Origin of the sequence: Frigidibacter sp. RF13 (assembly GCF_026626305.1) — a bacterium.
Taxonomy (GTDB): Bacteria; Pseudomonadota; Alphaproteobacteria; order Rhodobacterales; family Rhodobacteraceae; genus TMP-24.
The window spans coordinates 1-56,211 of the sequence record NZ_JAPNUE010000011.1 but is presented as its reverse complement, the minus strand read 5'-3'; the positions used below and the strand labels follow the sequence as shown (position 1 = coordinate 56,211).

General features: G+C 64.7%; 52 protein-coding genes and 2 riboswitches (1 of these 54 only partly in view). Of the genes, 33 read left to right on the top strand and 19 right to left on the bottom strand.

All coding sequences use genetic code 11. The features are described from left to right. A protein-coding gene (locus OU426_RS16135) for an ABC transporter permease (protein WP_267635113.1) crosses the window boundary here: on the top strand, positions 1–743 show its 3' portion. 79 nt of this gene lie to the left of the window's left edge; the window shows 743 of its 822 coding nt (coding positions 80–822); the start codon falls outside the window, past its left edge; the stop codon is at positions 741–743. Positions 744–860: 117 nt separating this feature from the next. On the opposite strand, the gene dapB is transcribed toward OU426_RS16135, so the two are convergent. Next, a complete protein-coding gene (dapB, locus tag OU426_RS16130; RefSeq protein ID WP_267635112.1) occupies positions 861–1,679 on the bottom strand; it encodes a 4-hydroxy-tetrahydrodipicolinate reductase in 819 nt (272 codons plus the stop codon). Positions 1,680–1,778: 99 nt separating this feature from the next. On the opposite strand from dapB, the gene rbfA reads away from it, so the two are divergent. Genes rbfA through truB form a run of 3 tightly spaced genes read left to right on the top strand, consistent with a single transcriptional unit; the run spans position 1,779 to position 3,854 of the window. Beyond that, positions 1,779–2,204, top strand: a complete 426-nt coding sequence (gene rbfA, locus OU426_RS16125; RefSeq protein ID WP_267635111.1) for a 30S ribosome-binding factor RbfA — start codon at positions 1,779–1,781, stop codon at positions 2,202–2,204. Then, entirely contained in the window at positions 2,188–2,931 is a 744-nt protein-coding gene (locus tag OU426_RS16120; protein ID WP_420712608.1) for a phosphodiester glycosidase family protein, read from the top strand. The genes rbfA and OU426_RS16120 overlap by 17 nt, the downstream gene beginning before the upstream one ends. A 23-nt stretch (positions 2,932–2,954) precedes the next feature. Then, a complete protein-coding gene (gene truB, locus OU426_RS16115) occupies positions 2,955–3,854 on the top strand; it encodes a tRNA pseudouridine(55) synthase TruB (RefSeq protein WP_267635110.1) in 900 nt (299 codons plus the stop codon). Here the strand turns inward: truB and OU426_RS16110 are convergent. Both OU426_RS16110 and OU426_RS16105 read right to left on the bottom strand, forming a co-directional pair. Further along, positions 3,844–4,461, bottom strand: a complete 618-nt coding sequence (locus OU426_RS16110; RefSeq protein WP_267635109.1) for a pyridoxamine 5'-phosphate oxidase family protein — start codon at positions 4,459–4,461, stop codon at positions 3,844–3,846. The genes truB and OU426_RS16110 overlap by 11 nt on opposite strands. Before the next feature lie 10 nt (positions 4,462–4,471). Next, on the bottom strand, positions 4,472–4,936 hold the full coding sequence (locus OU426_RS16105; protein WP_267635108.1) for a nuclear transport factor 2 family protein: 465 nt from the start codon (positions 4,934–4,936) through the stop codon (positions 4,472–4,474). 115 nt (positions 4,937–5,051) lie between these two features. Between OU426_RS16105 and OU426_RS16100 the strand changes: the two genes are divergently transcribed. Further along, positions 5,052–5,957: a LysR family transcriptional regulator gene (locus tag OU426_RS16100; protein WP_267635107.1), complete on the top strand. Its 906-nt coding sequence runs from the start codon at positions 5,052–5,054 to the stop codon at positions 5,955–5,957. On the opposite strand, the gene OU426_RS16095 is transcribed toward OU426_RS16100, so the two are convergent. The 3 genes from OU426_RS16095 to OU426_RS16085 all read right to left on the bottom strand — a co-directional run bounded on the left by OU426_RS16095 (position 5,954) and on the right by OU426_RS16085 (position 11,046). Then, the gene (locus OU426_RS16095; RefSeq protein WP_267635106.1) at positions 5,954–7,927 is read right to left on the bottom strand and encodes an oxidoreductase; all 1,974 of its coding nucleotides are present in this window, start codon (positions 7,925–7,927) and stop codon (positions 5,954–5,956) included. The genes OU426_RS16100 and OU426_RS16095 overlap by 4 nt on opposite strands. Before the next feature lies 1 nt (position 7,928). Next, positions 7,929–9,473 (bottom strand): trimethylamine methyltransferase family protein, encoded by a 1,545-nt coding sequence (locus tag OU426_RS16090; RefSeq protein WP_267635105.1) that lies wholly within the window; start codon positions 9,471–9,473, stop codon positions 7,929–7,931. 115 nt (positions 9,474–9,588) lie between these two features. After that, positions 9,589–11,046 carry an aldehyde dehydrogenase family protein gene (locus OU426_RS16085; protein ID WP_267635104.1) on the bottom strand — a complete coding sequence of 486 codons (1,458 nt, stop codon included), beginning with the start codon at positions 11,044–11,046 and terminating at the stop codon, positions 9,589–9,591. Between the two features lie 254 nt (positions 11,047–11,300). On the opposite strand from OU426_RS16085, the gene OU426_RS16080 reads away from it, so the two are divergent. Beyond that, complete coding sequence (locus OU426_RS16080) at positions 11,301–11,954, top strand: peroxiredoxin (RefSeq protein ID WP_267635103.1); 654 nt, start codon at positions 11,301–11,303, stop codon at positions 11,952–11,954. Between the two features lie 138 nt (positions 11,955–12,092). Here the strand turns inward: OU426_RS16080 and OU426_RS16075 are convergent, their stop codons facing one another. Beyond that, a complete protein-coding gene (locus OU426_RS16075) occupies positions 12,093–12,779 on the bottom strand; it encodes a response regulator transcription factor (RefSeq protein WP_267635101.1) in 687 nt (228 codons plus the stop codon). A gap of 175 nt (positions 12,780–12,954) precedes the next feature. On the opposite strand from OU426_RS16075, the gene ribA reads away from it, so the two are divergent. Further along, complete coding sequence (gene ribA / locus OU426_RS16070; RefSeq protein WP_267635099.1) at positions 12,955–14,028, top strand: GTP cyclohydrolase II; 1,074 nt, start codon at positions 12,955–12,957, stop codon at positions 14,026–14,028. Beyond that, positions 14,025–14,555, top strand: a complete 531-nt coding sequence (locus OU426_RS16065) for a L,D-transpeptidase family protein (RefSeq protein ID WP_267635098.1) — start codon at positions 14,025–14,027, stop codon at positions 14,553–14,555. Before ribA ends, OU426_RS16065 begins: the two co-directional genes overlap by 4 nt. Before the next feature lie 16 nt (positions 14,556–14,571). Here OU426_RS16065 and OU426_RS16060 read toward each other — a convergent pair whose 3' ends face one another. From OU426_RS16060 to OU426_RS16050, 3 genes are all read right to left on the bottom strand, one after another. Beyond that, complete coding sequence (locus tag OU426_RS16060) at positions 14,572–15,225, bottom strand: YggS family pyridoxal phosphate-dependent enzyme (RefSeq protein ID WP_267635097.1); 654 nt, start codon at positions 15,223–15,225, stop codon at positions 14,572–14,574. Then, positions 15,212–17,377 carry a tetratricopeptide repeat-containing sulfotransferase family protein gene (locus tag OU426_RS16055; RefSeq protein ID WP_267635095.1) on the bottom strand — a complete coding sequence of 722 codons (2,166 nt, stop codon included), beginning with the start codon at positions 17,375–17,377 and terminating at the stop codon, positions 15,212–15,214. Before OU426_RS16055 ends, OU426_RS16060 begins: the two co-directional genes overlap by 14 nt. A gap of 139 nt (positions 17,378–17,516) precedes the next feature. Then, the gene (locus OU426_RS16050) at positions 17,517–18,476 is read right to left on the bottom strand and encodes a porin (RefSeq protein ID WP_267635094.1); all 960 of its coding nucleotides are present in this window, start codon (positions 18,474–18,476) and stop codon (positions 17,517–17,519) included. A gap of 276 nt (positions 18,477–18,752) precedes the next feature. Here OU426_RS16050 and OU426_RS16045 point away from each other — a divergent pair, with 276 nt between their 5' ends. The 5 genes from OU426_RS16045 to OU426_RS16025 all read left to right on the top strand — a co-directional run bounded on the left by OU426_RS16045 (position 18,753) and on the right by OU426_RS16025 (position 24,621). Beyond that, positions 18,753–19,304, top strand: a complete 552-nt coding sequence (locus OU426_RS16045; protein ID WP_267635093.1) for a DUF3576 domain-containing protein — start codon at positions 18,753–18,755, stop codon at positions 19,302–19,304. Positions 19,305–19,399: 95 nt separating this feature from the next. Further along, a complete protein-coding gene (gene leuS / locus OU426_RS16040; protein WP_267635091.1) occupies positions 19,400–22,030 on the top strand; it encodes a leucine--tRNA ligase in 2,631 nt (876 codons plus the stop codon). Beyond that, positions 22,017–22,514, top strand: a complete 498-nt coding sequence (gene lptE / locus OU426_RS16035; RefSeq protein WP_267635090.1) for an LPS assembly lipoprotein LptE — start codon at positions 22,017–22,019, stop codon at positions 22,512–22,514. Before leuS ends, lptE begins: the two co-directional genes overlap by 14 nt. Further along, positions 22,511–23,533 carry a DNA polymerase III subunit delta gene (gene holA, locus OU426_RS16030; protein WP_267635089.1) on the top strand — a complete coding sequence of 341 codons (1,023 nt, stop codon included), beginning with the start codon at positions 22,511–22,513 and terminating at the stop codon, positions 23,531–23,533. The genes lptE and holA overlap by 4 nt, the downstream gene beginning before the upstream one ends. Beyond that, positions 23,530–24,621 carry an HPP family protein gene (locus tag OU426_RS16025; protein WP_267635088.1) on the top strand — a complete coding sequence of 364 codons (1,092 nt, stop codon included), beginning with the start codon at positions 23,530–23,532 and terminating at the stop codon, positions 24,619–24,621. Before holA ends, OU426_RS16025 begins: the two co-directional genes overlap by 4 nt. An 806-nt stretch (positions 24,622–25,427) precedes the next feature. Here the strand turns inward: OU426_RS16025 and OU426_RS16020 are convergent. Further along, the gene (locus tag OU426_RS16020) at positions 25,428–26,390 is read right to left on the bottom strand and encodes an IS1595 family transposase (protein WP_267635087.1); all 963 of its coding nucleotides are present in this window, start codon (positions 26,388–26,390) and stop codon (positions 25,428–25,430) included. 103 nt (positions 26,391–26,493) lie between these two features. Here OU426_RS16020 and OU426_RS16015 point away from each other — a divergent pair, with 103 nt between their 5' ends. Continuing rightward, complete coding sequence (locus OU426_RS16015) at positions 26,494–26,742, top strand: DUF6471 domain-containing protein (RefSeq protein WP_267635086.1); 249 nt, start codon at positions 26,494–26,496, stop codon at positions 26,740–26,742. Positions 26,743–27,232: 490 nt separating this feature from the next. On the opposite strand, the gene OU426_RS16010 is transcribed toward OU426_RS16015, so the two are convergent. From OU426_RS16010 to cobO, 4 genes are all read right to left on the bottom strand, one after another. Then, a complete protein-coding gene (locus OU426_RS16010) occupies positions 27,233–27,556 on the bottom strand; it encodes a hypothetical protein (protein WP_267635085.1) in 324 nt (107 codons plus the stop codon). 129 nt (positions 27,557–27,685) lie between these two features. Further along, positions 27,686–29,128, bottom strand: a complete 1,443-nt coding sequence (locus OU426_RS16005; RefSeq protein ID WP_267635083.1) for a cobyric acid synthase — start codon at positions 29,126–29,128, stop codon at positions 27,686–27,688. Beyond that, positions 29,128–29,742 (bottom strand): HAD family hydrolase, encoded by a 615-nt coding sequence (locus tag OU426_RS16000; protein WP_267635082.1) that lies wholly within the window; start codon positions 29,740–29,742, stop codon positions 29,128–29,130. Before OU426_RS16000 ends, OU426_RS16005 begins: the two co-directional genes overlap by 1 nt. A gap of 260 nt (positions 29,743–30,002) precedes the next feature. Next, positions 30,003–30,635 carry a cob(I)yrinic acid a,c-diamide adenosyltransferase gene (gene cobO, locus OU426_RS15995; RefSeq protein WP_267635081.1) on the bottom strand — a complete coding sequence of 211 codons (633 nt, stop codon included), beginning with the start codon at positions 30,633–30,635 and terminating at the stop codon, positions 30,003–30,005. Positions 30,636–30,673: 38 nt separating this feature from the next. Further along, a riboswitch (cobalamin riboswitch) is annotated at positions 30,674–30,892 on the top strand. An 86-nt stretch (positions 30,893–30,978) separates the two neighbouring features. On the opposite strand from cobO, the gene OU426_RS15990 reads away from it, so the two are divergent. Genes OU426_RS15990 through cobJ form a run of 7 tightly spaced genes read left to right on the top strand, consistent with a single transcriptional unit; the run spans position 30,979 to position 38,865 of the window. Further along, positions 30,979–31,341 carry a DUF1636 family protein gene (locus OU426_RS15990; protein WP_267635080.1) on the top strand — a complete coding sequence of 121 codons (363 nt, stop codon included), beginning with the start codon at positions 30,979–30,981 and terminating at the stop codon, positions 31,339–31,341. Then, complete coding sequence (gene cobW / locus OU426_RS15985) at positions 31,338–32,387, top strand: cobalamin biosynthesis protein CobW (RefSeq protein WP_267635078.1); 1,050 nt, start codon at positions 31,338–31,340, stop codon at positions 32,385–32,387. Before OU426_RS15990 ends, cobW begins: the two co-directional genes overlap by 4 nt. Positions 32,388–32,390: 3 nt before the next feature. Further along, entirely contained in the window at positions 32,391–35,618 is a 3,228-nt protein-coding gene (gene cobN / locus OU426_RS15980) for a cobaltochelatase subunit CobN (protein WP_267635077.1), read from the top strand. A 5-nt stretch (positions 35,619–35,623) separates the two neighbouring features. Beyond that, positions 35,624–36,781 (top strand): precorrin-3B synthase, encoded by a 1,158-nt coding sequence (gene cobG, locus OU426_RS15975; RefSeq protein ID WP_267635075.1) that lies wholly within the window; start codon positions 35,624–35,626, stop codon positions 36,779–36,781. 4 nt (positions 36,782–36,785) lie between these two features. Further along, a complete protein-coding gene (locus OU426_RS15970) occupies positions 36,786–37,415 on the top strand; it encodes a precorrin-8X methylmutase (protein WP_267635074.1) in 630 nt (209 codons plus the stop codon). After that, positions 37,412–38,134: a precorrin-2 C(20)-methyltransferase gene (locus OU426_RS15965; protein WP_267635073.1), complete on the top strand. Its 723-nt coding sequence runs from the start codon at positions 37,412–37,414 to the stop codon at positions 38,132–38,134. The genes OU426_RS15970 and OU426_RS15965 overlap by 4 nt, the downstream gene beginning before the upstream one ends. After that, positions 38,131–38,865 carry a precorrin-3B C(17)-methyltransferase gene (gene cobJ, locus OU426_RS15960; RefSeq protein ID WP_267635072.1) on the top strand — a complete coding sequence of 245 codons (735 nt, stop codon included), beginning with the start codon at positions 38,131–38,133 and terminating at the stop codon, positions 38,863–38,865. Before OU426_RS15965 ends, cobJ begins: the two co-directional genes overlap by 4 nt. Here the strand turns inward: cobJ and OU426_RS15955 are convergent. Then, on the bottom strand, positions 38,841–39,593 hold the full coding sequence (locus tag OU426_RS15955) for a cobalt-precorrin-6A reductase (protein WP_267635071.1): 753 nt from the start codon (positions 39,591–39,593) through the stop codon (positions 38,841–38,843). The two genes, cobJ and OU426_RS15955, sit on opposite strands and share 25 nt — an antisense overlap. Between OU426_RS15955 and cbiE the strand changes: the two genes are divergently transcribed. From cbiE to cobF, 9 genes are all read left to right on the top strand, one after another. After that, positions 39,592–40,779 (top strand): precorrin-6y C5,15-methyltransferase (decarboxylating) subunit CbiE, encoded by a 1,188-nt coding sequence (gene cbiE, locus OU426_RS15950; RefSeq protein WP_267635070.1) that lies wholly within the window; start codon positions 39,592–39,594, stop codon positions 40,777–40,779. The genes OU426_RS15955 and cbiE overlap by 2 nt on opposite strands. Beyond that, a complete protein-coding gene (locus OU426_RS15945; RefSeq protein ID WP_267635069.1) occupies positions 40,776–41,138 on the top strand; it encodes a cobalamin biosynthesis protein in 363 nt (120 codons plus the stop codon). Before cbiE ends, OU426_RS15945 begins: the two co-directional genes overlap by 4 nt. After that, positions 41,135–41,917: a precorrin-4 C(11)-methyltransferase gene (gene cobM / locus OU426_RS15940; protein WP_267635068.1), complete on the top strand. Its 783-nt coding sequence runs from the start codon at positions 41,135–41,137 to the stop codon at positions 41,915–41,917. Before OU426_RS15945 ends, cobM begins: the two co-directional genes overlap by 4 nt. A 106-nt stretch (positions 41,918–42,023) precedes the next feature. Next, positions 42,024–43,331, top strand: coding sequence for a cobyrinic acid a,c-diamide synthase CobB (locus tag OU426_RS15935; protein ID WP_267635067.1), 1,308 nt, complete (start codon positions 42,024–42,026; stop codon positions 43,329–43,331). After that, positions 43,328–44,047, top strand: coding sequence for a uroporphyrinogen-III C-methyltransferase (gene cobA / locus OU426_RS15930; RefSeq protein WP_267635066.1), 720 nt, complete (start codon positions 43,328–43,330; stop codon positions 44,045–44,047). The genes OU426_RS15935 and cobA overlap by 4 nt, the downstream gene beginning before the upstream one ends. Then, the gene (locus OU426_RS15925; protein ID WP_267635064.1) at positions 44,044–44,361 is read left to right on the top strand and encodes a DUF1636 family protein; all 318 of its coding nucleotides are present in this window, start codon (positions 44,044–44,046) and stop codon (positions 44,359–44,361) included. The genes cobA and OU426_RS15925 overlap by 4 nt, the downstream gene beginning before the upstream one ends. An 81-nt stretch (positions 44,362–44,442) precedes the next feature. Then, a riboswitch (cobalamin riboswitch) is annotated at positions 44,443–44,660 on the top strand. Between the two features lie 36 nt (positions 44,661–44,696). Next, positions 44,697–44,867 carry a CbtB domain-containing protein gene (locus tag OU426_RS15920; RefSeq protein ID WP_267635063.1) on the top strand — a complete coding sequence of 57 codons (171 nt, stop codon included), beginning with the start codon at positions 44,697–44,699 and terminating at the stop codon, positions 44,865–44,867. Between the two features lie 21 nt (positions 44,868–44,888). Beyond that, entirely contained in the window at positions 44,889–45,623 is a 735-nt protein-coding gene (locus OU426_RS15915) for a CbtA family protein (protein WP_267635062.1), read from the top strand. Between the two features lie 79 nt (positions 45,624–45,702). Beyond that, a complete protein-coding gene (gene cobF, locus OU426_RS15910) occupies positions 45,703–46,458 on the top strand; it encodes a precorrin-6A synthase (deacetylating) (protein ID WP_267635061.1) in 756 nt (251 codons plus the stop codon). On the opposite strand, the gene OU426_RS15905 is transcribed toward cobF, so the two are convergent. Then, positions 46,449–47,474, bottom strand: coding sequence for a LacI family DNA-binding transcriptional regulator (locus OU426_RS15905; RefSeq protein ID WP_267635060.1), 1,026 nt, complete (start codon positions 47,472–47,474; stop codon positions 46,449–46,451). The two genes, cobF and OU426_RS15905, sit on opposite strands and share 10 nt — an antisense overlap. Positions 47,475–47,641: 167 nt before the next feature. Between OU426_RS15905 and OU426_RS15900 the strand changes: the two genes are divergently transcribed. Further along, a complete protein-coding gene (locus OU426_RS15900; RefSeq protein ID WP_267635059.1) occupies positions 47,642–51,238 on the top strand; it encodes a hydantoinase B/oxoprolinase family protein in 3,597 nt (1,198 codons plus the stop codon). 93 nt (positions 51,239–51,331) lie between these two features. Here the strand turns inward: OU426_RS15900 and OU426_RS15895 are convergent, their stop codons facing one another. Then, positions 51,332–52,015 (bottom strand): IS6 family transposase, encoded by a 684-nt coding sequence (locus tag OU426_RS15895; RefSeq protein WP_267635147.1) that lies wholly within the window; start codon positions 52,013–52,015, stop codon positions 51,332–51,334. 570 nt (positions 52,016–52,585) lie between these two features. On the opposite strand from OU426_RS15895, the gene OU426_RS15890 reads away from it, so the two are divergent. Continuing rightward, complete coding sequence (locus OU426_RS15890) at positions 52,586–53,461, top strand: Crp/Fnr family transcriptional regulator (RefSeq protein WP_324289830.1); 876 nt, start codon at positions 52,586–52,588, stop codon at positions 53,459–53,461. 20 nt (positions 53,462–53,481) lie between these two features. Here the strand turns inward: OU426_RS15890 and OU426_RS15885 are convergent, their stop codons facing one another. Next, positions 53,482–53,958 (bottom strand): TspO/MBR family protein, encoded by a 477-nt coding sequence (locus OU426_RS15885; protein ID WP_267635058.1) that lies wholly within the window; start codon positions 53,956–53,958, stop codon positions 53,482–53,484. Positions 53,959–54,122: 164 nt separating this feature from the next. On the opposite strand from OU426_RS15885, the gene OU426_RS15880 reads away from it, so the two are divergent. Continuing rightward, positions 54,123–56,183, top strand: a complete 2,061-nt coding sequence (locus OU426_RS15880) for a CheR family methyltransferase (RefSeq protein ID WP_267635057.1) — start codon at positions 54,123–54,125, stop codon at positions 56,181–56,183. Positions 56,184–56,211: the final 28 nt, after the last annotated feature.

The window sequence follows — 56,211 nt, the reverse complement described above, 5'->3', positions numbered from 1 at the left end:
TGCGTTCGCTGCGCGGCAACGGATCGAACGCGCTGCTCTCGCTTGCGTCGAATTTCTCGCAAACCATGGTGATGATCCTCGCTCTCTACACCACGATGACGCTGATGGGGTATGGTTCGAATTCCATGCGTGGGGATTTTCTGGTTTTCCTGATCACCGGTGTGATGTCCTACGTGACCTACAAGAAGACCATGACTTCGGTCTTTGGATCGGAAGGGGCGACATCACCGATGATGCTGCATGCGCCGATGAATCCGGCGATCGCGCTTGCGGCGGCCTGCGTCAGCTCGCTCTATCTGCAAGTTGTCACCGCTACAGTGATCCTTTTCGGCTATCATTGCGCTTTCAAGCCGGTCGAAATCGACGATCCTGCCTTCGTGTTCACCATGCTGCTGCTCGCCTGGCTGTTCGGTATCGGAACCGGGCTGGTACTTCGGGCGATCAAGCCTTGGGCGCCGAAGCTCGCGCCGACTCTTCTGATGATCGTCCAACGGGTGAACATCTTCGCGTCAGGCAAGATGGTGGTCGGTAACAGCCTGGGCTTCGGCTATCTCTATCTTTTCAACTGGAACCCACTCTTTCACATCATCGACCAGATGCGCGGGGCGGTCTTCATCAACTATATCCCGCGCAATTCTTCGGTCGAATATGCACTGATCGTATCGCTCGCGCTGATCGTCCTCGGCATGATGGGCGATTTCTTCACCCGCCAGCGCGTGTCGCTCCACTGGTACGCCCGCTGAGCGGCCCCGCCTGTCGGGCCGCTCGTGCTGCCCAGCGTGCACTTTTCGCTGGCAGCGCTCGACGAGAGCACGATGGGATCGAAGGGGCGCCTGGTATCGTTTGCACGGATAGCCGGTTCAGAGCCCCAACACATCCATCATGTCATACTGTCCGGGCTTGCGGTCCTGACCCCAAAGCGCGGCTTTCAACGCGCCGCGCGCAAAGATCGCGCGGTCGGTGGCGATGTGGCGCAGCACGATCCGCTCGCCGTCAGCTGCGAAGATCACATCATGTTCTCCAACGATGTCGCCGCCCCGGATCGCCGAGAGGCCGATATCGCCACGCTTGCGCGCGCCAGTGATCCCGTCGCGCCCGCTAACGCGATGGTCGGCAAGCGTTATGCCCCGGCCCGCCGCAGCAGCTTCAGCCAGCATCAGCGCTGTGCCTGAAGGCGCGTCGACCTTCATCCGGTGATGGGCCTCGACCACTTCGATATCCCAGTCGGCATCCAGAGCCGCCGCCACCTTTTGCGTCAGCCGGGTCAGAAGGTTCACGCCAAGGCTCATGTTGCCCGCCCGCACGATCACCGCATGACGGGCGGCGGCGGCGATTTTCTTCAGATGCTCGTCCTCAAGACCGGTCGTGCCGATCACATGCACGGCGCGGGCCTGTGCCGCCAGCGCCGCGAATTCGACGGTTGCCGCCGGCGCAGTAAAGTCGATCACCGCATGCGCCTTGGCAAAAGCCTGAAGCGGGTCGTCGGTGACGGTGACGCCGAGCGTTGCCCCACCCATCGCCTGGCCAAGGTCCATGCCCACCCATCCGTGGCCTTCCCGCTCGACGGCGCCCGCGAGCCGTGCTTTGTCGGAGCGCAGGATCTCGCGCACCAGCATCTGGCCCATGCGCCCCGAGACGCCGGTGATCACGATGCCGGGAAGCGGGGGCGAAACGGACATGGGCGGCACTCCTTGCAGGCTTGGGCATTGCTTAGCCGCTCGGGGCGGCCTTGGCAAAGCCCCGTTGCGGGTGCCGGGCGATTGGCCTACATGGGGCCCATGGCACAAAAGCGCTTCTCTTCGGGGTCCGGCCCCTCGCAACGCCAGCTGCGCGTGGGCGAGCTGATCCGCCACACGCTGGCGCAGGTCTTGGCGCGTGGCGATGTGCATGATCCCGACCTCAATCGCTTTTCAATAACCGTGGGCGAGGTGCGCACCTCGCCCGACCTCAAGATCGCGACCGCCTTCGTGCTGCCGCTCGGCGGTCACGACGCGGATGCGGCGCTTGTCGCGCTGAACCGCAACCGGACGGAATTGCGCCGTCTTGTATCACGCGAGATGACGCTGAAATTCGCACCTGAACTGCGCTTCATGATCGACCAGACCTTCGACCGTCTCGACGAAACGCGCAGGCTCTTTTCCGACGAACGCGTGCAGCGCGACATCGCCCGGACGGATGGACCGGAAGATGAAGAGCTGGACTAGGGCCGCAGCGCTTTTCGGCCTCAGCTTCTTCGCTCTTCCCGCGTACGGCGGCGACTGCCGGGACATGGAGTTCGAGGAAGCCAGCTACACCGTTTGCGAGGCGGCGGCGGGCGAGGACCTGCGGCTGTTCCTCAATGGCCCCGACGGCCGACCGCTGGGCACTTTCGGCGCGGTACAGGCGCAGTTGGCCTCCGAGGGCAAGCGGCTCGCCTTTGCCATGAACGCGGGCATGTATCACGACGACCGCCGTCCAGTTGGATATTATGTCGAACAAGGTCAGGAACAGGCGCCCCTGCAGCGCAAGCCCGGACCCGGAAATTTCGGCCTGCATCCGAACGGTGTTTTTTGCGTGACCGCTGACGGTTTCGCTGTGATCGAGACGCTGGCGTTCGATGCCGCGCGGCCCGCGTGCCTTTACGCCAGCCAATCCGGACCGATGCTGGTCCTTTCCGGCGCGATCCACCCGAAATTCGTGGCTGCCTCGCCTTCGGTCAACATCCGCAACGGCGTCGGCGTTAGCCGCGACGGGCGGCAGGCCTATTTCGTGATCTCGGACCAGCGGGTGAACTTCCATCGCTTTGCCCGTTTCTTCCGCGACGGGCTGAACCTGCCCGACGCGCTTTTCTTCGACGGCACCATCTCGCGGCTTTATGCACCAGACCTCGGGCGCGACGATTTCGGTCTGCCGATGGGGCCGATGATCGGCCTTGTCGTGCCGTCGAACTGACCTGCCCAACAGACGGATGTGACATGGGACGCAAGACGGGACGCGACATTTCGGGCTGGCTCATCGTCGACAAACCGGCGGGCGTGACCTCGACCGCCGTCGTCGGCAAGGTCCGCTGGGCGCTTGAAGCGAAGAAGGCGGGCCATGCGGGCACGCTCGACCCAGCGGCGACCGGCGTTCTGGCCGTGGCTCTGGGCGAGGCGACGAAGACGGTGCCTTATGTGACAGATGCGCTGAAATGCTACCGGTTCGCGGTGCGGCTTGGCGCGGCGACCACCACGGATGACGCCGAGGGCGACGTCATTGCGACCTCGGACAAGCGGCCATCGGACGCCGAGATCGAAGCAGCTCTCGGCGCCTTCCGGGGCGAGATCATGCAGGTTCCGCCGCAGTTTTCCGCCGTGAAGGTCGAGGGCGAACGCGCCTACGATCTGGCGCGCGAGGGCGAACGGCTTGATCTGGCGGCCCGCCCGCTCTGGGTTGAAAAGCTGGAGATCGCCGGGCGGCCGGATGCCGATACGGTCCTTCTGGAAATGGTCTGCGGCAAGGGCGGCTATGTCCGCTCGGTCGCACGCGACCTTGGTCAGGCTTTGGGCTGCCTTGGCCATGTCCTGTGGCTCCGCCGCGAATGGTCGGGGCCCTTCGAGGCCAAGGACGGGATCAGCCTTGAAGAGATCGACCGGCTGGCCCGGACCGAGGTGCTGGACGCGCGGCTATTGCCGCTTGAGGTCGGGCTTGACGGGCTGACCGAGGTACGGGCCACAGCCGAAGGCGCGGTCCGGCTGAAGAACGGCAACCCCGGTCAGGTCATTACCGGCGCCGAGTTCGGCGAGGAGGTCTGGGTCAGCCATCAGGGCCGCCCCATCGCCGTCGGCCAATATCGCGGCGGCGAGGTTCACCCGAGCCGGGTGTTCAACCTGTAGCAAGAACCTTCAACCGCGCCACCTCGGCTTCGAGTTCGGCGATTCGTTCGTCGCGGGTTGCGAGCGCTGCGGCAACATCGACGGCCTCGAACCGCTGCGGGATATGCTGAGGGCAGTTGATATCCCAGGCCTCAACCGTGAACAGGATCACCTGTTCGGGCCGCGCCTTGTAGCCTTCGGGCATCAGCCGGTCCATGAGGTCGTCATCGCCCTCCACCACCCGCGCCCTTCCCCAAATCTTGATCCGCCGGCGGTGGGCATAGTCGATCAGGAAGATGAAGGCGCGCGGATTGTCGGCGAGGTTTCCGGACGTGATGAACTGGCGGTTTCCGGCAAAGTCCGCGAAGGCGAGCGTGTGATCGTCCAGCACCTTCAGGAAGCCAGCCGGGCCGCCACGGTGCTGGATATAGGGCTGGCCGTCGGCATTGGCCGTGGCGAGGAAGAAACTCGTCTGTGCCGCCGCGAAAGCCACCAGATCTTCGGTGATCGTTGTACGAAACCCGCCTGCCTCTTCTTGGCGGGCATAGGCTCGACGCGATCCTTTCCGGGACTGGATCGCCTTGACGGTCGGGGTGAAAGCGATGTCGCTGGAGGGTGCGGTTGTCATGGCGCGATCCTCACAGGCCAAGGTCACTCAGGCCGAGATGGTCATCGGGGCGGCGGCCTTGCGGCCAGTGGAACTTGCGGTCCTCGGCCCGGATCGGAAGGTCATTGATGCTGGCATGGCGCGTGCGCATCAGGCCCTCTTCGTCGAACTCCCAATTCTCGTTGCCGTAACTCCGAAACCAGTTTCCCGCATCGTCGCGCCATTCATAGGCAAAGCGCGCGGCGATCCGGTTGCCGGCAAACGCCCAGACCTCCTTGATCAGCCGATACTCCAGCTCGCGCGCCCATTTGCGGGTCAAGAAGGCCTCAATCTCGGCCCGGCCGGTGACGAATTCTGCCCGGTTCCGCCAGCGGCTATCCTCGGTATAGGCCAGCGCCACCCGGGCGGGATCGCGAGAATTCCAGGCATCCTCGGCCATGCGGGCCTTCTGGGCGGCGGTTTCGGCAGTGAAGGGCGGCAGCGGCGGGCGGGACATGATTTTTCGGTTCCGAACGGGTTGTGACAGCGACGCGCGGAAGGTAGTATTTCCGAAAATCGAGAGGTATCCGGAAAAGTCTGGATCCATCCTTCCAGAATTCGGGAATCTGAACTTGGACCGTTTCGATGCGATGGCCGTCCTTGTCGCCGCGGTTGATGCCGGCAGCCTGTCAGGCGCAAGCCGGGCACTGCGGCTGCCCCTCGCAACCGTCAGCCGCAGGGTGGCGGAACTGGAAGCCCAGATTGGTGCCCAGCTTCTGATCCGCACCAACCGTCAGGTCCAGTTGACGGAAGCGGGCGCATCCTATGTCGCCGCCAGCCGCCGCATCCTTGAAGATCTTGCCGAGGCCGAACGCGCGGTCGCGGGTGAATATGTGGCGCCGAAGGGCCTCTTGACGATCACCGCGCCCGTTGTCTTCGGCCGCCTGCATGTGCTGCCGGTCGTCAGCGATTTCCTTCTGGCCTATCCCGACATCAGCGTGCGCCTGACGCTCGCCGACCGCGTGCTGCATCTGACCGATGACCATATCGACCTCGCGCTTCGCATCGGCAATCTGCCTGACAGCAGCATGAAGGCGCTAAGGCTAGGCGAGATTCGCCGGATCGTCTGCGCGAGCCCCGCCTATCTGACAGCGCGCGGCAGGCCGGAGCGGCCGGAGGAGGTCGCCCGCCATGACTGCGTCGCCTTTAGCGGCATCGACGCGGTGCAATGGCAGTTCGCTACGGATGGCCGCGAGCAAAGGGTCACAGTCCGGCCGCGGTTGCTGGTCAACACGGCGGAGGCGGCGATCGACGCCGCTGTGGCGGGGCTGGGACTGACGCGGGTCCTGTCTTACCAGATCGCGGCAGCGGAACGGGCGGGGCAGTTGGTAGAGGTTCTGAAGGACCACGCCCCGCCCCCGGCGCCGGTGCAACTGGTCTATTCCGGCCAGGGCGTGTTGCCGCTGAAGCTGCGCACATTCATCGACTTTGCCGCGCCCCGCCTGCGGGCTGCACCGACCCCGGGAATGGAACATTAGATCGACAGCGCGACCTTGCGGCCTTCGTGGAACGCGTAAGCCGCGAGGCGCGGGGCGGCGCAGTCACCGATACGGTGGGTGTTTTTGCCGGCGAAAGTCTCGGGGAATGGATCGAAAGAGCGGTTGGTTGTCGTCATCACCAGATCGGACGCTTCGATCACCTGTTCCTCGCCTGTCAGCAGGTTGCGCACCGTCGCGCCATTGCCGTGCCAGGCGGCAATGCAATGTTCGGTCATGAAGCGGGCGCCAAGGCGGGCGAGTTTGCGGCGGGCGGCGCCGTCGGCCGAGGTGCGGGCAACCTCGCGGCCCACAAAGGGTTCGGGTGTGACGATCACCACCTCTTTGCCCTGTTCGGCCATCGCCCAGGCCGTGCCGACGCCGCGCCAGTTCGAGCCTTCGTCGTAAAGGATCACGGTCTGGCCCAGCCGCGCCTCGCGCCGCATCACCTCTTCGGGCGACCAGACATGGCCAAGGTCGATCCCCGGCAGGCGGGGAAGATGTGGCAGCCAGCGCTGGAAGCCGTTCGGATCGGGCAGCGAACCGGTGGCCAGGATCACCCTGTCGGCAGGGTGGGCGGCAATTTCGTCCGCGTCCAGGAAGCTGTTTAGCCGGAGCGTGACGCCCAGGCGCGCGAACTGGCGTTCGTACCAGTCCATCAGGTCGAGGATCTGCGCGCGGCGGGGCTGCAGGCCCGCCAGCCGGAACTGGCCGCCGATTTGTGGCGCGGCCTCATGGATCTCCACCCGGTGGCCACGCTCGGCGGCCGCACGCGCAGCCTCTAGCCCCGCCGGGCCCGCGCCAACGACCAGCACGTCGCGCGGCGTCGCGGCGGGCGTGAACCGGTCACCGCCCCATTCCCATTCGCGGCCCACGGACGGATTGATCAGGCAGGAAATCCAGTAGTCGCGCGACCGGCGGCCCCAGCACATCTGGTTGCACGAGATGCAGCCCCGGATGTCGTCGGCCCGTCCCTCCATGGTCTTCCGTGCCAGATGCGGGTCGGCGATCTGGCCGCGCACGATCGACACCATGTCGGCCTCGCCGCTGGCGATGATCGTCTCGGCATTCTCCGGCGTGCGGATGCCCGCCTCGGACGTGACCTTGGCGTGGCGAAGCGCGGCCTTCAGTTGGCGCGTGAAGGGGGTCGTCAGCTTTTCACCTTCGGTGAAGGCCGGGATGATCCCTTCGAAATCGAGGTAGGATCCGTAGCCCACCGTCACATAGTCGACATGGCCAGTGGCGTCATGCAGCGCGACCACCTCGCATAGGTCGTCGCCCGACAGCATGACCGGATAGGCGGTCGAATGGCTGACGGCGAGGCCTATGATGAAATCCTCGCCGCAGTCGCGGCGGATGCGTTCGATGAGGAGCCGCGAGAAGCGGGTGCGGTTTTCCAAGGACCCACCCCAGCGGTCGTCGCGGTCGTTCGACCAGGGGGTCCAGAACTGGTCGATCAGCGAATGGTAGGCGGCCCAGACCTCGACCCCCTGAAAGCCGCCCTCTTTCGCGCGCCGGGCGGCGGCGGCATGGGCGTCAAGCAGCTCTTCGATCTCGGCCTCGGTCATCCGGTGGCTACCGTCGCTGTCGTGATAGGACGGCCCGCCCGAGGGCGACCAGTGCGGCTGGAACGACAGGTCGGAATCGCCATGTGCACCGACATGGTAGATCTGCTGCAGAATGACCGCGCCCGCCTCTTTCACCGGCTCGGTGATCTTGCGGAAATGCGGGATGATCGCGTCCGTCTCGTGCAGGTAGTTGCCGCGCGTGAGGACGCCAGTCCTATGCGCGGGCACCGGTTCGGCCACGATCATCGCGGCCCCGCCCAGCGCGCGTTCCAAGAGGTAGCCGCCAAAGCGCGGCCCCGGCAGGCCCATGTCGGACATGTTCGCGGTATGGGCGCCGAAGACGATGCGGTTGCGCAGCGTCTGGCAGCGAAGGCTGATGGGCGAAAGCAGGCGCGCGTGCGTCATGCTAGTACCAGGCATCCGCCATCCCGGCCTTCTTGCGTTCGATGAAATCCTGCAGCGCCGCGTCGGTGCCTGCGTCCAAGGGCGGCGCCTCGTAATCGCGCAGCCGTTCCTTCCACAGCTTGTTCGCCCGCGTCGCGGCATCGACCGAGCCTGCCAGCTCCCACTGTTCGAAGGGTGAATTGTCGGCCGTCTCGCTATCCCAGTAGGCGGTTTCGTAGTTGGCCAGCGTATGGGCTGAACCGAAGAAATGGTTGCCCGGTCCGACTTCGTCAAACGCACTTTCCGCGAGTTGGTTTTCGTCGATCTTCACGCCGTCCAGATAGGTATGGAGCGCGCCGCAAAGGTCGGCATCCAGCATGAACTTCTCGTAGGACATGCTGAGCAGCCCGTCGAGGAAGCCGGCCGAATGCAGGATGAAGTTCGCCCCGCAATGGACGGCGGCGAGCATCGACATCGTGCCCTCGGTCATCGCCTGCGCATCCGGCAGCTTCGACGTCGAGAAATTGCCCGAACAGCGCAAGGGCAGGTTCAGCCGCCGGGCGATCTGGCCGATGACCATCGAGCCGATCGCCGGTTCCGGCGTGCCGAAGGTGGGCGAGCCGGTCTTCAACTGCGTCGAGGACAGGAAGTTCCCGAAAACGACCGGCGCGCCTTTCCGTTCCAGCTGCGTCAGCGCGCAACCCACCATCGTCTCGGCCACTGCCTGGGCAATCGCGCCCGCGTTCGTGACCGGCCCCATCGCGCCGCCGAGGATGAAGGGCACCACGACCGCCGCCTGATTGGCGCGAGCATAGGCGCGCAAGCTCTTCGTCATCGTCCCGTCCCAGACGAGCGGCGAGTTGACGTTCACATTGCCTAGGATCACGCAATTGCGGTCGACGAAGTCGGCGCCGAAGAGGATCCGGCACATCTCGATCGAATCCTCGCTGCGCTCCTCTGCCGTGACCGAGCCCATGAAGCAGCGGTCGGAATAGCGGATGTGGGAATAGACCATATCCAGATGGCGCTTGTTCACCGGCACGTCAGTCGGTTCGCAAATCGTGCCGCCGGAATGATGGAACCAGGGCGAGGATTGCGCGAGCTTGATGAAGTTCTGGAAATCCTGCAGCGTCCCGAACCGCCGCCCGCGGTCAAGGTCCATCACGAAGGGCGAGCCATAGGCGGGTGCAAAGACCACGCCCTTGCCGCCGACCTGCACGGAATTCGCGGGGTTGCGGGCATGTTGGGTAAATACAGCGGGCGCGGATTTCAGGATTTCGCGCAGCATGCCCGGTTCGAACCGGACGCGCAGGTCCTCGATCTTTGCACCGGCCTTCTTCCACAGATCCAGCGCCTCGGGGTCGTCGCGGAAATCGATGCCGACCTCGGCCAGAATGCGGTCCGCCGCGCGTTCGATCGCCTGCAGGCTTTCCTCGCCCAGAATGTCGTAGGTCGGAATGTTGCGGGTGATATAGGGCCGGTGCAGGTGGGTGTGGTCCGTCGAAGACCGTTCCCGCCGCCGCGCCTCGCGCCCGCCATGACGTGTTCTTGCAACTGCTTCGGTCATCGCTTCCTCCCCGATACCCCGAAGATGCTATGCCCCTGTGGCCGCCCGCGAAAGCAACAGGGCCGACAGATTGCCGGCCCCGCTTGTCGTTTTCAGTCTCTGGTCCGCGGGCCGATCATTCGGCCGCCATGTCGACCGCAGAATCCCAGCCCGAGATTGCCTTGACCTCCAGGAACTCCTCAAGCCCCCAATGGCCGCCCTCGCGTGCCCGGCCCGAGGCTTTGACGCCACCGAACGGCGCCCCCGCCCCGCGCGGCTTGCCGTTCATCTCGACCATGCCGGATTTCAGCGTCCGGGCCAGCCGGTTCGCCCGGGCGCCGTCGGTCGTCTGGACGTAATTCGTCAGGCCGTAAGGCGTGTCGTTGGCGATCTTCACCGCCTCTTCCTCGGTCTCGAACGGGATGATCGACAGGACGGGCCCGAAGATTTCCTCGCGCTCGATGGTCATGCCGGGCGTCACGTCGGCAAAGATCGTGGGCTTCACATAGAAGCCCCGGTTGAACCCCTCGGGCAGACCCGGACCGCCCGCGACCAGCCGCGCACCCTCGTCGATGCCCTTCTGGATATAGCCCTGGATCTGTTCCCACTGGCGCTTGTTGACCACCGGGCCGACATGGTTGCCATGCTGGCTGGCCGGGCCGACCTTGATGGCGTCGGCCAGTGCGGCGGCCTTCGAAACGGTCGCCTCATAGACCGGGCGTTCGACCAGCAGGCGCGAGGGCGCATTGCAGGACTGTCCGGTGTTGTCCATCATCCGCTTGACCGACCGTTCGATCGCCTTGTCGTCGGCGTCGGCGAACAGCAGGTTCGCGCCCTTGCCGCCCAGTTCCAGCGTCACGCGCTTCAGGCTTTCGGCCGCTGCCTTGGAAATCGCCTTGCCCGCGCGGGTCGAGCCGGTGAAGGAAATCATCTCGACATCGGGATGTTCCGAAAGGCGGCTGCCGACGCCCATCCCGTCACCGTTCACCAGGTTGAAGACCCCGGGCGGCACGCCCGCGTCATGGCAGAATTCGGCGAACATCATCGCGTTCAGCGGGCTTTCCTCGGACGGTTTCAGAACGCAGGTGCAGCCCGCCAGCATCGCCGGAATGGCCTTCAGCGCGATCTGGTTGACCGGCCAATTCCAAGGCGTGATCAGGCCCACGACCCCAATCGGCTCCAGCGCAATCATCGCGCCCGGCGCATGGTCGCCGAGCGGCTTGATCCATTCCAGCTTGTCGAACGCCCGCAGGAAGTTCTTCGTATGCCAGGGCAGGCAAGAGGCCTGCTCGTTCAGCGCAAAGTCGATCGGCGCGCCCATCTCCATCGAAATCGCATGGGCGAATTCTTCCTTGCGCGCCTCGTATTGGTCGAGGATCCGGGCAACGATCTCGCGCCGCTTGGCGGGCGGCGTCGCCGACCAGGCCGGGAAAGCCGCCTTCGCCGCCGCGACCGCGTGGTCGGCATCCGCCGCGGAGCCGAGAGAGATTACCGCGCAGGGCTCTTCGGTCGATGGGTCGATGACCTGCCAGTCGCGCGCCTCACTGGGTTTCACCCATGCACCGTTGATATAGAACTCGCGTTTCTCGATCATCCTGGTTCCCTTTTTCCGGTCCGGCTATCCTCTTGCCGGATAATTTGATCAAATATTAGCATCCCGGCGCGGCGAGATCAAACAGGTCCAGCTGCCTCGATCGCTCGCTGGGAAGCGGGACATTTGGCGATCTGTGCGGTGAGGTGCGAAACTCCGTCCTCTTTTCGGCGAAACTAGCTGCGGACAGGTGAAATTCTGTTCCAAAAGGCCTATCTGATGGCCCATGTACGACAGCGCCAGACAAGGAGACCACCATGGGCCTGCGCATCAATGACGTCGCCCCCGATTTCACCGCCGAATCGACCGAAGGCACGATCCGCTTCCACGACTGGATCGGCGACGGCTACGCGATCCTCTTCTCGCACCCTCGCGATTTCACGCCGGTCTGCACCACCGAGTTTGGCGCGGTGGCGCAACTCGCCGCCGAGTTCGAAAAGCGTGGCACCAAAGTGATGGGCGTCTCGGTCGATTCAGTCGAAGACCACGCCAAATGGAAGCGCGACATCGAGGCTTTCGCCGGCGCGCCCGCGAATTTCCCGATCATCGACGATACGTCGCTTGCGGTCGCCAAGGCCTATGACATGCTGCCGGCCGACTATTACCTGCCGACCGAGGGCCGCACGCCCGCCCATTCGGCCACCGTCCGCACCGTCTATATCATCGGGCCGGACAAGAAGGTGCGGCTGACCATGACCTACCCAATGTCGATCGGCCGCAACTTCGCCGAGATCCTGCGCGCGCTTGACGCCGTGCGCGCCACCGACGGTGTGCCCTTCGCCACGCCCGCGAACTGGGTTCCCGGCCAGGATGTGATCGTCGCCCTTTCCGTGCCGACGCCCGAGGCCGAGGAGCGGTTCGGCAAGCTCGACATCAAGCTGCCTTACCTGCGCTTCGCCAAGCGCCCGTAAGGCCCAAGGTCCGGCTGTGACAGAGGTCATGGCCGGGCCGTCCGCCCGTGCCTTCCGCCAAAAAAAGACCCGGGCCGAAGCCCGGGCCAGTCCAACAGGGAGGATGCCGCATCATGACCCCGACGCGGCCAGGGGAACTCATGGGTTCAGTCTATAGCCCCCGGATTCGGTAACAAGAAGGCGGGCGTTTGACGGATCTGGTTCTATTTTTTGTCTCAATCGGTAAATGTGTGTTTCCAAAGTGTGAGTAGTCACGCCGGCATTATAGCCCCAGACCTCATGCAGCAGAACGTCGCGCGCCACCACGGTTTCACCCGCGCGGTAGAGGAATTTGAGGATGTTGGTTTCCTTCTCCGTCAGGCGGATTTTCTTGTCTTTCACGTCGATTAGCATCTTCATCGCCGGCTTGAACGTATAGGGCCCAAGGCCGAAGACCGCATCTTCCGACTGCTCATGCGTCCGCAGCTGCGCGCGGATACGGGCCAGCAGGACGGGGAACTTGAAGGGCTTCGTCACATAATCGTTCGCGCCAGCGTCGAGGCCCAGAATTGTGTCAGCATCCGTATCGTGACCGGTCAGCATGAGAATCGGGCATTTCACGCCCTGCTTCCTCAGCTTGCGGCACAGTTCCCGCCCGTCGGTATCGGGCAGGCCCACGTCAAGCACGATCAGGTCATAGGCGGCGCCCTTGGCCTTCTCGACCGCTTCCGCACCGCTACCGGCCTCGAACACGTCGAAATCGTCGGTCGAGATGAGCTGTTCGGCCAGCGCCTCGCGCAGATCCTCGTCATCGTCGACGAGCAGGATTTTCTTCAGGGTCGCCATATCGGCCTCCGCCTCGGTCGTTGGGTAAGACTTGGCGGCTTGGGCGCGCCGCGGCAAGGGATGCGACATAAGTCTCACGGGGTCGTGTCGAAAAGCCGCGCCATGTTTCAATTTCCTGCAGCGCGGACTATCTAAGGCAGGTCGATTGTTGCAAACCTCGTGCCCCGGAATTCCTATGACGCTCGGCCCCTCTCCCGTCGAACGGCTGAACCGCGCCCGCGCCGATCTGCGCATGGGGGTGCCGGTGGTGATCGTGGCGGCCGGAGAAGTGCTGGTGGTCGCGGCCGCCGAAACGCTGGAGGCCGAGCGGCTGGCGGCGTTTCGCGCGCTCGGGTCACCCGTCGTAGGCCTGACGGCGCGGCGAGCCGAGGTGTTGAAGATCGCGGCCTATGACGGCGATCTGGTCAGGATTGCCCTGCCGTCGGAAGCCGATGTCAGCTGGATTCGCGACCTTGCCGATCCGTCGCACGATCTCTCGCGGCCGATGAAAGGCCCGTTCCGGGCAGAGCGTGCCGGTGATGCCGCGCCCATGCGCGCCGCGCTGGCGCTGATCAAATCGGCGCATCTTCTGCCCGCCGCCGTCGCCGTGACGCTGAGCCGGGCCGAGACTGGGCTGACACATCTCGTCTTGGCCGAACTGCCGGCGCTTCTTGCCGCTACCACACCCTTCCATCCGGTTGCTGCGGCCCGCGTGCCGCTTGCCGCAGCCGAGGCGGGTCGCGTCCACGTCTTCCGACCCGAGGCGGGCGGCGAAGATCACTATGCGATCGAGATCGGCAGTCCTGACCGCCACAAGCCGGTCCTGGCGCGGCTGCATTCGGCCTGTTTTACCGGCGATGTGCTCGGCAGCCTGAAATGCGACTGCGGGGCGCAGCTTGCCGCCGCACTGGCGCAGATGGCAGAGGAGGGGGCAGGCGTGCTTCTGTACCTGAACCAGGAGGGCCGCGGTATCGGCCTTGCCAACAAGATGCGCGCCTATTCTCTGCAAGATCAGGGCTTCGACACGGTCGAGGCCAACCACAGGCTGGGTTTCGAGGATGACGAGCGCGATTTCCGCATCGGCGCCGAGATCCTCAAACGCATGGGCTTCACCTCGGTCCGGCTTCTCACCAACAATCCGGCGAAGATCACGATGATGGAGAGGGCGGGAGTCGCGGTTGCCGAACGCGTGCCCCTGAAGGTGGGCCAAACCCGCCAGAATGCCGCCTACCTCGCCACCAAGGCGAAGAAGTCGGGGCACCTCCTGTGAGCCCCGCCGACCTGGTGCTGACGCCGACCGGGCTTTTGTTTCACGGTCGCCGCTTTCCGGTCACCCGGGGCCGAAATGGCATCACGGATGACAAGCACGAGGGCGACCTTTGCACGCCGTCAGGCAGCCTTCGTATCATCGCCACGCTCTATCGCCCCGACCGCCTATCGCCACGCGAGATACCGCCCTGGGCAGCGCCGATCGGGCTCAAAGACCGCTGGTGCGACGCGCCCGACCATCCTGACTATAACCAGCTGGTGACCAAACCCTTCGGCCAGACAAACGAACGGCTGCGGCGCGCCGATCCGCTCTATGACCTGGTGATGATCACCGACTGGAACTGGCCCGAGGCCGTGCCCTACCGCGGATCGGCGATCTTCCTGCACCAATGGCGGCGGATGTGCCATCCAACGGCGGGCTGCCTTGCCTTCCGCCGCGACCATCTGATCTGGATCGCGGGTCGCGCGGTTCCGGGCACCCGGCTCCTCATCCGCCCTGACAGGCGTCTTCGGAGCGAAGAGGGCTGAAAGGCCCGATAAGCGGCTAGCCGTAAGCGCGCGCGCCGAAAATCGCGGAACCGACGCGCACATGAGAGGCGCCTTCGGCGATTGCCGCCTCAAAGTCACCCGACATGCCCATGGACAGACCCGAAAGGCCGTTCGCCTCGGCGATCGAGCGCAGAAGCCGGAAGTGCGGCGTGGAATCCGCGCCTTCCGGCGGGATGCACATCAGCCCCGATAGCGGCAGCCCCATCGCCCGGCAGTCACGGACAAACCCGTCCGCATCCCCCGGCAGAACGCCTGCCTTCTGCGGCTCCTCGCCGGTATTGACCTGCACAAACAGCTCCGGCGAGGCGCCCCGCGCCCCGGCGAGCCGCGCGAGCTTGTCCGCCAAGGACGGCCGGTCGAGCGTATGGATCGCCTCAAAGAGTTCGACCGCGAGCTTGGCTTTGTTCGTCTGCAAAGGCCCGATCATATGGACTTCGACGCCCGGGAACCGCGCCCGCCAGGCAGGCCACTTGGCTCCCGCCTCCTGCACGTAATTCTCGCCGAAGAGCCTGTGCCCCTCGCCCAGCACCGCCTCGACCCGCTCCGCTGGCTGAACCTTCGACACGGCGATCAGCCGGACCGATCCCTCCGCCCGCCCCGCTGTCGCTTCAGCCGCCCGCACCCGGGCTAGAATATCAGTCAGAGACAAGGCCACGCGCCTTCAGTTCGTCGAGCATGGGCTTCAGATCCTTCTCGAACCTCTTCCAGCCCTTGACCGAGCTTTTGCTGATCGGCTGGCGGACCTGATAAAGGCTGAGCGTCTCGACCTTGCGGTCGTTGTCCTCTGGCCTCAGGCAGGCATCCTCCCATTCCAGCCCACAGGCCGCGATCAGCTTGCGTGTCTCGGGTTCGGGGTCGGCGACGAGCTTGTCATAGTCGACTTCGTAGAATTCGCCTGGCATCACCTCGCGCCAATAGTCGACGATCTGAACAAAGGTCTCGTACAGCACGACGAGGTCGTGCTGATCGTAGGCATAAAGATGCGCGCCGTCGGGAAACTTGTTCTTGTACATCGACAGAAGATTATCGCGGGGATCGCGGCGCACCACGACGATGCGGGCGTTGGGGATCGCAAGCTTCACAAGGCCCAGATAGAGATAAGTCTGGATCGATTTGTCGGAGGCAAGGAGCTCGTCGCCGAACCGCTCTCGCATGAATGCCGCATACTCCCGCCCCAAACCGGCGATTTCGGAATCGGAGACAGAGCTAATTGCGCGCAAACCCGTTCCCTTGGTCAAGAGCTTCTGCGCAAGGCCGGTAATCTTGCCGACTTCGCCAGCCCCTCGAACGCGCGAGTGGCTGGAGATGATCTGTTCAACAAGTGTCGTACCCGATCGCGGCATGCCGGTGACGAAGATCGGAGCGTAGTCTGTAGTGTCCGCGACAATACGACCGCTCCAGTCTGACCCGGCATAAGCAGCCCTAAGTGCCTCGCGCTCGCGTATCTGGCTGTGAGGGTCATAGGCAAATATCTTGCGCATCAACGCGTTCGCAGCGTCAAGGTAACCGAATACGCGGCCATCGTCCTTCGTATCCTCCAAAGCCTTGGCGATGGCGAAGCCAAGGTTCATCCGGTCGAAGTCGCTGAGGCCCTTCTGATTATAGATATTGATCATACGATCGATCACCGGATCGCCTGCCTTGGTCTTGTGCGCGGCGATGTAGGATCGATAGTTCTCGCCGTTGGTGGGATCGATCTCGAATGCACGCAAGAACAGCGGGCGCGCTTCTTCGAAACGGCCGAGCGTCTGAAGTGCCATCGCCTTGCCACCCGTGGCGATGGGTGAATTCGGGTCGGCCGCAAGCGCGCGCTCGTAGTTTTCCAGTGCAGATTCGTCCTTGCCGAGGCGAGCCTGGGCCTGGGCAAGCATGCCGAGCGCCTCTGCCATCTTGCCGTCGCTGAGCTCCACCGCCTTCTCGAGTGCCGTTTCTGCCTTCGCATAATTCCGCGCACGCGTATGTGCGTTGCCGAGCGCTAGCCAGCAGGTCGGCGACTTCGGATTGGCGGCGACCGCCCTTTCCAGCGGCGGGATTCCGGCCTGGGCCTGGCCGAGCAATGCGAGACAGGCAGCGAGATTGATGATCGCGGAAACCATATAGGGCGCGACGATCACCGCCTGACGCAGATGCGGAACTGCTTCGGCGGGCTGGTGCAGTTGCATCAGAATCCGGCCAAGGTTGTCGTGCGCCTCGGCATAGCCAGGATCGATCTTGATCGCATGGCGGAAATGCGGGGCAGCCTCGGCCAGACGGCCTCGCATTGCTTTCGTACCGCCAAGCACATTCGCAGCAACCGCCAGCTCCGGGTCTTGCCTGAGAAGCGCCGAGGCCAGCGCCTCTGCCTTCTCGAAATCACCCTTACCCATAAGGTCGAGAAGCCGCGCCGTATCACGTGCTTTCTGACCCACGCCAGAGCGCTGGGACTTCGCGCGCTTGGCGGCGAACCGGTCCTGAAGCTCGATCCGGAGTTCGGGCCGCAGCGACGCCCCTTTTATCGCGGCAAGGAACTCGGTCTCATCCTCGGCGTTGCCGCCCAAGGCCAGCGCCTCGGCCCAGCTGATCCAGATCGCACTCTCGGCGGGCTTCAGCCGCGCCGCAGAACGTAGAGGTTTCAACGCAAGCTTCGCCCGGTTGCTTTCGATTGCGACCCGGCCGACCTGATAATGCGCCTCGGCAAGGTTCGGGTTGGTCTCAACAATCGCCTCGAGCCGTTTCAGCGCCTCGTCGAAGCGCTTCGCCATGATGTCCTTCAAGGCCGCAGCATAGAAGGACTTGATCTGGTCGTTGGTCAGGGGCGGCATCATCGGGATCCAAGTGAAAAGTCGCACGGACCTTAGCCACGCCCCCCCGGATTGTCGAGTTCACGGCGCGGGAAACAACCCCAGAAAAAGAAAGAGCGGGCGAAAGCCCGCTCTTCCGGAAGTTCATCCGATCCGTGGATCAGAACGAGAGGGCGAGACCAGCCGACCAGGTCTGATCGCCGCTGCCGTTCGAGGACGCGGCATCGCCGTCGCCGTAGCCGACCTGTGCAACCGCACCGCCGCCGAGGTCGTAGTTGACCACGAGGCCCCAGCCCGACTGATCGCCAGCCGCGCCGAGATCGAAGGTGCCATAGTTGGCGCCAACGGTCAGAGCACCCGAGGTGTAAGCAACACCGAGGCCCCACCAGCTCTCAGCAACCGCGCCCGAACCGGTCGCGGTCAGGTCGCCGTCGGCAAAGCCGAGGTTCGCCGAGAAGCCACCGGCCAGAGTCGCGCCGAGCGAAACGGCGGTCACGTCGACCGTGCCGTTCGACTGATGACCGATGCCGGCCGACACTGCAGTGCCGCCCATGTCGCCCGACCATTTGAAGCCGAGGCCGAGGACCGCGTCGCCGGTCCCGGTGTCGTCGAGCTCAGCCGAGATCGCCACACCGAAGTCACCGAACGAGTACTCGTAGCGCATGACTTGGCCGTCATAGGTGCCGTCGAGGCCGGTGTTCCAGTAGGCGCCAGCATGGGTCGAGTGGTCGTCGTTGATCGCCGAACCGGAGTAGATTTCCGACACAGCCCAGTCGAGCGCACCGTCGGTGTCACCCAGGGTGACTTTGCCGAAGGAACCCGACACCCAGACTGCATGCTCTTCAGTGCCCGAGCCGCGGCCGGTGTGCGAGATCGGGTCGCCACCGGTGGCGTTGGCGTCATCACCAACTTCATCAAGGTCGATGCTCGCGCCGAACGACAGGCCCGAGTCCGATTCGCCCGAGAGCGTGAAGGTCACGTCGAGATCGCTGTGGAACTGAGTGTCGACGGCGTCGCCGCCGAACACGCCGATTTCGGCGTAGCCCGAGAGGCTGACTTCAGCGGCCGCTGCGCCGGCGAAGCCGGCGAGAGCGGTGGTCGCAAGAAGGATCTTTTTCATTTCGTTTTCCCTCGTTGTGTCAAAGGTAGGCCCAACTCAGGGGAATCCGAATTGGGTATGGACCTCTATTTCTCCCCTCGGTCGGGTCAATGCAATCGAAAGGGGCAGGCGGCCGGGAAGAACGGGGGCGATGGTGCAGACTTGCCACAGTCCGACCCGCCCTGCCCCGGGGGGAAAAGCCTTGTCCGGCACGGGGGCGTCGGCTAGACAGCCTGTGATGATGAATTGGACGGGCAAGCGGGTCTTATGATGCGGGCAGTGAAGGAGCGGGCAGGCATGCGGAAAACGGCAGGGTCTCTCACGCGCGCGGCGATTCTCTGCACGCTCGTAGCCGCCACCGCCTCTTGCGGCGGGATCGGCAGCGGCGACAGCGGCCTTTTCGGACGCCGCAACAAGGTACCGACCGCCGATACTGCGGAAAAGCGCGCCGTCGCGCTCGAACAGCGGACCAACCTCGACAAGATCAACGGCGTGAAAAAGCGCCGCACGATCTGGGATCTGTTCTCGGGTCAGGATGACCCGAACACCACGGTGAAGGTGAACAAATACCTCTGGCAGGCCTCGCTTGAAGTGCTGAACTTCCTGCCCATCGAATCGGTCGATCCCTTCTCTGGCGTGATCGTCACCGGCTACGGCACACCGCCCGGCGGTGGACGGGCCTATCGCGCGACGATCTATGTGCAGGATCCCGCCCTCGACGCCCGTTCGCTGAAGATCGCGCTGGTCAACCGCGGCGGCGGGCCGGTCGATGCCGCGACCGCCCGCGCGGTCGAGGATGCGATCCTGACCCGCGCCCGCCAGCTGCGCATCCGCGACGGCAAGCTGTAAGCACGCCGGACTTTCCGCAAGAATGACGGGGCCGAGGCACTGGACCTCGGCCTTTTGCCCTGTATAACCGGCGCGATCCGTTTTTGAGGCCAGACATGTCGCGCTACGATCCCGCAAACATCGAACCGAAATGGCAGAAGGCCTGGGACGAGGCCGGGACCTTCCGGGCCGTGCGCGATGCGTCAAAGCCCAAGTACTATGTGCTGGAGATGTTCCCCTACCCCTCGGGTCGCATCCACATGGGCCATGTGCGCAACTATACGATGGGCGATGTCGTGGCGCGCACCAAGGCCGCGCAGGGCTTCAGCGTGCTGCATCCGATGGGTTGGGACGCGTTCGGGATGCCGGCCGAAAACGCCGCGATGGAGCGTGGCGGCCACCCGAAGGACTGGACCTACGGCAACATCGCCGACATGCGCGCCCAGATGAAGCCCTTGGGCCTCTCGATCGACTGGAGCCGCGAGTTCGCCACCTGCGACCCGGACTATTACGGCCAGCAGCAGGCGATGTTCATCGATTTCCTCGAGGCGGGCCTCGTCTACCGCAAGGCGGCGGTGGTGAACTGGGACCCGGTCGACATGACGGTTCTGGCCAATGAACAGGTGATCGACGGCAAGGGCTGGCGGTCGGGTGCTGCGGTCGAGCGGCGCGAACTGACGCAATGGTTCTTCCGCATTTCAGACTATTCAGAGGAGCTTCTGGAGGCGCTCGACGGCCTGACCAACTGGCCCGAGAAGGTGCGGCTGATGCAGGCCAACTGGATCGGCAAGTCGCGCGGCCTGCAGTTTGCCTTCGACACAGTCGGTGCGCCGGAAGGCTTTGAAAAGCTTGAAGTCTACACCACCCGCCCAGATACTTTGATGGGCGCGTCCTTTGCCGCCATCTCGCCCGATCACCCGCTGGCGAAAGCCCTGGAAAGCGACCCGAAGGTCGCGGCTTTCGTCGCCGATTGCCGCAAGGGTGGCACCTCTGCCGAGGAAATCGAGACGGCCGAGAAGATCGGCTACGATACCGGGATCAAGGTGAAGCACCCGCTCGACCCCAATTGGGAACTGCCGGTCTGGATCGCCAACTTCATCCTGATGGATTACGGCACCGGCGCGATCTTCGGCTGCCCAGCGCATGACCAGCGCGACTTCGAATTCGCGACCAAATACGCCCTGCCAATCAAGTCGGTCTATGTTCCCGCCGATGAGAGCGAGCAAGCGCTCGAAGAGGCCTATGTGCCGATGAAGTCCGAGCGCGTCCGTTATGTGCGCGGCTTTGCCGGGGCCGATCTGCAGAACGGCGACGAGGCCATCGCCGCCGCCATCGCCCACGCCGAGGCGAACGGCTACGGCGAGGGCGTCACCAAATACCGCCTGCGCGACTGGGGCATCTCGCGTCAGCGCTACTGGGGCTGCCCGATTCCCGTCGTCCATTGCGACACCTGCGGCATTGTGCCGGAGAAAAAGGAAAACCTGCCGGTCGAGCTGCCCTATGACGTCTCGTTCGACAAGCCAGGCAATCCGCTCGACCGTCACCCCACCTGGCGCGACTGTGCCTGCCCGAAATGCGGGGCGGCCGCCAAGCGCGAAACCGACACGATGGATACGTTCGTCGATTCGTCCTGGTATTTCGCGCGCTTCACCGCGCCGCATGCCAAGACGCCGACGGTGATGGCGGATGCCGATTACTGGATGAATGTCGATCAATATATCGGCGGGATCGAACATGCGATCCTGCACCTTCTCTATTCCCGCTTCTTTGCGCGCGCGATGATGCAGACCGGCCATCTGCCGAAGAAGGCAATCGAGCCGTTCAATGCGCTTTTCACGCAAGGCATGGTGACGCACGAGATCTACATGACGCGCGATGCGCAGGGCCGCCCGGTCTATCACCTGCCCGAGGATGTCACCATCTTCAACGTTGCTGACCGCCGGATCGTCGTGCCGGGCAACGTGCCGCCGCCCCTGGACCTGATAGACGACGTTGACGCCTGGGTGCGCGCCCTCAGCGATGAAGGGCTTCTGGTGGAAGTCGTCCCTTCGGCCAAGATGTCGAAGTCGAAGAAGAATGTCGTCGATCCGATGAATATCATCGCCCAGTATGGCGCCGACACCGCGCGCTGGTTCGTGATGTCCGACAGCCCGCCCGAGCGCGATGTCGAATGGACGGCCGCCGGGGCGGACGCGGCCTTCAAGCACCTGAACCGGGTCTGGCTTCTGTGCGACCGGATCGCCAGCCTGCCCGAGGACAAACCCGGCACCGGCGACGAAGACCTGATGCGCGCCACCCATCGTGCCATTGCCGATGTGACGAAGGGGATCGAGGGCTTTGCATTCAACAAGGCAATCGCGAAGCTTTACGAACTGGCGAATGCCATCCAGCGGTCTGATGCCTCGAAAGCCGCGCAGCGGCAGGCGGTGATGGTGCTGGCGCAACTGATGGCGCCGATGACCCCGCATTTGTCCGAGGATATCTGGGCCTATCAGGGCGGCGAAGGGCTGGTGGCCAATGCGCCCTGGCCCAAGGCCGATCCGGCGCTGCTGGAGGACGATACCGTCACGCTGCCCATCCAGATCAACGGCAAGCGCCGGGCGGAAATCAGCGTGCCGAAAGACATGCCGTCTTCAGAGATTGAAAAGATCGCGCTGGCGGACGAAGCTGTGATCAAGTTCCTTGCCGGTCAACCGGTGAAGAAGCTGATCGTCGTTCCGGGCCGCATCGTCAATGTCGTCATCTGACCGCCGCACCTTCCTTGGCCTGATCGCCGCCGCGCCGCTCGCGGCCTGCGGCTTCACGCCTGCCTACGGGCCGGCAGGCCCGGCGCAGGGGATAACCGGGCAGATCGGCATCGCCGACCCGACCGATCGCAACAGCTTTGACCTTGTCGGGCGCCTGCAGGAACGGCTCGGCCGATCCCGCAGCCCGCGCTGGCAGCTTGGCTATGCGATCACGACCGGGTCAGAAGGCCTTGGCATCACCTCTGCAAACACCATCACCCGCTACAATGTTACCGGCAGCGTCAGCTATCGTCTGACCGATCTGGCCAGCGGACAGACGGCCACACAGGGCACGGTGAAAAGTTTCGCCTCCTATTCCGCTTCCGGCACGGTCATCTCGACCGCCGCCTCGGAACGCGATGCCTACGAGCGGCTGATGCGCATTCTCGCCGATCAGATCGTCACCGACCTGATCGCCACATCGGCCAGCTGGTCGGGCGCATGAAGCTCGCGGGCGCCGCCGCGCTGCGCTATTTCGCCCGGCCAGAGCCCGACCGTGCAGGCCTTCTGATCCACGGTGCAGATCCGATGCGCGTGGCTCTGAGGCGGCAGGAGGTGATCGCGGCGCTGGTCGGCCCGGAGGGCGAGGCGGAGATGCGCCTGACCCGCATTCCGGCCTCCGATCTGCGCAAGGACCCTGCCCTTGTCCAGGATGCGCTGAAAGCGCAGGGCTTCTTCCCCGGTCCGCGCGTGGCCTTCGTCGAAGAGGCAGGTGATGGGATCGCGCCGGTCCTGAAAGATGCCCTCGCCGACTGGCAGGCGGGCGACGCGACGCTGATCGTCACGGCGGGCACGCTGACCAAGGCGTCCGCGCTCAAGAAGCTCTTCGAGGATCACGCCAACGCCTATGCCGTGGCGATCTACGACGATCCGCCCAGCCGGGAAGAAATCGAGGCTTTGCTCGCCAAGGCCGGTCTTCGCCAGATCGGGCGCGAGGCGATGACCGACCTTCTGGCACTCTCCCGCGATCTCGACCCCGGCGATTTCCGCCAGACGGTCGAGAAGGTCGCGCTCTACAAACATGGCGATGCGTCAGATCTCACCCCTGCCGATGTCGCCGCCATGGCACCTGCCACGATCGAGGCCGAGGTGGACGATGTGCTGCATGCGACCGCCGAGGGCAATGCGAGCGCCGTCGGCAAGCTTCTGCGTCGCCTTGAGGGACAGGGGGTCGGGCCCGTCACGCTTTGCATCGGGGCGATGCGTCATTTCCGCACCCTGCACAGCGCCGCCTCCGACCCGGGCGGCGCGGGCGCAGGCATCGCCCGCGTGCGCCCGCCGGTCTTCGGGCCCCGCCGCGACCGGATGCTGAAACAGGCGCAGGGCTGGGGCATGCACCGGCTGGAACAGGCTTTGTCAATCCTTGTGGAGACCGACCTCACGCTCCGCTCCGCCTCGCGCGCGCCGCAGATGGCGGTGATGGAGCGCGCGCTCATCCGGCTTTCCATGATGAACCGGCGATGACCCGACCGAGCCTTCGCCTGCGGCGGATCCTTCGCGCACTCGGCCCGGCGCTTGCGCGGCCCCAGCCCGCCGAGATGCTGCGCGCAGCGGTCGGCGCGGGTCTTGGCCTTCTGGCCACCGGCTTTCTGACGCTTCTTCTCTCCGGGCGGATCGGGGCACCAACAGGCATGCTTCTCGCGCCGCTCGGCGCTTCGGCCTTCCTGATCTTCGCTGTCCCGAACAGCCCGCTCGCCCAGCCCTGGTCGGCGGTGGTAGGCAACGGCCTGTCGGCGCTTGCGGCGCTTGCGGTCGCGCAGCTGGCGCTCGACCCGGCCGCGGCGGTTGCTCTATCGGTCGCGACGGCGGTCCTTCTGATGATGGCGGCCCGCGCCATGCATCCCCCCGGCGGCGCCGTGGCGCTGCTTCTGGCGCTGAACCCGGACCCGGCCCATGGCCTCGGGTTTGCGCTTTACCCGGTCGCGGCCGCAACCGCCTGCCTTGCGCTGACCGGAACGCTCTACAATCGGGCGACGGGGCGGAAATACCCGTTCCGCCAGCCGGCGGAGACCGGCGCGCACCAGACCCTCGACCGCGCCCCCGACCGGCGCCTGGGCCTTTCGGCCGAGGATCTGGGTCGGATTCTTGCCGATCTGCGGCTTGCCGCCAACATCGGGCCCGAGGACCTCGCCCGCCTCATTGGCGCGGCCGAGGCAGAGGCGACCGCCCGACATGTCGGCGGGCTGACGGCTGCTGATGTGATGTCGCGTGACGTGGTCAGCATCCGGCCAGACACCGGCCTTGCCGACCTTACGCGCCTCTTCCTTGGCCATGGCTTCAAGACCCTGCCGGTCACCGACGAGAGCGGGCGCTATCTCGGCCTTCTGTCGCAGGAGGGTCTTATCGCGCCGCACGGCGACGAGGCTACGGCGCGCGAGATGATGCGGACCGACCTGCGCGCCGTCGGTCCTGCCATGCCACTTGCTCCACTGCTCTCTGTCCTGGCAGATGGCGGCCAGCAGGCGGTGCCCGTGGTCGAGGGCGACCGCCTGGTCGGCATTGTCAGTCGCACCGACATGATCGGCGCCCTGGCTTTTGCGTTGAGACGCTGATCCGATTGCGGCGGCTTGCAGCGCCAAGCCTATCTCTCAGGCCCCGCGCCTGCGCGCGGGACCTTTGGGCGCCTCCGGCGGGAGTATTTCCGGCCTTATGTATCAACCGCACCAAGCATAACACCCCGGAATCCTGTACTAAAGCCCCATGCAGGACAGGACGATAGATAACGCGCTACTGGCGTTGCACCGGGCTGGTGGCCCACAAGCGGCGCTGGCGCGGCAGATACTGGCCATGCGCGGGGTCCGGTTGCCGCGTATGCTGTATGATCGCCCACTTTGCCGGGGCAAGTGCAAGCGGTTGATGCTTGCCGCGCTGGCGGATGGCCCTGTGACCACGGCATTAGCGACAAAAAGAGTAATGGAGGCTGTTCCCGGCATCAGCCGTAGGCAGGCGATGCAGCGCGCTTATCTGGCGCTGCGCAGGCTTGAAGCGGCTGGGATAGTGCAAAGGTGTGGGTGGGTGTGGCTGGCCCCGTAGGGCCAGCCTGACAAGTTACTTATCCTTGTCCTTCTTTGGGCCTTTTGGCTTGCCCTTCTTCGTGCTGGCTGGCGGCGAAGATACCGAACTCAGTCCGAGTCCAAGCCCCAATGACAAACCTGGCACAGTCTCACCTCCTCTCGGGGTTTGACCGCTTTGGGGCTTGCGCCGGGACCGCCCGGAATATAGAATTTTAGAGTGATCACGATGCTCGTCCTTACACGGTCGGGTTGCTACTTGAGGCGGGGTTCACGGCCCCGCCTCGCCAAAAATACCACCATATCTCGTATGAGTCGAATCGAGCGCCGCAAAACCTGCGAACGGTCTAGATTGCCCGCTGCCAGTAGCCCTTCCACGCCCGGCTGACCGGCGATTGCATCGCGTTGGCGACCAGCCCATAGGCCAGCGATCCGTTGTCGGTGCGGCGGTTGTCTTCCAGCCACGCGGCTTGGTTCGCGTACTGGTGCAGGTACTTCGGGCTGACATGGTGATGCTGGCCCTGCACCATGCGGCGCAGGCGGGAGAAGTAGCTTTCCGCCCAGTTGGTATGCTTGCCGTGGTCGCTGTAGGCCAACGAGTGATTGATGCGATCAACCGGCCAGCCATCGTGCAGCATGTCCCAATGCGAGGCTTCATCGGCTGACAGGGTGGCCATACGGCTCACGTTCTCATGGACCAGCGCCACGCCTTCGGCTTCCGCCATGGTGACCTTGGGAAGGGTGCGGCCAAGACGCTCGCGCATCACGACGACGACGCGGCGCTTGCCCGTCTGATGTTCTTTCAGACGGCGGTCAACACGGTCCTCTTTCAGGTTCTCGGGGCGGATATGGCCGCCGAAATAGGCGCCATCAATCTCAACGTGCCCGTCCAGAACTTCACCGGTCTGCACTTCAAGCGCCATCGCCTCGCGCAGCTTGTGGGCCAGCACGAACGCTGTCTTATACTGGCAATCCAGATCGCGGCTCAGCTGCAACATTGACAGGCCCTTGGTGGCGTTCACAGTGATGCATATCGCCGCCAGAAGATCGACAAAGGCCATCTTGCGGCTGGCGAAGATCGTGCCAGACGTGACCGAGAATTGACGCAGGCAAGCCTTGCATTTGAACTTGCGGCGGGTGGTGATCTTGTAGGTTTCGACGCAACCGCAATCGGGGCAAACCGCCTCGCCATCGGTTTCAGCCCAACGCATCTGGCAAAACGTCTCATAGGCCGCTTCCTCGCCATCGCGATAGATTTTGCGCAGGCTGAGCGTCCGGGCGGCGGCTGAGAGAAGGAAGTGTTGGGCCATTGTCATCATATCCAGTGATATTACTCACCACATATGAGGACTTGTGTAACCAAATGCAAGGGCTTATATCATCAAATATGATGATTTTCTGCATAGGTGACCCGTGACAGAGTCCAGTCGAAAGCTGAACCCGATTAACGTCGAGTATGAGGAATTGGCGAAGAACCTGCTGAAGGGAGAGTTGAAGCGCCGGGGCGTGACCTACGGTCAACTTGCCGAGAAGCTTGCGGCTATGGGCATCCATGAGACGGAGCGGAACCTTAACAACAAGATCAGCCGGGGCGGCTTTTCGGCGGCGTTTCTGTTGCAGTGTCTAAAGGCAATCGGTTCTACTGTCGCGCATATCGATTAGATGCGGTTATTGCCGGGTTTGCATTTCAATCTCTCTCGCGGAAGCCTTGATATTGCTTACCAACGAGTGGCGACGATAGAACGCCACGGCACCGACTATCAGAAAGATGAACCCGAATATAAGGAATGTCTTTGGCCCGTGCTGGAGGAGCACCTGGCCTAGCGGGCTCAGTTGAGACATTCCACCATCATCCGGCATCGTTTCTCTAGTCGTCAGAAGCGATAATGCTGATCCAATGCTGGCGGTCCCCAACCCTATCCAGATATTTGTGAATGTTACCAGTGTTCCCAGATGGTTCAATTCGCTATCAGCCACGGGGTAATATTTCATGGTGCGCCCCATCGGCTGGTTGTCCAGTTGAGCGCCTGTTCTAGTATTCGCTGATTGAGGAATCGTTCCTGAGTTGCTTGGCTTTGACGGGCGTACACTATAGCGGCGCTGTGGCGGCTTTCCTGAGTGCGCCTTATCGGGGCTGGTTCCCGACGATGTGCTATTCGGCTGTCGCGCCACGCGCCACCTCGCCACCCGCGACCTCTTGGACTTGGACGGTGTCGCTTAGCCACTTCATCAGCTGCGCCAATGTGGCTGGCGTCATTGTTAGCCGCGCGACAAACACCCGGCTCGGAGGGCCTTCCGCGTTCTCTAGGTTCTGGCTCAACTGATAAGCGTTGATGCGGACTACGTCGTTGTATACCGCAAGGCCCTGAAAGCCATCGCAAAATATCAACGGAGCGTCCTCTGGCCGAACGGCCACGGGCATTTCCTCGAAATTGAAAGATGCTGCCTGTATCGGAATATCTGGCTTCTCTGCCATGCTCCCCTCCATTTTGGCAGAGCATGGCATAGCGCGGTACTTTCTGTGGAGTCATTTCATCGACTCCCGCGCACTTGGTGCGTTTGATACATAAGGCCGAGTATTTCGGGACAGAACGTGAGGGCAGTTTCAGCGGGCCAGTCCGAAGAGGCCCAAGACGTCGAGATGCGCCTCGACATGGTCGGCAAGCCTTTCGAGAACCGCCTCAACCTCGGCGCCGTAACCGAGCGCGGAGGTTGCGCCGAGCCTATGAAGAAAGGCCGCACGGAAGGCGTCGCCCGTGAACATGCCATGAAGGTAGGACCCCATGATCCGCCCGTCTGCCGAGACCGCGCCTTCGGGATGGCCATCGACTTGGGCGAAAGGCCGTTCGCGGTCCGGCCCATCGGTGCGGCCGATATGGATCTCGTAGCCCTCCATCGCCGCGCCGGTTGCGGCGTGGGTGGCACTTGTGCGGGTCAGGCGTTTGTCGGGTGTCATCACGGTTTCGACGTCGAGCAGGCCGAGGCCTTCGCTGTCGCCCGCCCCGCCCTCGATCCCCTGCGGGTCACGGATCAGGCGACCGAGCATCTGGTAGCCGCCACAGATGCCCAGAACATGGCCGCCACGCCTGACATGGGCGGCGATATCGATAGCCCAGCCCTGGGCGCGGAGGAAAGCCAGGTCGCCGCGCGTCGATTTCGATCCGGGGATGATCAGCAAATCGACATCGCCGGGCAGTGGCTGCCCAGCGCGAACCATGGTGAGGCGCACGCCGGATTCGAGCTTCAGCGGGTCGAGATCGTCAAAATTGGCGATACGGCTGAGCGCGAGGCAAGCGACATGCAGGCCGGTGCGTCCACCGCCGGACAGATCAAGCGCATCTTCGGCCGGAAGTTTCCCTGCCTCGGCGAACCAGGGCAGCACGCCGAAGCCGCGCCAGCGGGTTCGTGCCTCGATCAGCCGGTAGCCATCATCGAACAGGCGCGGATCGCCACGGAACTTGTTGATGAGGAAGCCCGCGACCAGTGCCGCATCTTCGGGGTCAAGCACGGCCTGTGTTCCAACGATCTGGGCGATCACCCCGCCCCGGTCGATGTCGCCCGTCAGAACGACCGGCACGTCGGCCGCCCGCGCAAACCCCATGTTGGCGATGTCGCCCTGCCGCAGGTTCACCTCGGCGGGGCTTCCCGCGCCCTCGACGATGACGAGATCATGGGCGGCCTTTAGCCGGTTGAAGCTTTCAAGAACCGCTCCCAAGAGCTGCGGCTTTAGTGCGCCATAGTCCCGTGCCTTGACGGTCGTCAGCCGCTTTCCCTGCACCACGACCTGCGCGCCAACATCGGTTTCGGGCTTCAGCAGCACGGGGTTCATGTCGGTGTGCGGCTCCAGTCCGCAGGCGAGTGCCTGCAACGCCTGCGCCCGGCCGATCTCGCCGCCGTCGACGGTGACGGCGGCATTGTTCGACATGTTCTGCGGCTTGAAAGGGGCGACCGACAGCCCACGCCGCCGGGCAGCCCGGCAGAGGCCCGCGACCAGCATCGACTTGCCGACATTCGAGCCGCAACCCTGGATCATCAAGGCCCGCGCCATCAGCCGATTCCCAGAGTGCCGGGCAGGCGATGGCGGGTTTCATCAGTGAAGTGAAAGGCCTGCCAGCCCAGCCGATGCGCCGCGGCGACATTGGCCGAACTGTCGTCGATCAGCAGGATTCGGCCCGGCTCCACTCCGGCCCAATCCTCAATAGTCGCGAAGAACCCGTCATCAGGCTTGGCCACGCCCATCCACCCCGAGGCAAAGATCCGCTCGACGCGCGCGCTGAAGCCCATCTTCCCCTCGATATAGGCCGCGCGGCGCGTCTCGTTGTTGGTGCCGATCACCTTGCGGCCCCGGCAAAGATCAAGCAGCGCACCGGTTTCAGTATCGGGAAGCGCGTCCTTCTCGAACCAGTAGTCGAGGAACATGTCAGTATCGATTGCCGCACCCTGCTCGTGCAACCAGTCGGCCACCACCTCCCGCAGGTCGAGCTTGCCTTGGACCACGCTGCGGATGCGTTCCGAACCGAAGACGAAGCTGTTGAAGGCCCTCGGGTCCAGCCCGAGGTCGTCGCGCAGACGGTTCTGCCAGACAAAGCTGCCACGCCGGATGTTGCGGTTGAGCACACCATCGAAATCCCAGACGACCAGATCGAAAGCAGGTCCTGCCATTTTAGCGCCTGGCCTTTCCCGCACCAGCGGGGGACTTCGCGTCCCCCGCACCCCCTGCGGGATATTTGCGCCACAATGAAAGGGCGGAGGAAAGAGAACACCCCGCCTCGGGCGGCGTGAACCGGGGAGACGGGGTGCCTTCACTGTGGACGGTCATCGGCTTCCCAGCCTGTACCGTAAGGAGCGATTCACCACGAATTCCTTTCATTGTGGTTAAAATATCCCGGGGGGTCCGGGGGGCTGGCCCCCCGGCCTCTGCCTCAGAACTCCACGCCCTTCTGGCCCTTGATCCCTGATCGGAACGGGTGCTTCACCAGCGTCATCTCTGTCACCAGATCGGCGATTTCGATCAGCTCTTCCTTTGCGTTACGGCCGGTCAGAACGACGTGGGTCATTGCGGGCTTTTCGGTCTTCAGGAACTCTACCACCTCGCCCACATCCAGATAGTCGTACCGCAACGCAATGTTGATCTCGTCCAAGAGCACCATCCGGTTCCGCTCATCCCGGATCAGCTCCTTGGCCTTTTCCCAGCCCTTCCTCGCAGCGGCGATGTCGCGCTCCTTGTCCTGGGTTTCCCAGGTAAAGCCCTCGCCCATCGCATAGAACTGGCAGAGATGTCCGAAGTTCGCCTCGATCAGCGTCCGTTCCCCGGTGGACCACGCGCCCTTGATGAACTGGACAACAGCAGAGGGCATTTCATGGGCGATACAACGCAGGATCATCCCGAAACCGGACGACGACTTGCCTTTGCCCGCCCCGGTATGGACGATGATCAGGCCCTTCTCACCCTCCTTCGTCGCCATGATCTTGTCGCGCGCGGCCTTCTTCTTGGCCATCTTGCTGGCATGGCGCGCGGCATCGTCCAGGGTTTCGGTCGTTTTCGTGTCGGTCATGGTCCCTTCCCGTGCTTGACAGGCTTCCGGGCTTGGCCCACAGGGTGGGCATTGCTGGTTCCTGTCCTATGACAGGCGAAGAGGGAATGCGACAGGGAATGCGACCGTCAGGCGCGCGATCCCGAAGTGCAGCCGCCCCCGCGACCGTGACCGGAGAGGTTCCAAGGCCACTGGGCGTCAGCCCCGGGAAGGCGGGGGCCGGGGGGCGAAAGCCCCGCTCCGCAAGCCGGGAGACCTGCCAGCAGGACGAAAGATGAAGGGCGGACGGGGTGTTCCGCGACCGGCTTGGGCAAAAACCGCCCCCGCAGGACCATTCCCCCGCCGAAACGAGAGGAAGAGCCGCGTGACCGTCACGCTGTCCGTCTGCCTGACCTGCCGCCGAGCGTCCGCACCCGAGGGCGAGGTTCGTCCCGGCACGGCGCTGCATGCGGCGCTTCAGGCCGCAGGCGCGCCCGCAGGCGTGGTGATCCGCGGTGTCGAATGCCTGTCGGCCTGTGACAATGGCTGCAGCGTCGCCCTCTCTGCCCCCGGGCGCTGGGCTTATGTCTATGGCCATATGGACCCCGAGGTGCATGTGGCCGACATCCTCGCCGGTGCTGCCGCTTACGCAAACGCCCCCGACGGGATCGTGCCCTGGCGTGAACGGCCCGTCATCTTCCGCAAGCAGTCGCTTGCCCGCATTCCCCCTCTGGAGCCCGCCAAATGACCGATCTGCAGAAAATCCCCGTCACCGTGATCACCGGCTTTCTCGGCGCGGGCAAGACGACGCTCATCCGCCATCTTATGCAGAATCCGCAGGGCAAACGCCTTGCCGTTCTGGTCAATGAATTCGGCACCGTGGGCGTCGATGGCGATATCCTGAAGTCCTGCGCGGACGAGAATTGCCCGGCCGAGAATATCGTCGAGCTGGCCAATGGCTGTATCTGCTGCACCGTGGCCGACGATTTCATCCCGACGATCGAGGCGCTGATGGCCCTGCCGCAGCGCCCCGACCATATCCTGATCGAAACTTCGGGCCTCGCCCTGCCGAAGCCTCTGCTGAAGGCTTTCGACTGGCCCGCGATCCGTTCGAAGATCACCGTGGACGGGGTTGTGGCCTTGGCCGACGCCGAGGCCGTCGCGGCGGGCCGGTTCGCGCCCGACGAGGGTGCGGTTCAGGCCCAGCGCGCGGCGGACGATTCCATCGACCATGAAACGCCGCTTTCGGAAGTGTTCGAGGATCAGATTTCCTGCGCCGACATTGTGCTTCTGTCGAAGGCCGATCTCGCGGGTGAGGTGGGCCTTCAAGCCGCTCGCGCGGTGATCGAGGCAGAGGCGCCGCGCAAGCTGCCGATCGTGGCGATGGAGGAGGGCCGCATCGACCCGCGCCTGATCCTCGGGCTCAATGCCGCCGCCGAGGACGACCTCGCCGCACGTCCCTCGCATCACGACGGCCACGACGACCACGAACATGACGACTTCGACACCGTCGTCATCGACCTGCCCGAGGTGACCGACCCCGAGGCGCTCAAGGCTGCCATCGTCCGGCTGGCACGCGAACAGAACATCCTGCGTGTGAAGGGCTACGTCGCGGTCACCGGCAAGCCGATGCGGATGTTGGTGCAAGCTGTTGGCGAGCGGGTGCGGGCACAATATGACCGGCCCTGGGGGGCCGCGCCGCGTGCCTCGAAGCTCGTGGTCATTGGCGAACATCACGACGTGGACCCGGACGCGATCCGCGCCGTGCTGATCCCCGAGGGCGCCGAGGCCTGAACCATGCATGTCGTTTTCCGCGAAAGCCATGGGCTAGAGGAAACGGAAACCCCGTTCGACCTGGGACAATCCCCGGCCGAACTGGTGGTTCTGTCGTTTTCCGACAGCGACCTCGGCGCTTTCGCGGCGGGCTGGCATCGCGCAGCGGGCGGCTTGCCGGCACTCAGGCTGGCGAACCTCGTCGCGCTGAAGCATCCCCTGTCGGTCGACACCTATGCCGAACAGACACTGTCTGGCGCGAAGGGCATCCTGATCCGCCTGATCGGCGGGGAAAGCTATTGGCCCTATGGCCTGGCGCAGGTGCAAGACCTGGCGCGCCGCAAGGGGATCGCACTGGCCGTCCTTCCCGCCGACGGGCGCGTGGATGGGCGGCTTGACCAACTGTCGACCCTGCCGGTTTCTACCCTCCGCCGCCTGCAGCACCTGTGTGACCAGGGTGGCGCGGTGGCAGCTCAAGCAGCGCTGCAACAACTGTCATTGGCGGCGGGCCTTTATGCGGGGCCGGTGATTGGCGACAAGACGGTTCCCGATTTCGGCTTCTACTTGCCCGGCAGGGGGGTCGTCGCGGCGCCTGCGCTGGGCGCGCGGCCTTTGGCCATCGTCACCTTTTACCGCTCCTATCTGACGGCAGCCGATACCGATCCTGTCGATGCGCTGATCGAGGCGCTCGAGGCGCGGGGTTTTGCGGCGGTGGGCCTTTTTGCTGCCAGCCTCAAGGATGCCGCCGCTTCGGCCTGGGCGGCGGCAGAACTCGTGCGCCTGAAGCCGGCCGCAGTCGTCAATGCCACCGCCTTTTCCGCGAAGGGCGCGAATGGCGAGCCGTCGCCACTGGACGCAGCCGGCTGCCCGGTCTTTCAGGTTGCCCTGTCCACCGCCCGTCGCAAGGACTGGGCAACCGCCGACCGCGGCCTGTCGCCTGCCGATCTTGCAATGCATGTCGTGCTGCCCGAGGTCGATGGCCGCATATTCGCGGGTGTCATCAGCTTCAAAAGCCCCGGCGCACGTGATCCCGACCTGCAGTTTTCGCGATTCGCCCATCGCGCCGATCCAGACCGCGTCTCTGCCGTCGCCGACCGGGTCGCGGGCTGGTTTCGCCTTGCCAACACACCGGCGGATGACCGGAGGTTGGCGCTGGTTCTGTCCACCTATCCCGGCAAGGCGCATCAGCTGGCCCATGCGGTGGGTCTTGACGCATTGTCATCCGCCGAGGCGATCCTCGGCGACCTGGCCGACAGCGGCACGGGTCTTGGCCAGCTGCTGCTGACCGAGCGGCTTCAATGGCCAATTTCAGCCTATTTAGACACTCTTTCCACGCTACCCTCACCCTTGCGGCAGGCCCTTCACGATGCCTGGGGCGCGCCAGAAAACGACCCGGTTGTCCAGGATGGCGCCTTCCGCTTTGCAGCGCTTCACCGGGGCGGGACCATCGTTGCGCTGCAACCCGAGCGCGGCGAGGTGGCAGCGCGCGGCGACGACTACCACGACCTTTCCCGAACCCCGCGCCATTCCTACGTTGCCTTCTATCTCTGGCTCCGCTCGCAAGGCATTCACGCGCTGATCCATGTCGGCGCCCATGGCACGCTCGAATGGCTACCCGGCAAGTCGGTCGCCCTGTCGGCGGACTGCTGGCCCGAGGCGCTGACCGGTGCCCTGCCGGTGATCTATCCCTTCATTGTCAACGACCCGGGCGAGGCCGCGCAGGCCAAACGTCGGATCGGTGCCGTCACCATCGGCCACATGCCACCACCGATGGTGGCGAGCGCGGTGCCTGAGGGGCTTCTGCGGCTGGAACGGTTGCTTGACGAATATTCCACCGCCGACGGCCTTGACCCCGCCCGCCGCGACCGCCTGATCGCCGCCGTCCGCGATGAGGCGCAGGCTTCGGGCGTTGAAGACGATCTGGGGATACCCGCGGCCGCCTCGGCCGCGGAGGCAATCACCCGCATCGACCGGTTCGTCTGTGACATCAAGGAAAGTCAGTTCGGCGAAGGCCTGCATGTCTTCGGCACCGGCCAATGTGGCGCGGAAGAACGCGCGGGCCTTTTCGCGGCACTCAGCGGCCAGCGCGTCGCCGCCGGCCCTTCCGGATCTCCCGCGCGCGGTCGGTCAGACGTGCTGCCGACCGGCCGCAACCTTTTCACCACCGATCCCCGTGCGGTCCCGTCTCGTGCAGCCCACGCCCAAGGCGTGAAACTTGCCGAGGAACTTCTGCGCAAACACCTGCAGGATCATGGCGACTGGCCGCGGTCGCTGGTCGTCGACCTCTGGGGATCGGCCACGATGCGGACGGCGGGCGAAGAGTTTGCGATGGCGCTGCATCTGGCAGGCCTTGCCCCGAAATGGGACGAGGGGTCAGAGCGGGTGTCGGGCTTCGAGATCGTGCCGCTCGCGCTGCTGGGTCGACCGCGCATCGACGTCACCTTGCGCGTATCAGGCCTGTTCAGAGACGTCTTTCCCGGTCTCGCACAACTGTTCGAGGCCGCCGCCGCCGCACTAGGCCAGCGCGAGGAAGCGGCTGAAGACAATCCCTATCTCGCGGCAAGCCCCCGCGTCTTCGGCCCGAAGCCCGGCCTTTACGGCCTGTCGATGGGCGAGGCGATCGAGGATTATTCCGAGGGCGGCCAAGCTCGCGCCGGCGAGGCCTGGCTTACGGGTTCCGAATGGTCAGTGGGGACGGGCGACGCGCGACGTGTTCGCGACGCGCTCGAAACGCGGGTGAAGGACGCGGACGGGTTCGTCCACGTTCAGGACCTGGCCGAAAGCGATCTTCTCTTGGCCTCGGACTATGCCGCGCACGAGGGTGGGTTTGCCGCTGCCGTCGCCCGGCTGGGCGGCGCGGAAAAGGCGCTCTATCACCTCGACGCCACCCTGCCCGACCGCCCGCGCGCCCGCACCCTGCCCGAAGAGGTCGCGCGCGTTGTCCGATCGCGCGCCGCCGATCCCCGCTGGGCGACCGGGATGATGGCGCACGGCTTCCGCGGCGCGGCCGAGATCGCCGCGACGCTCGACCATCTGGCCGCTTTCGCGCATCTCGCCCGCGCCGTGCCGCCGCATCTGTTCGACCTTTATCACGACGCAACGATCGGCCGCGACGATCTGGTGGAATTCATGCAACGCGAAAATCCCATGGCGCTTCAGGCCATGCGCGACCGGTTCGCGGCGCTGCGCGATGCGGGCCTGTGGATCACACGTCGCAACTCCATCGCCGCCTCGATGGAGGCGCAGGGATGAAAACCATGTCTATCTCGCCTGAAATCAAGGGTTGGTGCCCCGGCGCACTTCGCCCGATGATGTCGGGCGACGGTCTCGTCGTCCGCATCCGGCCGCGCGGCGGACGTTTGACGACGGTGCAGGCAAAGGGTGTCGCCGACCTGTCGGCACGGTTCGGTAACGGTCTGATCGACCTGTCGTCGCGCGCCAATATTCAGCTGCGCGGGGTGTCCGATGCGGCGCACGGTCCGTTGATCGACGGACTGCGAGATCTTGGCCTTATCGATCCCTCGACCGAGGCCGAAAGCCGCCGCAATATCGTTGTCACTCCCTTCTGGTCCGAAGGCGACGGCACCGCCGATCTGGCCCGCTCGCTGGCAGAAGCGCTGACAGGCCCGGGCGCGCCGCAGACGCCCGGCAAGTTTGGCTATGCGGTCGACGTCGGCATCGCACCGATCCTGCGCGATACTTCCGCCGATATCCGGATCGAACGGACCGAGGCCGGTGGATTGGTCGTCCGGGCCGATGGTGCGGACCGTGGTGCGGAAGTGACGATGGACAGCGCCGCACCGACCGCGCTGCGGCTCGCGGAATGGTTCCTGGCGACTGGCGGCGCCCCCGAAGGGCGAGGCCGGATGGCCGCGCATCTGGCCCGGGGCGCGCTCCTGCCAGATGCATTCATGCCGGTCCGCGCAGCCGTGAACCCCGGCCCGGCACCGGCACCGGGGCCTCGGACGGAAGGTTTCCTCGTCGGTTTCGAGTTCGGCCAGATGCGAGCCGAAACACTGTCTATTCTTGCCGAAATCGGTCCAGTTCGTTCGACGCCCTGGCGCATGATCCTGATCGAGGGGGCCCATTCCGTCCCGGCCATTCCGGACCTGATCACCACACTGCACGACCCACGACTGAGGGTCATCGCCTGCACCGGCGCCCCCGCCTGCCCGCAAGCACTGGCCCCCACGCGGCCGCTGGCACGAACGCTGAGCGCGATGCTCCCCCCCGGCCGGAAGCTCCATGTCTCGGGCTGTGCCAAGGGCTGTGCCCACCCTGGACCTGCAGCTCTGACGCTTGTGGGGCGCCCAGGCGGAACGTTTGACCTGATCCGGAACGGCGCTGCCGCCGATCCGCCCGCTCTGACCGGCCTCGCCCCAGAGGCCCTGGCCCAAACCCTGTCGACCGAGTGAACCGATGCCCCACAGCTACCAGACCGACGGCGCTGCCATCTACCTTGAAAGCTTCGCGACAATCCGCGCCGAAGCCGACCTTGCCCGCTTCACACCCGAGGAGGAGGTCATCGTCGTCCGCATGATCCACGCCGCGGGGATGGTCGGACTGGAAGAACACGTCCGCTTCTCGCCCGGCATGGCGATCGCCGCCCGCACCGCGCTAGAGGCGGGTGCGCCGATCCTCTGCGATGCGCGCATGGTCTCCGAGGGCATCACCCGCGCGCGCCTGCCGAAGGACAATCAGGTGATCTGCACGTTGCACGACCCGCGCGTCCCGAGCCTTGCGGCAGAGATGAAGAACACCCGCTCGGCCGCCGCGCTGGAGCTTTGGCGCCCGCATCTGGAAGGCGCGGTTGTTGCCATTGGCAATGCGCCGACCGCCTTGTTCCACCTCCTGAACATGCTGGAAGATCCCGCCTGCCCGCGACCCGCCGCCATCATCGGCTGCCCGGTCGGTTTCGTTGGCGCCGCGGAATCCAAGGATGCGCTGATGGCAGACCTGCCGGTACCGTCGCTCATCGTGAAGGGCCGCCTCGGCGGCTCGGCGATCACCGTCGCCGCCGTAAACGCGCTCGCGAGCCGCAAGGAATGAGCGGGGGTCGCATCATCTGTGTCGGCCTCGGTCCGGGCGATCCGGAGCTGATGAGCGTGCGTTCCGACCGTCTGGTGCGGGGTGCCCGGCATGTCGCCTATTTCCGCAAGAAGGGTTATGAGGGTCAGGCGCGGCGGATCGTCGAGGGGATGCTGCGCGCCGATGCCATCGAACATTCGATGGACTATCCGGTCACGACCGAAATCCATTTCTCTGACCCCGAATACAATCGGGTGATGGCGGAATTCTACGACTTCTGGGCCGAGAATCTGGCCAATTTGGCTGAAACAGAGACTGTTTTGGTGTTGTGCGAGGGCGACCCCTTCTTCTACGGCAGCTTCATGCACCTCTACACCCGTCTGCGCGAGCGCCGACCGGTCGAGGTCGTGCCCGGCATCACCGGCATGTCCGGTTGCTGGACCGCGACGGGCGAACCGATCACCTGGGGCGACGATGTGCTGACTGTCGTCACCGCCACGATGAGCGAGGCCGACCTCGCCGCGCGGGCGCGCGAAACCGATGCGCTGGTTGTCATGAAAATCGGCCGCAACCTCGACAAGCTGAAACGCGCGCTGACGGCGGCGGGGCGGCTGGCGGATGCATGGCTAGTCGAACGCGGCACAATGCCCGACCAGAAGGTACATCGCCTGACCGAGGTGCCCGAGAAGGTGCCCTACTTCTCGATCGTGGTCGTTCATGGTCAGGGGCGGCGGCCATGACGGGATGGGTAAAGGTCGCCGGGCTCGGCCCCGGGGACGAGGCAATGGTGACCGAACAGGTGCGCGCGGCGCTGGCCGAGGCGACCGATGTGGTGGGATATATTCCCTACGTCGCGCGGGTCGCTGAACGGCCGGGCCTGCGACTGCATCCTTCCGACAACCGGGTGGAACTGGACCGCGCCAACCATGCGCTGGACATGGCTTCGGCAGGCAAGCAGGTGGTCATCGTTTCGTCCGGTGATCCAGGCGTTTTTGCCATGGCTGCCGCGCTTTTCGAGGCTTTGGAGACCCGATCCGACCCGGATGGCTACGATATCGAGATCCTGCCTGGCATTACCGCGATGCTCGCCGCCGCCGCGCGGCTCGGGGCGCCTTTGGGTCATGATTTCTGCGCGATCAACCTTTCAGACAATCTCAAACCCTGGGACCTGATCGAGAAACGCCTGCGCCTCGCCGCGCAGGGCGGCTTTGCCATGGCCTTCTACAACCCGCGCGCCGCATCGCGGCCGGGGCGGTTCGAACGGGTGCTGGAAATCTTGCGGGCGGAATTGCCAGGGCATGTGCTGATCGCCTTCGCCCGCGCGGTGACGACCGGCGAAGAGGAAACGCGGGTCGTGCGGCTGGACGAGGCCACGCCAGACATGGCGGACATGCGGACGATGGTGATTGTCGGGAACGAAGATACCCGGCGCGTCGGGCGCTGGGTCTATTCGCCGAGGCGGGTCGGATGATCGGCAATCCAGCCCATCACTTCGGCGACCGTCGCCAGAACCCTGCGGGCCGGCACCTCCGGCCGGTCGATCAGGATCACCGGCAAACCAAGCGCGCGCGCCGCCTGCAACTTGGCCTCTGCCCCCGTGCCACCGGCGTTCTTCGCGACGATATGGCTGATGCGATGATCAGAAAGCAGCGCCCGGTCGCCCGGCTCGGTGAAAGGCCCGCGCGCAATCACGGCTTCAGCGTCCGGCAAGGGCAGCGGACCTTCGGGTGGGTCGACAAGGCGCAAGAGGTAATGGTGTTGGGGTTTTGCGGCGAAGAGGTTCAGGTTCTGCTTGCCAATCGCCAGAAAGACCCGCGCCGGGGCTTCGGGCAGGATGGCGACGGCAGCCGCAATGTCGGGCGCGTGATGCCAGTTGTCGCCTTGGCCTGCCACCCAGGCTGGCCGCTCCAGGCTGCACAGCGGGACGCCGGCCGCCTTGCTGGCAGCAACGGCATTGCGGCTCATTTGGGCTGCGAACGGATGGGTGGCGTCGATCACATGGCTGATCGCCGCGTCGCGCAGGTAGGCCTCAAGACCTGCGACGCCACCAAACCCGCCGATACGGGTCGGCAGCGGCTGGCCAACCGGGGCTTCTGTGCGGCCAGCATAGGAAAAGACCGCCGGAATACCCGCCTCTGCCACGGCGCGGGCGAGGGCGCTGGCTTCCGTCGTGCCACCGAGGATGAGGAGGCGCGTCATGTCTGATCCCTGGCTGACAATCGTGGGTCTGGGCGAAGATGGACCGGCGGGCCTGCCGGAGGCAAGCCGTGCCGCGCTGTCAGCAGCGGATGTGATCTTCGGTGGGCCGCGTCATCTGGCGCTCGTCAACGCCGGCGCGCGCGGGCGGGACTGGCCGGTGCCGTTCAAGATCGACCCAGTCCTGGCCGAAGCGGGCCGGAAAGTCGTGGTGCTGGCCTCGGGCGATCCGTTCTGGTTCGGGGCGGGCGGCAGCCTTGCGCAAGCGCTTCCGCCCGGCGAATGGACCTGCCATCCGGCACCCTCAACCTTTTCTCACTCTGCCGCCCGAATGGGCTGGCGGATCGAGGAAACCTTCTGTTTCGGCCTTCATGCCGCTCCGTTCGAACGGCTGAGGCCGGTCCTGACCCGCGGCCAGCGGCTGATCTGCCTGATGCGCGACGGTGCGGCGGTCGGCCATATGGCGGACTGGCTGACAAAGGCCGGCTTCGGCCCATCGACCCTCACCGTACTGGAGGCGCTGGGTGGCCCGCGCGAACGGGTCCGCAAGACATCGGCCGAGGGTTTTGCGCTGACGGACGTCACTCATCCGGTGGCACTGGCAATCGAGGCTGCCGGCGCGCGCGGCCTGTCCCGTGCCTCGGGACTAGCCGACGATCTCTTTGAAACCGACGGCGTGATGACCAAGCGGCCGGTCCGGGCGCTGACCCTGTCGGCGCTTGCCCCGAGGCCGGGGGAGGTTCTGTGGGATCTTGGCGCCGGATCCGGCTCGATCTCGGTCGAATGGTGCCTGGCCGCGCCCGGAACGCGGGCCCAAGCGGTCGAGGCACGGGCAGACCGGGCGGCAATCGTCGGCCGGAACGCTAGAAGCTTCGGCATCGATCACCGGCTGACGGTCACGACCGGCGAATGGCGAGAGATGCTGGGGTCACTTGCTGTGCCGGATGCCGTTTTCATCGGGGGTGGTGCCGATTTGGCAGGAATAGAGACCATTTTTCACGCTGTGCCCGAAGCAACGCGGATCGTCGCCAATGCGGTGACGCTGGAATCGGAGGCGGTGCTCGTGGCTGCCCAAGACAGGTTCGGCGGCACGCTTCTGCGGATCGATCTGGCAATGGCCGGTCCGCTTGGCCAACTTCGCGGTTGGAACCACGCCCGTCCGGTAGTGCAGTGGAGCGCCGAGACATGAGGGTCGCGGGTTTTGGCTTCCGGGGGGCGGCGACGGTCGCGTCGCTGCAGGACGCGCTGGCGCGGGCGGGCGGCGGGGTGACGGCGCTGGCAACAGCGGATCGCAAGGCCTCTGCACCGGTCGCGGGCGCGTTCGCGCGCGCTTTGGGCCTGCCGCTTGTCGCGGTGCCGCGCGACCTTCTAGCTAGGGCAGTGGTTCTGACACATTCAGCAAAGGTCGCCGAACGCTTCGGCACAGGCTCGGTCGCCGAGGCGGCGGCCTTGGTTGCCTGTGGTCCGGGCGCGCGACTTATCGGGCCACGGGTCGTATCGGGCGACGGGCTGGCGACTGTGGCGATTGCGGAGAGGGACGGGGCATGACGGTACATTTCATCGGCGCAGGGCCCGGCGCGGCCGACCTGATCACGATCCGCGGCCGCGATCTGATCGCGGCGTCGCCCGTCTGTCTTTATGCCGGATCGCTGGTGCCGGAAGCGATCCTGTCGCACTGCCCGCCGGGCGCCCGGATCGTGAATACAGCGCCCCTGTCGCTGGACGAGATCATCGCCGAGATCGCTGCCGCGCATGCCGAAGGCAAAGACGTGGCACGGCTCCATTCAGGCGACCTGTCGGTCTGGTCGGCGATGGGCGAGCAATTGCGGCGGTTGCGCGCGCTGAACATCCCCTACGATGTGACGCCAGGTGTGCCGTCCTTTGCGGCAGCGGCGGCGGCACTCGGGGCCGAACTGACCCTGCCTGGCGTGGCGCAATCGGTGGTGCTGACCCGAACCTCAGGCCGGGCGACGGCGATGCCCGAGCGCGAGACTTTGGAGAGCTTTGCCCGCACCGGTGCGGTGCTGGCCATCCATCTGTCAATCCATGTGCTAGAAGACGTGGTGGCCGACCTTACGCCCCATTACGGCGCCGATTGTCCGGTGGCGGTGATCTGGCGAGCGACCTGGCCCGACCAGCGGATCGTCCGGGCGACGCTCGGCACGCTCAGGACTGCGATCGGGGCGGAGATGGAACGGACGGCATTGATTTTCGTCGGGCACTCGATCGGGGCCGAGGCTTTCGACGAGAGCAGGCTCTATGCGGGCAATTACGACCGGCGCTACCGGCCGGTCGGCACCGATCCGCGCTTTCCGGAGGCGTCGTGAGGAACATGCGAATTTCGTCCCGCCTGCGGCGGGCCGACCCGCCGGGAGGGCTCTGCCCTCCCGGACCCTCCCGGAGTATTTCGGGACAGAACGTGGGGAGAAGGGCATGATGCCGCCCGGCCTGATCATTTCGGCGCCAGCCTCGGGGACGGGGAAGACCACTTTGATGCTGGGGCTTCTGGCAGCTTTCCGGGCGCGGGGGATGGCGGTGCAGCCGTTCAAGAACGGGCCGGATTACATTGATCCGGCCTTTCATCGCGCCGCATCGGGGCGGGCGTCCTGTAACCTCGAAAGCTGGGCGATGGGGGCGGACCGTATCGCCGGGCTGATCGGAGAGGCGGCGGGCACGGACCTTATCCTAGCTGAAGGTTCCATGGGGTTGTTCGACGGGGTGGCGGGCCCTGGCGAGGCGGGGACGGGTGCAAGCGCCGATATTGCAGCGTTGACCGGATGGCCGGTGGTGCTGGTGCTCGACGTCTCGGGTCAGGCGCAATCGGCGGCGGCGGTGGCGCGGGGCTTTGTCATGATGCGCGCGGGAGTGCGGCTGGCGGGCGCCGTCTTGAATCGCGTGGCCTCGCCGCGCCATGAGGCTTTGGTGCGGGGTGGCATGGCGGCGGCAGGGATCTCGGTTTTCGGCGCCCTGCCGCGCCGCGCCTCGATCGAGATGCCGGAGCGGCATCTGGGCCTTGTGCAGGCCGAGGAGACGCCAGAGCTCGACCGGATCATCAGCGAGGCGGGGGCATTCGTGGCCGCGCATGTCGATCTGGAGGCGCTGGTTGCGGCGGCGGCACCCACGCGGCTCTCGGGGCCGCCCCGGCCTGTCGTGCCGCCCGGCCAACGGGTCGCCCTGGCGCGGGATGAGGCCTTTTCCTTCGTCTATCCGCACCTTCTGGACGGCTGGCGCCGGGCTGGGGCAGAGATCCTGCCCTTCTCGCCGTTGGCGGATGAGGCGCCGGATCCCTCCGCCGATTGCTGCTGGTTGCCCGGCGGCTATCCGGAGCTGCATGGCGGACGGCTGGCGGCGGCGGAGCACTTCCGGGCGGGGCTGCAGCACTTTGCCGGGACGCGGCCCGTCCATGGCGAATGCGGGGGCTATATGGCGATGGGCGAGGCAATCGTCGACAAGGAGGGTGTCCGCCATCGGATGGCGGGGCTTCTGGGGCTTGTCACCACTTATGAAAAGCGGCGGATGCATCTGGGCTACCGGCTGGCGACGCTGGAGGCGCCGATGCCGGGTTATTCGGCCGGTGCCCGGCTCAGGGGCCATGAGTTCCACTATTCGACAATCCTTGAGCAACCGGATAGGACGCTCGCGACGGTTCTGGATGCCAATGGCGAGGCGGTGGCGGAGACCGGATCGCGCCGGGGTTTGGCCACCGGCACCTTCTTTCACCTGATCGCGGAGGCGACATGAGCGGTTTCGTCAGTTTCGTCTCATCGGGGCCGGGGGATCCGGAATTGCTGACGCTGAAGGCCGTGGACCGGCTGCAGAGGGCGGATGCCGTTTTGTTTGACGACCTGTCCTCGGGTCCGATCCTGACGCATGCGCGCGCGGATGCCGATCTGGTGGGTGTCGGCAAGCGCGCTGGCCGCCCTTCGCCGAAGCAGGATCATGTGAGCCGGCTTCTGGTCGACTACGCGCGGTCGGGTGCGCGAGTGGTGCGGCTGAAATCGGGAGATTCGGGGCTTTTCGGGCGGCTGGAGGAAGAGATCATAGCCTGCCGGGAAGCGGGCATTGCCTATGAGATCATCCCGGGCGTGACCTCGGCCATGGCGGCAGCGGCAGCGGCGGGCATTCCGCTCACCCGGCGGCTGACGGCGCGGCGGGTGCAGTTCGTCACCGGGCATGATGTGACCGGCGCTCTGCCCGAGGATCTGAACATCGCGGCGCTGGCCGACCCGACGGCGACGACGGTTATCTTCATGGGGAAGCGGACATTCGGGGAGCTTTGTCGCCTCCTGACGGCGGCGGGGTTGTCGCCCGAGACGCCCGCGCTTCTGGCCGAAAGCGTCTCTACGCCGGCTGAAAAGCTGGTGCGCGGCACACTCGCATCGATGGAGCAGCTGATTGCCGAGGAGGCGTCGGACGGGCCCGCGCTCATACTGATCGGGCCGCTCGTCGAGCCATGAGCACGGTCGCGACCATCTGTGCCTCCTGTCCGGCCGGGCGGGCGGGACTGGCGGTCACGGTCCGCGAGCGGCTTGAGCCGCTCGGCGTGACTGTGCGAGAAACCGATTGCATGTCGGGCTGCGCGCGACCGTCTACGCTCGCCTTTCGCGCCACGGGCAAGGTGACCTATCTTTTCGGCGAGATCACCGAGGCCGACCTGCCCGAGATCGAGACTTTCGCACGTCTTTACATGGCCTCGGCGGACGGCGCTTTCCCCGATGCACGGGTACTGGGCGGACTCAGACTGAAGGCGATCGCGCGCATTCCGGGATGAGCCCCCGTCACGAACCGGCAGTTTCGTCGCTTTGCGGCAGAGCCGCGCCGCTTTCGGCCTTGACCGGGTGGGGCTTCCGGGCGCAGATGGTCCTCGTACGGTGCCCCAAGGCGCGAAGCGTCCGGGGCTGAAACGGGAATGGGGAAGGGTGGACCAAAGGCGGCACCCGGAGCCCCAACCGCCCCCGCGACTGTAAGCGGCGAGCGGCTTTCCATCAGGCCACTGGGAGTGTCCCGGGAAGGCGGAAAGCATCGCTTCGACCCGCGAGTCAGGAGACCGGCCGTGCGGGAGTGAAACGCGAAAGCCGTCGGGTGTGACGGCAAAAGGAGAGACTTATGAACGCGCTGAACCAGACCGCCGCCAAATCCGCCTCGGGCCTTCTGTCGATCGTCCTCGTGACGCTCATCGGCGGGGCTATCCTGTTTGCTGCGGGCCATGCCCAGTCTGCGACGCTGCATGACGCGGCGCATGACATGCGCCACGCGACCGGCTTCCCCTGCCACTAAGGCCGGACGAACGGTCCTCACATGATCCAACGTATGCTGGCCGGCGCCTTGTTCGCCGGCTGTGCGGCGGGGCTGCTGGCAGCCCTGCTGCATTTCGCTTTCGTCCAGAACGCGCTACTTCTGGCCGAAGACTATGAATCGGGCGCGCTGGTGCATTTTCAGGGCGCCCAAGGTGGCGATGGTCATTCGCATGATCACACGGCGCCAGCCGAGCCTTCGGCCGAGGCCGTTGATGAGGTCGCCGAGGAGGAGGCATCGCCCCTGAGGCGCAATGCGCTGACGGTGATGTTCTTCATGCTCACCTATACCGGCTATGCGACGATCCTCGTTGCCGGGCTGGCGCTTGCGGCGCAGATGGGCATTGCGGTTGGTGCCGCCGAAGGCGTGCTCTGGGGGATCGCGGGTTTCGTGACCTTCCAGTTCGCGCCTGCCATGGGGCTGGCGCCGGAACTGCCGGGCACGGTCGCAGCCGATCTGGGCGAGCGGCAGGTCTGGTGGTGGTCGACGGTTGTGTGCACCGGCGCAGGGCTGGCGCTTCTGGCCTATGGACGCACGCTTTTGACTGCGCTGGCGGCCGGGGCGCTTCTGGCGGCGCCGCATGTGATCGGCGCGCCGGAGCTGGAGCAGTTCTTCGGCACCGCTCCGCCGGAACTGGCCGCGACATTCGCCGCCCGCGTCCTTGGCGCCGCGCTGGTGACCTGGGCCTTCATGGGCTGGGTCGCCGCGAAACTGTGGAACGGCAAGGCCGCGGCCTGAAAGCGGTTGACCCTTGAAACCGGGCCCCGCGCATGGACTTGCGCGGGGTCTTTTGCGAGAAGGGCCGGAGGAGGGCGTGATGATAGACCTGTCGCTCGTCGGCATCGGCACCGGCAACCCTGACCATCTGACCCTGCAGGCGATAAAGGCGTTGAATGGCGCCGACCTGATCCTCATTCCGCGCAAGGGCGAGACCAAGGCCGATCTGGCCGAGCTGCGCCGGGCGATCGTCGCGGATGTCGTCACTAATCCCGCAAGCCGGATCGCCGAGTTCGATCTGCCGGTGCGGGACGAGGCCACCCAGAGCTACCGGGCACGGGTGGATGAATGGCACGATGCGATCGCCACGATCTGGAAAGACACTATTCTTGCCGAAATCGGCCCGACGGGCCGCGTCGCGCTGCTCGTATGGGGCGATCCGTCGCTTTATGACAGCACGCTGCGCATCGCCGAACGGGTCGGGCGCAGCCTGCCGCTGACCATCAGGGTCATTCCCGGGATCACGTCGCTGCAGGCGCTGACGGCGGCGCATGCCATGCCGATCAACGAGATCGGCGCGCCCTTCACCGTGACCACCGGCCGCCGCCTGCGCGACGAGGGCTGGCCTGCGGGCGTGGACACGCTTGCGATCATGCTGGACGGCGACAGTTCCTTCCGAACGCTCAACCCCAAAGGCGTGACGATCTGGTGGGGCGCCTATGTGGGCATGTGGGAAGAGATCATCCTGTCCGGCCCGCTCTCCGACGTAGCTGACCGCATCATCGCCGCGCGCGCCGAGGCGCGCGCCCGCCATGGCTGGATCATGGACATCTATATCCTGAGGCGTCAGGGCTGACGGATCGTATCACCCGGTTGCAGGACCGGGGTCAGTTCCACCCGCTCGCCGCCGATCATCTCGGAATGACCGTGACCCGCGATGATCTGCGCCGCCTGACGCCCGATCTCGCGGCGGCAGGCATCCATCGTGGCGAGCCTGCGCGGCAGCCCGTCCAGAAGATCGACGCCATTGAAACCCGCAAGCCCGATCTTGCCCGGCACGTCGAGGCCCTTTTCCAGGCACCACAAAAGGCCGCCCGCCCCGATCATGTCGTTGGAATAATAGAGGAAGTCGATATCCGGCGTGCGTGCGAGCATCGCTTCCGTCATCTCGCGCCCCTTCAGAAGCGCCGAGCCGCCCGAGTAGAATTCGCGGTCGGCAAGCTCGATCCCCGCTTCGGCTAGCCCTGCCTCGAATCCTTCAAGCCGCTTCCGCGCCCGATGGTCATGCGGCATCTTGGTGCCGAGAAAGCCGATGCGCTTGTAGCCTGCCTTGACGATGGCGCGCGCCATTTCGAGACCCGCGCGCTTGTGGGAAATCCCCACCACACTGTCGATCGCCTCGCCATCCACATCCATGATCTCGACAATCGGGATCCCGGAATTTTCCAGCATCGCGCGGGCGGCGGGCGAATGTTCCAACCCCGCGACGATCACCCCTGACGGCCGCCAGGACAGCATTTCATATAGGACCGCCTCTTCCTTCTCGCCGGAATAATTGGTCACGCCGAAGACCGGCTGAAGGCCAGTATCTTCGAGGACCTCGGAAATCCCGCTCAGAACCTCAGGAAAGACGAGGTTCGACAGCGACGGCACGATGACCGCCACAAGGTTCACCCGCTGCGAGGCAAGCGCGCCCGCGATCTTGTTCGGTACATAGCCGAGTTGGCGCGCGGCCTCGAGCACCCGCTCGCGCGTCGCCTCGCTGACGTCGCCGCGGTTCCTGAGCACCCGGCTGACGGTCATTTCCGAAACGCCCGACGCCTCGGACACGTCGCGAAGCGTCAGGGTCCGTTTCGGATCGTTCGATGCCATCTTTGCCGCCCTTTCTGTCGTCAGCTTTAGCTAATGAGGATCGGCCCCGCGACGCAAGCCGAAACCTCATGGCCAGGGGCAAGGGCGGGCGCGTTGCATGGCCCGGCTGGCGCAGCTACGGTCCGGCGGGTGCGGGATTCGTGAAAGACGGGCGTCGAGGGCAAGGAATGCGCAAGGCCGGATGGCAGTTCTGGGTGGATCGTGGCGGCACATTCACGGACATCGTCGCGCGCCGTCCCGACGGGTCGCTCGCGTCGCACAAGCTTCTGTCGGACAATCCCGAACGCTACAGGGATGCGGCGGTGCAGGGCATCCGCGATCTGCTGGCGCTCTCGCCGGGTGATCCGATCCCGGCGGGAACCATCGACGCCGTCAAGATGGGCACCACGGTCGCAACAAATGCACTTCTGGAGCGCAAGGGCGAAAGGACGGTTCTGCTGATCACACGGGGCCTGCGCGACCTACTGAGGATCGGCTACCAGAACCGCCCGCGACTCTTCGATCTTCAGATCGTTCTGCCCGAACTTCTCTATGACGAGGTGATCGAGGTCGAGGAACGGCTGGCCGCAGATGGCAGCATTGTCACGCCGCTCGATGCCGATGCGGCCCGTGCGGCGCTGTCTGAGGCTTTCGACAGGGGTTTCCGGTCCGTCGCCGTGGCGCTGATGCATGCCTATCGCTTCCCCGATCACGAACGGGCGCTTGGCGCCATCGCGCGTGAGATCGGTTTTTCTCAGGTCTCGCTCAGCCATGAGGTCAGCCCGCTGATCAAACTGGTCTCGCGAGGCGATACGACGGTGGTTGACGCCTATCTCTCGCCCATTCTCAGGCGCTATGTGGACCAGGTGGGTGAGGCGCTTGGTGCCGATCAGGGCGGCTGCAAGGCGCTGATGTTCATGCAGTCGAACGGCGGCCTGACGGATGCGGGCCTCTTTCAGGGCAAGGATGCGATCCTCTCGGGCCCGGCGGGCGGCGTCGTCGGCATGGTCCGGACCGCCGAAGAGGCCGGGTTCGACAGGCTCATCGGCTTCGACATGGGCGGCACTTCGACCGATGTCTGCCACTTTGCAGGCACTTACGAACGGTCGTTCGAGACCGAGGTTGCAGGCGTGCGGATGCGCGCGCCGATGATGTCCATCCACACGGTCGCGGCCGGTGGCGGCTCGATCCTGTCCTACCGGCAGGGCCGCATGCAGGTCGGCCCCGAAAGCGCGGGCGCCAATCCCGGCCCGACAAGCTATCGTCGGGGCGGGCCGCTCACCGTGACCGACTGCAATGTGGTGCTTGGCAAGCTGCAGCCCGATCAGTTCCCCGCCGTCTTCGGTCCGGGCGGCGATCAGCCGCTGGACGCGGACTCCGCGCGCTCCGGGTTCGAGCAGCTTGCCGCCGAGATCGCGTCGGATACCGGCGAAGCACCGATGGCGGTCGAGGCGCTAGCCGAGGGCTTCCTGCGCATCGCAGTCGAAAATATGGCCAATGCGATCAAGAAGATATCCGTTCAGCGCGGCTATGACGTCACCGCATACACGATGAACTGCTTCGGCGGCGCGGGGGGCCAGCATGCCTGTCAGGTGGCCGACGTTCTGGGGATGCAGAGTATCTTTATCCACCCGTTTGCGGGCGTCCTGTCGGCCTTCGGCATGGGGCTGGCCGACATCCGCACCATCCGCGAACATCAGTTTGCCGGACCTCTGTTAGAGACCGGGAGCGCGCGGGCCGCGCTGGACCGCATCGGCAGCGACGCGCGGGCCGAGGTGCTGGGTCAGGGCATCGCCGAGGCGCGGATCACGCTGATCGAAACCGCGCATATCCGCACGCCCGGGTCGCACCAGACCCTGCCCGTTCCCTTCGGACCAGAGGCAGATATGCGCGCGGGCTTCGACATGGCGCACAAGCAACGGTTCGGCTTCGTCCCTGACTACGACCGCCTGATCATCGACCTTCTGACCGCCGAGGCGGTCGGGTCGACCGGCGAAGGCGCGGCACTTGCGATACCGCGCGCCGATGGGGCGCCCGCGCTAAAGGCGCGGATGTTCACCCAAGGCGCATGGCGCGAGGTTCCTCTCGTCCAGCGCGGCGCCCTGCGCGCGGGCGACCGGGTCGAGGGCCCGGCGATCATCGTCGAACCCACGGGCACCAACGCCGTTGAACCCGGCTGGCAGGCCGAAGGCCTCGCCAATGGCGGGTTGGTCCTGCGCCGCACCGTGGCCCTCGACCGCAAGGAGGCGATCGGCACATCGGTCGATCCGGTGATGCTTGAGGTCTTCAACAACCTCTTCATGTCGATCGCCGACCAGATGGGGGCAACGCTCGCGAACACCGCCTATTCGGTGAACATCAAGGAACGCTACGATTTTTCCTGCGCGATCTTCGATGCGGCGGGCGACCTTGTCGCCAACGCGCCGCATGTGCCGGTGCATCTTGGCTCCATGTCCGAGAGCGTTCGCACCGTCCTGCGCGAGAATGTGGGGAAAATCCGCCCCGGCGACGTCTTCATGATGAACAACCCCTACAATGGTGGCACCCATCTGCCCGACGTGACCGTCATAACCCCGGTCTTCGACGCGGCGGGCGAAAAGATCATCTTCCTCACCGCTTCGCGCGGCCACCATGCCGACATCGGCGGCAAGACCCCGGGCTCTGCCCCGCCCGACAGCCGCCATATCGACGAGGAAGGCGTGCTGATCGACAATTTCCTGCTGGTTGAACAGGGCGCGCTGCGCGAGGCCGAAACCCGCGCGCTTCTCGCCTCGGGCCGCTATCCCTGCCGCAATATTGAAGAGAACATGGCCGACCTCGCCGCCCAGATCGCGGCCAATGCCACCGGCGCGGCCGAATTGACGCGGATCACTGCCCAGTTCGGCCTTCCGGTCGTGCAGGCCTATATGGGTCATGTTCAGGACAATGCCGAGGAAAGCGTGCGCCGTGTCCTCGACGTGCTTAAGGATTGCGCCTTCACCTATCCGCTGGACAGCGGGGCGGAGATCAAGGTGAAGATCTCGGTCGACCACGCCGCCCGCAAGGCGCTCATCGATTTCACCGGCACCTCGCCTCAGGACCCGTTCAACTACAACGCCCCCTTCTCGATCTGCCGCGCCGTGGTGCTTTACGTCTTCCGCACCCTCGTCGGCGCCGACATTCCGATGAACGAAGGCTGCCTGAAACCGATCGAGATCCGCGCGCCGAAAGGCTCGATGATCAACCCCGCCTATCCCGCCGCCGTCATCTCGGGCAATACCGAGGTCAGCCAGGCCATCGCCGACACGCTTTACGGCGCCTTGGGCGTGATCGCGGGCAGCCAGGGCACGATGAACAATTTCGTCTACGGCAATGCGCGGCTGCAGAATTACGAAACCATCTGCGGCGGCACAGGCGCGGGCCCGGGCTTCGATGGCGCGAGTGCCGTCCACAGTCACATGACCAACACCCGCATGACCGACCCCGAGGTTCTGGAAACCCGCTTTCCGGTCCGGGTCGAGGAATTCTCGGTCAGGCGCGGATCGGGCGGCGCGGGCCGCTGGCGGGGCGGCGACGGGATCACCCGCCGCCTGCGCTTTCTGGAGGAGATGACGGTGACGGTCCTTTCCTCGCACCGCGAGGTTCCGCCTCACGGCGCGGCAGGCGGCCAGCCCGGCGCCTGCGGCGGAAACCTGATCGAGCGGACGGATGGCCATATCATGCCGCTCAGGGGCAATGATCAGGCGCTGATGTCGCCGGGTGACATCTTCATCATGCACACGCCGGGCGGCGGCGGATACCAGTAGGCACGGGTGCGGCGCCCGAACCCACCACACGATGCCTGCGCGGTTCTGTCGCAAACTTGAGGCTTGATGGGAAAGGGCACTGATCTGCCTCAGTTAGGCGGCCAGCGAAGCGAATTGGGCAAACGGACGGAGTCCGGGCGTCATCTGACCTTTGCGGGTCATGTTCGCGACTTCGATCCCTTCGAACTTCGCCGAAGCGGAGACGAAGGACTTGAAGCCCGGCATTGGTCGAACGCGCTTCTTGATCGTACGGTGGTCCTGCTCGACAATGTTATTGAGGTACTTGATCCGAACCATCTCAATTGGGATCGGGCAGCCGAAGGACTTCAGCATTCGGTTGACGGCTTTTATCCCGGCAGTTTTGGCCCCGCCGCGGTCGATGACGATCTTGCGGGGCAGGCCGTTGACCTCGAGCGCACGGGCGAACAACTTCGTCGCGGCCGATTTGTTGCGCCGCTTCGAGAGCATGAAGTCTAGGGCTTTCCCGAACTTGTCGACGGCACGGTAGAGACAGACCCACTCACCCTTCACCCGGATGCCTGTTTCGTCCATGCGCCAGGAACGATCTGCATAAGCCTTTCTGCGCCGCGCATTGGCGGCGATCAGTGGGGCGTACTTGGTGACCCAACGATCAAGCGTCGCGTGGTCCACCTGCACGCCCCACTCTGCCACGATCTCTTCCAGTTCCCGGTACGACACCGTGTAGCGCACGTAGAAGAAGACTGCGAAAGGGATGACTTCTTTTTGGAATTGAGCGCCCTTGAACGCGATCATCACAGGTCCGCCGAAGGGCACCACCTCCTGAGACCGTCGATCCTCCAGCGTACATCGGTCAAGAGCCAAAGTTTGCGACAGAACCCCAGTGGCGCGGAATGATATCGCGACAGCAAATGCAGGACCGAAAATATTCTTCGCAGGCGCTGGAACCAGATCGGCTCTGAGCCGTTCTCCTTTCAGCCGGTTAGACCTGTCCCTCGTAAAACCGGATGACTGGGTGAGTATCCCCTGCATCACCCGTACGCCGCCGAAGCCAAGATTGGCTTCGGCGGCCTTTTCTTTTTGCGCGGTTTCCGATGGCACTCGCCGTTGCGCCATCGCATAAACCCGCAACCTCGGTAGCGCTTGTTCTGAGGTCCGACCTTGCTTACGAGCCAATCAAAGTGACGCCGCGTTACGAACGTCGGATGAGAGAATTTTTATGATATATGACAGATACTTGCCCTGGAATTGCGCCAGTCCTACCTCCGCCGGGTGACGAACGGAACGGAACCGTGCCGACCGCGGCACGTTTAGCATTTGACATATCGAGACGCGTTGGCGCCCCGGACGGCGTGACGCGGACCGGTGATGAACCGCTGCCCAAGGGCGAGAGAAACACGTCGCCATGAAGGTCCGCATATAGCGAAATTGAAACTGGAACAGACTGCAACCGCGCTGCCTTTCCTCTTCAACGGGGGTCATGACGCCATCGCGCGGCGGCGGAAAAATCTGGAACCGATTAAACTGGGACATAGCACGATGTTGGAAACTGCTAGACTGTCGCCGGGAACGAATCCTACCTATCTGGTTCCCTTGCCTCCGAATTTTCTTGAATCCCTGCACCAGATCAGAAGCGACGAGATCGTGATTCCCGCAGGGGTTCAGTTTGTCGCCGAAGGTAGCCAGGGTAAGCACGTGTACCTTATGCGTTCCGGCCTTGGCCTGCGCGCGAACCTGCTGCAGGACGGCCGCCGACAGGTGGTCAGTTTCCTGTTTCCCGGCGATATCGTCGGCCTGCAGGCGCTTCTCATCGGTCAGTATCATCACAGTGCCGAGGCGCGCTCTGACGTGGTCGCGAGCGTGATCGACCACAAGCATCTGCGTGCCCTGTGGAAAGACAGGTTCGAGGCGGTCGTCCTTTCCTTGCAGGCCATGGCCTATGAGGAGGTGCGCCTGACGAAGGCCATGATCGCCATTGGCCAGTATTCCGCCGAAGAGGCGGTCGCCTCGCTTCTTTTTACTCTGTACAGTCGTGGTCAGACGCACGGGATGTTGCGCGACAATTCAATGGCGTTTCCCTTCCGGCAGACGGACCTCGCCGACGCGCTTGGGCTGTCGCTTGTCCATACCAACAAGACGATTGCCAAGCTGAGGCGTGCTGGCCATGTCGAGCTGGTCGATGGACGGTTGACCCTGCACGACCCCGATAGCCTGGCGCGCGCCTACATGCTCGAAGTCGCATAGCGGGCGTGGCTGCAACCGCGTCAGCCAGACGGACCGTTCAGTGAAAGGATCGCAGCATTCAGCAAGGTGGCGAAGCCAACCCAGAGAGCATAGGGCAGGAAGGCAAGCGCGCTGGTGCGATCGCGCCGCCAAGTGACGGCGATGAAGGCAAGGATGACCGCCAGCAGAAGAGTGATGACCGCGAGGGCGGCGTCGATGCGGTGCGCGACGAAGAAAAGCGGCGACCAGAGGAAGTTCAGCGCGAGCTGGCCATACCATAGCCCCATCGCCGCGCCCGCGTCGGTGCGCCGCCAGCTGCGCCATCCGACGACCGCAATAAGGATGTAAAGCAGGGTCCAGACCGGGCCGAACAACCAGTTCGGCGGGTTGAACCAGGGTTTGGAGAGAGCCGCATACCAGGCGCCGGGCGCCGCGCTAATGCCGATCAGAAGACCTCCGCCCACGGCGAGGAGCAGGAAGACTGTCAGCCCGAGGGCAGGATGGTACTGCTTGGCCATGATATGCTGTCTCCGTCAAACCGCGATTATCATTGAATGCGCGCAGAACGGCAACGCCGGGAACCGGGCACGGGTTTCCGATGACTGCAAGATATCGAGAAGGGCAGACGCTGCGCACGGGTTCATATGTCATAGTTTAATGCGCGCGGGCATGAATTTCGGTCATGTGCGACCGGGGTGATCGACAGAGTCCGGTGGCGAGAGAGAAATCAAGATACAAGGCTGACACGGTCGAGCCTTTAGGGGACCTCACGATCGTGGGTGTCGGCGCCTCTGCAGGTGGTCTGGAGGCTATCCGGGAGATGCTTGCGCCCGCTCGGCGGCATGCTCCGTTCGCCTATGTTGTGGTGCAGCATCTCGATCCCAATCACGAGAGCATGCTGGCGGAATTGCTGTCGCGGCATACCGAACTTGAGGTGCAACAGGTCGTCGGCGGCGAGGAAGTGAGCGCCGGCCATGTGTACATCATTCCGCCGGGCCGTGGACTGCGCATTCGCAGCAGAAAGCTGGAGCTGACGGACTTCGACCAGCCACGCGGCCTACGACGGCCGATCGACGACTTCTTCGAAAGCCTTGCCGTAGACGGTCACGAAATGGCGGTCTGTGTCATCCTGTCAGGCAATGGCGCGGATGGCAGCAGCGGCCTTCGCGCCATCAAGGAACATGGCGGTATCTGCATCGCGCAGGATTCCAGCGCCCGCTATGACGGAATGCCGACGTCGGCTGTCGCGACCGGGCTTGTCGATCTGGTCTGCGCACCTGCCGACATCTTCGGCGAACTGGTCCGCCTGCGTTCCGGCAAGAATCGCCCGGGTGACGGCGACAATGTTCTGGATTTCGTCGGTGATCTGTGTCGCACACTGCGTTCGCGCCTCGGCCATGATTTCACCGGGTACAAGCATTCCACGCTTGCGCGACGGGTCGAGCGCCGGATGCAGGTCCTTGGCGTCACCGATAGCCGCGCCTACCTGGACCGGATCGAGCAGGACAGCGAGGAATGCGAGACGCTGTTCCGCGACTTCCTGATCAACGTGACACGTTTTTTCCGCGACCCGGTGTTCTTCGACATTCTGCGCCGACGGGCGGTTGCACCGCTGGTCGAGGCCGCAGAGAGCGATAGCGAACTCCGGATCTGGGTCCCTGGCTGTTCGAGCGGCGAGGAAGCCTATTCCATCGCCATGCTGTTCGCGCGCGAGATCAAGCTGCGCAAGAAGGACCTCTCGTTCCAAATATTTGCGACCGACATCGACGAGGCGATGCTGGATATCGCGCGGGCAGGCATCTATCCAAGCGCCGCGCTGGCAGACATTCCCGAAGAGTTTCGCGACAGCTACACGATCGGTCGCGATGCAAGCTTCCAGATTGCGCCCGCGATCCGTGATTCGATCCGCTTCTCTGTTCACAGCGTGATCAAGGACCCGCCGTTCTCGCGGCTCGACCTGATATCTTGCCGAAACCTCCTGATCTATTTCGGCGAGAAGCTGCAGACCGCGACATTGCCGATCTTTCACTATGCGCTGAACCCGCAAGGCTATCTCTTTCTTGGCCCGTCGGAAAACATCAGCCGCACCGAAGATCTGTTTACGCCGGTCGACCAGAAGGCACGGCTTTTCCGCCGTGACCGGACGCCCGCCACCTATCCGATCGACATGCCAGGCGCGATTGTCGGCCGCAGCCGTCGGCAAGCGGCGCGCCGCGCGACGGGGCCAACCGAAGGCGATATCCGTCGAAACATTGCCGCGCAGCGCGTGCTTGACCGCTATGCGCCCGCGACCCTTCAGGTGAACAGGCAGGGACAGATCCTGTCCTCGACCGGGCAGCTGGCCAAATATCTAACGCTCGACCCCTCCGGGCAGGGGCCGGTGTTCGCACAATCGGCTGCGAGGTCAGGATTGAGCGAAACCATTTCCGCCCTTCTGTGGAAGGCCGCGCACGAGAACAGGCGAACTATCGCGCGCGGCATGCAGGTGGTGTCCGAGTTCGGTACCCAGACCGTCGATGTCATAGCCGAACCGCTGGGAGACGAGACCCAGCTTCTGGTCTTTCACGAGACTGCGCCTTTTGCGGTGCGCAGCGACGAGGACATGGACGAGCTGAATGCGCCGGAGAGCCACGTGCTGGCGCTGGAGGACGAGTTGCGCATGACGCGGGCGCAACTGCGAGCCACGGTCGAAGAGCTAGGGTCAGGACCCATTGATCTGCTTGAGGCTGCCGCTGCTGCGTGATTCAAGGCCCCGAACTGACGGGGGTGAT

What these genes read in the sequence shown, in the direction of transcription:
- cobM (WP_267635068.1), top strand. Translation starts at nt 41,135, where the DNA reads ATGACGGTACATTTCATCGGCGCAGGGCCCGGCGCGGCCGACCTGATC.
- cbiE (WP_267635070.1), top strand. Translation starts at nt 39,592, where the DNA reads ATGTCTGATCCCTGGCTGACAATCGTGGGTCTGGGCGAAGATGGACCG.
- cobJ (WP_267635072.1), top strand. Translation starts at nt 38,131, where the DNA reads ATGACGGGATGGGTAAAGGTCGCCGGGCTCGGCCCCGGGGACGAGGCA.
- OU426_RS15965 (WP_267635073.1), top strand. Translation starts at nt 37,412, where the DNA reads ATGAGCGGGGGTCGCATCATCTGTGTCGGCCTCGGTCCGGGCGATCCG.
- cobF (WP_267635061.1), top strand. Translation starts at nt 45,703, where the DNA reads ATGATAGACCTGTCGCTCGTCGGCATCGGCACCGGCAACCCTGACCAT.
- OU426_RS15885 (WP_267635058.1), bottom strand. Translation starts at nt 53,958, where the DNA reads ATGGCCAAGCAGTACCATCCTGCCCTCGGGCTGACAGTCTTCCTGCTC.
- OU426_RS15890 (WP_324289830.1), top strand. Translation starts at nt 52,586, where the DNA reads ATGAACCGCTGCCCAAGGGCGAGAGAAACACGTCGCCATGAAGGTCCG.
- ribA (WP_267635099.1), top strand. Translation starts at nt 12,955, where the DNA reads ATGACGCTCGGCCCCTCTCCCGTCGAACGGCTGAACCGCGCCCGCGCC.
- OU426_RS16000 (WP_267635082.1), bottom strand. Translation starts at nt 29,742, where the DNA reads ATGGCAGGACCTGCTTTCGATCTGGTCGTCTGGGATTTCGATGGTGTG.
- OU426_RS16090 (WP_267635105.1), bottom strand. Translation starts at nt 9,473, where the DNA reads ATGACCGAAGCAGTTGCAAGAACACGTCATGGCGGGCGCGAGGCGCGG.
- OU426_RS15900 (WP_267635059.1), top strand. Translation starts at nt 47,642, where the DNA reads ATGCGCAAGGCCGGATGGCAGTTCTGGGTGGATCGTGGCGGCACATTC.
- OU426_RS16075 (WP_267635101.1), bottom strand. Translation starts at nt 12,779, where the DNA reads ATGGCGACCCTGAAGAAAATCCTGCTCGTCGACGATGACGAGGATCTG.
- OU426_RS16025 (WP_267635088.1), top strand. Translation starts at nt 23,530, where the DNA reads ATGACCCGACCGAGCCTTCGCCTGCGGCGGATCCTTCGCGCACTCGGC.
- lptE (WP_267635090.1), top strand. Translation starts at nt 22,017, where the DNA reads ATGTCGTCATCTGACCGCCGCACCTTCCTTGGCCTGATCGCCGCCGCG.
- OU426_RS16020 (WP_267635087.1), bottom strand. Translation starts at nt 26,390, where the DNA reads ATGGCCCAACACTTCCTTCTCTCAGCCGCCGCCCGGACGCTCAGCCTG.
- rbfA (WP_267635111.1), top strand. Translation starts at nt 1,779, where the DNA reads ATGGCACAAAAGCGCTTCTCTTCGGGGTCCGGCCCCTCGCAACGCCAG.
- OU426_RS15970 (WP_267635074.1), top strand. Translation starts at nt 36,786, where the DNA reads ATGCCCCACAGCTACCAGACCGACGGCGCTGCCATCTACCTTGAAAGC.
- holA (WP_267635089.1), top strand. Translation starts at nt 22,511, where the DNA reads ATGAAGCTCGCGGGCGCCGCCGCGCTGCGCTATTTCGCCCGGCCAGAG.
- dapB (WP_267635112.1), bottom strand. Translation starts at nt 1,679, where the DNA reads ATGTCCGTTTCGCCCCCGCTTCCCGGCATCGTGATCACCGGCGTCTCG.
- leuS (WP_267635091.1), top strand. Translation starts at nt 19,400, where the DNA reads ATGTCGCGCTACGATCCCGCAAACATCGAACCGAAATGGCAGAAGGCC.
- OU426_RS16055 (WP_267635095.1), bottom strand. Translation starts at nt 17,377, where the DNA reads ATGCCGCCCCTGACCAACGACCAGATCAAGTCCTTCTATGCTGCGGCC.
- OU426_RS16050 (WP_267635094.1), bottom strand. Translation starts at nt 18,476, where the DNA reads ATGAAAAAGATCCTTCTTGCGACCACCGCTCTCGCCGGCTTCGCCGGC.
- OU426_RS16105 (WP_267635108.1), bottom strand. Translation starts at nt 4,936, where the DNA reads ATGTCCCGCCCGCCGCTGCCGCCCTTCACTGCCGAAACCGCCGCCCAG.
- OU426_RS15935 (WP_267635067.1), top strand. Translation starts at nt 42,024, where the DNA reads ATGATGCCGCCCGGCCTGATCATTTCGGCGCCAGCCTCGGGGACGGGG.
- OU426_RS16005 (WP_267635083.1), bottom strand. Translation starts at nt 29,128, where the DNA reads ATGGCGCGGGCCTTGATGATCCAGGGTTGCGGCTCGAATGTCGGCAAG.
- cobN (WP_267635077.1), top strand. Translation starts at nt 32,391, where the DNA reads ATGCATGTCGTTTTCCGCGAAAGCCATGGGCTAGAGGAAACGGAAACC.
- OU426_RS16085 (WP_267635104.1), bottom strand. Translation starts at nt 11,046, where the DNA reads ATGATCGAGAAACGCGAGTTCTATATCAACGGTGCATGGGTGAAACCC.
- cobA (WP_267635066.1), top strand. Translation starts at nt 43,328, where the DNA reads ATGAGCGGTTTCGTCAGTTTCGTCTCATCGGGGCCGGGGGATCCGGAA.
- OU426_RS16095 (WP_267635106.1), bottom strand. Translation starts at nt 7,927, where the DNA reads ATGACGCACGCGCGCCTGCTTTCGCCCATCAGCCTTCGCTGCCAGACG.
- OU426_RS15905 (WP_267635060.1), bottom strand. Translation starts at nt 47,474, where the DNA reads ATGGCATCGAACGATCCGAAACGGACCCTGACGCTTCGCGACGTGTCC.
- OU426_RS16010 (WP_267635085.1), bottom strand. Translation starts at nt 27,556, where the DNA reads ATGGCAGAGAAGCCAGATATTCCGATACAGGCAGCATCTTTCAATTTC.
- OU426_RS15880 (WP_267635057.1), top strand. Translation starts at nt 54,123, where the DNA reads ATGTGCGACCGGGGTGATCGACAGAGTCCGGTGGCGAGAGAGAAATCA.
- OU426_RS16120 (WP_420712608.1), top strand. Translation starts at nt 2,188, where the DNA reads ATGAAGAGCTGGACTAGGGCCGCAGCGCTTTTCGGCCTCAGCTTCTTC.
- OU426_RS15915 (WP_267635062.1), top strand. Translation starts at nt 44,889, where the DNA reads ATGATCCAACGTATGCTGGCCGGCGCCTTGTTCGCCGGCTGTGCGGCG.
- OU426_RS15920 (WP_267635063.1), top strand. Translation starts at nt 44,697, where the DNA reads ATGAACGCGCTGAACCAGACCGCCGCCAAATCCGCCTCGGGCCTTCTG.
- OU426_RS16080 (WP_267635103.1), top strand. Translation starts at nt 11,301, where the DNA reads ATGGGCCTGCGCATCAATGACGTCGCCCCCGATTTCACCGCCGAATCG.
- OU426_RS15955 (WP_267635071.1), bottom strand. Translation starts at nt 39,593, where the DNA reads ATGACGCGCCTCCTCATCCTCGGTGGCACGACGGAAGCCAGCGCCCTC.
- OU426_RS15925 (WP_267635064.1), top strand. Translation starts at nt 44,044, where the DNA reads ATGAGCACGGTCGCGACCATCTGTGCCTCCTGTCCGGCCGGGCGGGCG.
- OU426_RS16045 (WP_267635093.1), top strand. Translation starts at nt 18,753, where the DNA reads ATGCGGAAAACGGCAGGGTCTCTCACGCGCGCGGCGATTCTCTGCACG.
- cobW (WP_267635078.1), top strand. Translation starts at nt 31,338, where the DNA reads ATGACCGATCTGCAGAAAATCCCCGTCACCGTGATCACCGGCTTTCTC.
- OU426_RS16110 (WP_267635109.1), bottom strand. Translation starts at nt 4,461, where the DNA reads ATGACAACCGCACCCTCCAGCGACATCGCTTTCACCCCGACCGTCAAG.
- cobG (WP_267635075.1), top strand. Translation starts at nt 35,624, where the DNA reads ATGTCTATCTCGCCTGAAATCAAGGGTTGGTGCCCCGGCGCACTTCGC.
- OU426_RS15945 (WP_267635069.1), top strand. Translation starts at nt 40,776, where the DNA reads ATGAGGGTCGCGGGTTTTGGCTTCCGGGGGGCGGCGACGGTCGCGTCG.
- truB (WP_267635110.1), top strand. Translation starts at nt 2,955, where the DNA reads ATGGGACGCAAGACGGGACGCGACATTTCGGGCTGGCTCATCGTCGAC.
- cobO (WP_267635081.1), bottom strand. Translation starts at nt 30,635, where the DNA reads ATGACCGACACGAAAACGACCGAAACCCTGGACGATGCCGCGCGCCAT.